Source organism: Streptomyces sp. NPDC093252, assembly GCF_040683675.1.
Classification (GTDB): Bacteria; Actinomycetota; Actinomycetes; order Streptomycetales; family Streptomycetaceae; genus Streptomyces.
The window spans coordinates 57,191-114,394 of the sequence record NZ_JBFBEM010000014.1 but is presented as its reverse complement, the minus strand read 5'-3'; the positions used below and the strand labels follow the sequence as shown (position 1 = coordinate 114,394).

Below are 57,204 nucleotides of genomic sequence, written 5' to 3'. Positions count from 1 at the left end.
GCAGAGCGTTCGTCCATGTGAGCGAGTACGGGAGCTTCACGGTGGGCGCGGCGGCGGCCCGGATGGCCCAGTCCGTGGCCAGCCGGCGCGTCGCCGCCCTGGAACGCCACTTCGGGGAACGCCTGCTGGCGAGATCGTCGCGCACGGTGACGCTGACCCCGTTCGGCCGGGAGATCCTGCCGCTGGCCCGGCAACTCGTCCGGCTCGGCGACCGACTGGAGCACGAGGCGGAGGCCGCCCGGCACCGCCCGCTGCGGCTCGCGGTCCCGGCCGACTGCCCGACCGGCGCGCTGGCCCGCCTGATCGCCGCCGCCCGGCGCGAGGGCATCCCCCTGGAACCCCGCCCCGCCGCCCCCGCCGAACGGGCCGAACTGGTCGGCTCGCGGGAGGTGCGGGCGGCGCTGCTGGCGGTGGCGCCGGACGCGGCGGCCTGGACGGTGCCGCTGGGGCTCGCGGTCCTGGACGCGCCGGGCGCGGGCCCGCTCTACCTGGACACCCTGCGCCCGGGGCGGGCGGACGGCGCCAGGCGCCCGCGCCGGGTCTGGCTCCAGCCGGAGGACGACGTACCGCATGTGCGCGACCGGCTGACCCGGTTGCGGGACGCGCTGGGGCTGCGTCCGGCCCAGTTGGCGGTGGCCGGGGGACTGGCGCCGGCCGCGGCCGAGGTGCTGTCCGGCACGGGGGACGCGCTGCTGTGCCCGCGCGCCGAGGCGCGGGCGCTCGGCCTGGAGTGGCGGGAGATAGGCGAACTGACCCCGGGCCCGGCCCGCGGCTACGCGCTCACCGCCGCCGAGGACACACCCCCCGAGACGACGGAACGCCTCCGGCGGGGGTGCGGACACGAACTGGCGGCGTGCATAGGGGCGCGGCACACCAACGGGACATGAGGGGCGAGGAATGAGCACGACATCGACGACCACCCTCCTCACCGCTCTGCGCGGCACGCTGCGCGAGAGCGGGCTGCACGGATCGTTCCTGGTGCGGGACCTGGACACGGGGGAGGAGGTGGGTCTGGATCCGGACATCGAATTCCCGGTGGCGTCCCTGGTGAAGGTCCCCCTCGCGCTGGCGACCCTGGAACGGATCCGGCGGGGCGAACTGGACCCCGCGATGCCCGTCGACGTCCAGCCGGGCCGGATCACCACCCCCGGCCCCACCGGCATGAGCCGCTTCCGCCACCCGGCGCGGATCGCGGTGGAGGACCTGGTCTACCTCAGCACCTGCATCAGCGACGGAGTCGCCGCCGACGCCCTCTTCACCCTCACCCCGCCCGCCCAGGTGGCCACCATCCTCACGGACTTCGGCCTCACCGGTATCGCCGTACGCCACACCATGGACGAACTGACCGACACCCCGGCGGAACGCTTCGCCGCCTCCGACGTCCACCTCGCCCACGCCCTGGCCATCGACGCCGGCACCCCCGGCCGCGGCCACCGCGTCCCCCAACTCGACGTCACCCACGCCAACACCGGCACGGCCAGATCCTTCGTGGACCTCCTCCAGGCGATCTGGCACCCCACCCTCCCCCCGGAAGTCGCCGCCGCCACCCGGACCCTCCTCGCCGCCAACGTCCTGCGCCACCGCCTCGCCCCCGACTTCGCCTCCGACGCCGCGACCTGGTCCTCGAAGACCGGCACCCTGCTCAACCTGCGCCACGAGGCAGGAGTGGTGGAACACCACGACGGCCACCGCTACGCCGTGGCGGCCCTGACCGAATCCCGGGTGGCGGCGGGGCATCAGCCGGGGGTGGACGCGGTGATGGGCCAGGTGGCCCGCCGCTTGCGGGACCACTTGCGGGTGTGGGGGCAGTAGCCCCCGGCCCGCTCACTCCGCGCTCGCCTCGGCCTCACCACCAGAGGGCCGTCAGGCGTACAATCCAACTATCCGATTACGTAAGATCACATACAGTAGCCCTTGGCCCCTCGCAGGGAGGCTGGAGCGACAGTGACCGACCCGTTCGCGCAGCCGTCCCCGCACCCCGGCGCGGCCCAGCCGGTGTGGTCGCCCCTCGACGACTATCTCTGGCACACCTGCGACATCCTCGCCGATGTCCTCGAAGGACAGGTGGCCCGCCGCCCGGTCGTGGCCACGACGACCCGGCTGCACCAGGGCGAGCGCACCCTGGCCGTGGGCCCCGGGCAGCGTATGACCTGGAGACCTCTCGGCAACGGCGAGTATGTGCAGAGCGACCTCATCGTCTTCGGCAGCCCGGCCGTGGTGATCGGTTCGCTGGTCGGCTCCGCGCTCGGGAACGCCGCCCGCCGCAATCAGGCGGCGCGGGACGCTCAACCACGCTGGGTCCTGGACGGCCCCGGCGAAGTCACCCTCACCCTGCACCGGCTCCACTTCGCCCACCCCGCCGAACTCAACGTCAGTTGGCAGGCGTTGACCTCGATCGACCTGGTGGCCCCCGATGTCTTTCAGACCACCTTCCTCAACCATCACGGCGCCCAGTCGACCGTCCGGATCCAGACCCCCTGGGCCTCTCTGGCCTTCGCCCTGGCCGCGGTCATCGCCTTCCCCACCCATCCCCGCCTCCTCAACCGCGGTTGGCTCCCCCACGACTTCGAACAGCGATGCGCCCTGGCCGGCCGCCCGTGCCGCCCTGCCGCCCACCTGGCTCTACGCTCCCGCGACACCTGAAAGGACGGGCACCAGGACACGCCCCCCCCCGATTCAAACCTGCGGCCTTCTGACTGATCCGCACTGAACCGATCCGGGTCCGACCACCCCGTCCCGGAGCCGGGCATCGGCGGCATCGACGCCCTGGGCGTGCCGATGCTACGAGAGGACATCGACCCTCACAGCGGGAACGATCAGCGGGGAGATCACGCGCCCCCTGGCCGCCGGGGAGGCCGTCGAGAACGACACCGAGTCCGAGGCGGGCGACCGCGCGCTTCCGCTCCCGGGGATCGTGCTCACGGCCCTGAAGACGTTCCGGACACGTCAGGCGGCCGAGCGGCTCAAGTCAGGCGAGGGGTACGAGGCTTCGGGCCGGGTGGTGGTGGACGAACCCGGGGCCGCGGTGAAGACGGACCGGCCCCGACACCGGGCGGACGAGCGGACGCGGTCGGCCGAGGTGCGGCGGGTACGGCTCCACAACGACAAAGGCCCCGATCCTCCGGAGAGGAATCAGGGCCTTGACCTGGTGACTCTGGCGCACTCGGCAGGATTCGAACCTGCAACCTTCTGATCCGTAGTCAGATGCTCTATCCGTTAAGCTACGAGTGCTTGTGTTCTGTTTTCTGTCTTCGCTTGTGGGCCTTTCAGGCCGCTCGCGGCGACAGGAAGAACATTACATGACTGCCGCCCGCATGTGAAATCCATTGCCCGCACCCTGCATGACCTGCGAAAACGGCCTCTGAGGGGGACACGCGACCGGGGGTGGAACAGGTGCTCGGCGATCATGCGACGCACGTCACTCACCCGTCGCCGCGATGGTCACTCCCCGGCCGATCAAGGTCACCCCTCCCGCCCCGCCGATCATCGACAGCCGACGCGGCGACGCGGACAGCCAGGTGCGTGCGGCCGACGCCCCCAGACCCCACGGGGTGTCGCAGACCAGACCGATCGCGGCCGGGATCAAGCCGAGCAGCAGCATCTGGAGGGGGGCGCTCCCCGCGTCGTCCCGGACGACTGCGGCAGGACCGCCGCGAAGAAGACCAGGCCCTTCGGGTTCGTGGCGCCGACCAGCGCGCCGTCCGCGATGGTGCGGAGGTGACCGCGGCCCCGGCCCGCGCCGGTCATCTCCGGGCGCGGCGCGCTTCGGTGACGGATCGCCATCGCCCCTCTCGATGCGCTTCCGCGAGACCGCCGAGGAAGATCTCGCCTTCGCCGTCTCCCCGCTCCTCGAAGCCGCGCACTCCTGGCATGTACCCACCGACCCGGGGCACCACGCCCTGCATGTGCCCTGGGTACGGCGGTGCCGGCGGCTGCCGACCGGGCTGCGGCGGCAACTGCGCGAGCACCGGTTCGGCGTCGCCGACCACCTCCGCGGCGGGCGACGAGCCCACCAGCGCGTCTTCCCCCTGCTCGGCGCGCTCGTGCCCCGGATCCGCATCGAACCCGTACGCCCTACCCTGCGGCTCGACCGGCCGCGCGGTCATGATCTCGTGGTCACCCCCGCCCGGCCGGTGACCTTCACCCCGAGCCACCACGTCTGGCCCCACGTCCGCGTCACCTGCGACGATCCCTGGCCGTTGCGGATCACCTACCCGTCGCTGCCGCGCCCCGCCCCACCAGCCGGGCGGACCTGCTCACCGCGCTCCGGGCCCTGCTCCAGATCGTCGACCGGATCGCCGTGCAGAGCCGCAGTACGCAGGAGCCGGCCGCCCTCCTCGGGCTGTCCCCGTCCGTGATCTCCCGCCATCTGCCCCAGCTCCCCGCGTCGGGCTCACCGCCACCCGGCGCGAGGGGGACTACGTCCTCTGCTCCCTCGACCGCGAGCGGCTCGCGGGGATCGCCGCTTCCCCCATCCTCCGCCCACCGGGTCGGGGGATGGGGGAGGGAGACAGGGAGGGGGAAACGCATCAGGGAGCCCCGCCTGAGAAAGGCTGGGCTCCCTGAATGTGTGGTGCGGAGGCGGAGGGATTTGAACCCTCGATGGGGTTTGAGCCCCAAACCGCATTAGCAGTGCGGCGCCATAGACCGGACTAGGCGACGCCTCCCGCACACCCGCTCGCGCGAGCGCGAATGGTGCGTGCAGATGATGACACAGACGAGCGGGGTGTCACCAATCGCCCCCACCGTACTAGCCAGGTGGGCAGCAGGGCAAAGGCGTTCCCGGGTGGTGAGGAGGGGTGCGCGGGCCTCGCCCGCAGGGTGCCCGTACCCGCAACCGCCCGCGCTCCCCGCCGTTAGGCAGGTCATGTCTCCGAGCCACTTCCCGGGTGCGGCCGGCGCCGCCCGCTCCCCCCGCTCCCCCCGTCGTCTCCTCCTCACCGGCGCCCTGCTCGCCGCCTCCCTCGTCTCCTCCCTCGCCGGGGTCGCGCCCGGCGCCGCCGCGGCTCCCTCCCCCGCGCTCCCGCCGCCCGTCCGGCTGGAGGACCGGGTCGCCAGCGGGACGCTGGACATCACGCTGAAGGACGCCGCCGGCAAGGTGACGTCGTACGACGTGTCCTGCGCGCCCGACGGCGGGAGTCACGCGGATGTCCGGGGGGCCTGCGCGGCCGTGGAGCGGGAGGCCGCGTCCGGGCGGGATCCCTTCGCGCCGGTGGCGGCGGGCAGCGCCTGCACCATGCTGTACGGCGGGACGGCGACCGCTCGGGTCACCGGCACCTGGTCCGGGCGCCGGGTCGACGCGCGGTTCGACCGCACCAACGGGTGCGAGATCGACCGCTGGAACCGGCTCGTACCGCTGCTCCCCGACCTGCGCGGCTGACCGGCCGGAACGCGTGGAGGTGCCCGGGCCGTATGCCGACGGCACCTTCACGGACCGCCCCGCCCGACCCTCCCGGGCGTCACCGGCTCGTGCGACCTCTGTCCCATCCGGCGCCGCCGAAGCGACCCCAGCGCTTAGACTCCCTCGCGTGACACGTCGCGGGCAGGTTGGCAAGATGGCCCGAGCGGTCGGCAAGGTGCGGTAATGCGGTAACAGGAGGGAAGCGTCTCGTGAGCAGCAGGCCATCCCGAGGCGCTGCTCGCCTCGCAGCGATACTGGACGCGCTGCCCGACGCGTTGGTGCTGGTCAACGCGAACGGGACCGTCGTCAACGCCAACACCATCGCGCTGGAGGCATTCGAAGCCCCGGGCACCGCACTCGTCGGACGCGGGCTGCTGGATCTGCTGCCCCAGTTCGACTCCAAGCTGATCCCGGGCGGTATGCGCCGTCCCGATCACATCGACCCCCGCGCCCGCACCAAGCCGACCCGGATGATCGCCCGCCGCACCGACGGCACCGAGTTCCCGGTCGAGGTCACCAGCGCCAATCTGGAGAACGCCCAGCAGGCGTACGACGGCTACGGCTACACCTCCGCCGCCGATGAACTGCTGATGCTCGTCGTGCGGGATCTGTCGGGGACCGTCGACACCGAGGCCGAGCTGGCGCGTTCGCAGCGGCAGACCGAGATGATTCTGCGGGCCGCCGCCGAGGGGGTCGTGGGGACGGACACCGACGGGCGGATCGTCCTGGTCAATCCGGCCGCCGCGCAGATACTGGGCTACCGGGCCGGTGAGCTGGGCGGCAAGGAGCTGCACACCCTCGTCCTGCACTCACGCCCCGACGGCTCCCCCTTCCCGTACGACGAGTCGCCGCTCGCCGACACCCTGCGCTCCGGGCGCAAGCACCGGGTGCGCGGGCAGGTGCTGTGGAGCAAGGCCGGGGAGAAGGTCTCGGTCGATCTGACGACCGCTCCGGTGCGGGACGGGGATCAGTTGGTCGGCGCCGTCATGGCCTTCACCGACCGGCGGCCCTACGACTCCCTCGCCGCCGAGAAGGACGGCGTCGAGCAGCGGCACGCCGAGGAACTGGAGCGGCTCTCCGAGGAGCACGCCTCCGACCTCACCGCGCTGCGCCAGCGGCATGTCACCGAGGTCGAGGAGCTGCGCGAGGCGCACGCCGAGGAACTCGCCGCCGGTGAGGACCGCTACGCCGCCCTCGCCGAGCGCGAGAAGGACCGTTACGAGGCCCTGTCCGGACGGCACGAGCAACTGCTCACCCTCCTCGCCACCTCCCTGCGCGGCCCCCTCGACGAACTCCGCCGCGACCTCGCCGCCCTCGCCGCCGACGACGCCGGTCAGCTCTGGCCCGAGGCCAACCAGGTCCTGCACCATCTGTCCGCGGGCTACTCGCGGATCACCACCCTCATCGACAACGTCCTCGGCTATCAGCGGCTGGACGCCGGAACCGAGTCCGTGGCCCGTACGAAGGTGATGCTGGACTCCGTCGTCGCCGCCGGGGTCGACGGGGCCGTCGAGCTGATCGGGCCGGGGCGGGTGCAGTTCGCCGTGCACGCGCCGCCCATCGAGGCCGAGGTCGACCCGGCGCTGCTCGCCACCGCGCTCGCGCATCTCGTCGCCGATGTCGCCGGGGTCGACGCCACCGGCAACTCCCCCGTCTCCGCGGGCGGCTACATGGACAACACGGTCGTCGTCGCGGCGGCCCAGCGCGGTGAGGTGGTACGGATCGAGGTGCGCGGGCCGTACGCCGGGGGCGACCCGGTGCACGAGCCGATCGTGCGCGGGATCGTGCGCGCCCACGGCGGGGTGCTCCAGACCCATGACGTGCCGGGGATGAGCGGCAGCGCGTTTGTGCTGGAGGTGCCGATCGGGGGCGGGGCGGGGGCGGTCGCGGCTGCCGCTGTGCCGGGTGCGGGGGTCGCTGTGCCGGGTGCGGGGGCGGGTGCTGTTGTGCCGGGGGGCGGGGAGGAGCATCCGGACGACGGTGCCGAGCACGCCTCCGGCGGGGGGCGGCGGCGGGCGCGGCGGTCCTCCGTCGACGCTTTCCTGGACAGTGAGGTGGCGGGGGCCGCGGCAGGGGGTGGTGCGGGGGAGGGCGACCGGCCCGCGCCGACCGGGCGGCGCAGGCGCCGGGCCGTAGAGGAGCAGCAGGAGCAGCAGGGCGAGCAGGGGGAGCAGGGGCAACAAGTACAGCCGGGGCAGCAGGTGGGGGCTGTTGTTCGACAGGCTCCGGCGGGGCAGGGCGGGCAGCAGGGTGTTCGGGGGGCCGTCGGGGCCATCGAGGGGCCCGCGCCGACCGGGCGGCGGCGGGGGCGGCCCGCCGAGGTGAGCCCGCAGGGCGTGGCACCCGCCTCGCCGCTCGCGCCCGTTCCGCCGGTCGCCGCCATCGAGCCGGTCGCCGCGCAGGGGTCCGTCGTCACCGCCGCCGAGCACGCGGCCGGGGCCGCCGCGTCCCGTTCCGGGCTCGGCGCGGCCGTTCCGCCGCAGGGTGTGCCCGCCGGGCCCGCGGGGCAGCTCGCCCGGCAGGGGGGCGGCCAGCCCGCCGCCGCGCTGCCGCCCGCGCTGCCCGCGCCGGGGTCCGCCTCCGGCGCCGGTTCCGGTTCTGGTTCCGGTCCCGGTGGGGCGGAGTCGGGTGGTGAGGGCGGCGAGGAGTCGTCCGGGCGACGGCGTCGGGCGCTCGCCGCCGCGCAGGAGCGGGCGGTGGCCCAGGAGGCTGCTCCCCGTACGGTGTTCGCGCTGCCGCCCGCCGAGGCGGACCGGGAGGCGGAGGCACCGCGGCAGAGGCCGGTGGCGGCCGGTGGGGTGACGGTTCCCGCGGCCACCGCGATGCCGATGTCCCCGGCGGTGCCGGTACCGGTGCCCGCGCAGGGTGTTCCGGACGGGCGGGGGCGGCACGACGCCGTACCGCACCCGCATGACCAGGGCGAGGATCACACGCCGCCGCAGCCGCATCCCGCCGGGGCGCCGGACGGGAACCCGACGGGGCGCCGGCGCCGGGCGGTGGCTCCGCCCGCGATCGAGCCGATGGAGCCGATGGCCGGGGTCGCGGCGGGCGAGGGCGCGGGCGCGGGCATGGGGGTGGAGGCTCCGCAGGGTGTGGGGGCGGGGTACGGCGTTGCGGGGCAGGGGGTGCCGGTTCCGGGGCAGGGGATTCCGGTTTCGGGGCAGGGAATGTCCGGCCCGGGGCAGGGGATTCCCGCTCAGGCCGTCGCCCCCGGTGCTGCTCCCGGTGCTGCTCCCGGCGTCACTCCCGGCACCGCTCCCGGGGCTACTCCCGGTGGCGTCGCGCCGGTACCCGCGCAGGGGATTCCCGGGCCGGGTGTCCCCGCGCCGGGTGTCCCCGGGCAGCAGTCCGCCCCGGCGCAGCCGCATCCCCAGCTCCAGGCCCAGGGCCAGGGCCAGGGCCATTCGCACGCCCGTTCCCAGCCCCAGCCCGCGCCGACCCCGGCGTCCGGGACCCCGCTCCCCCCGGAGGCACCCGCGCAGGCCCGGCCCGCGCAGCCGTTGCCGGCCGAGGCCGCGGGGCCCGCGCCCGCCGTCCCGGTGGACCCCGACTCCACCCAGGGCAGGGCCATAAGCGTCCGTACGCTCGGACAGGGTGTGCCCTTCACCCGGCAGGCCGGCCAGGTCCAGCAGCCCCCGCCGCAGGGGGGCGGCGGTGCCACCCCGGCACCGCACAACCCCTCCGGTTCCGGGAGGCGGCGCAAGCTGGGCACCCGGAACGAGGGTGCCGGGGCCGCCGCCCCCGAGCAGCAGGCCCGGCAGCATCCCCCGGCCGAACCGGCCGTCCCGTCGCCCGTACCCCGCCCGGCGCAGCCCTCCGAGGGCATCGGACGCTCGTACGCCATAGGCGCGCCGGACGAGAACGCGGCGGAGGGGCCGGAGCCGCTGGACGGCCCCGGCGGGGCCGTCGAGGTACCGGACCCGCCGCGTCCGCAGCCGATGGACGACGAACTGCCCCCCGAGCCCCTGGACAACCCCCGGCGGCTGCTGGTCTGGCCCGCCCCCGATGTCTCCACCCAGCAGGCACTGAGCGACCGGGGCTACCGGCCGGTCATCGTGCACTCGCGCGAGGAGGTGGACGCGCAGATCGCGGCCTTCCCGGCGGCGCTGTTCGTCGACCCGCTGACCGGGCCGATCACCCGGACCGCGCTCCAGTCGCTGCGGACGGCGGCGGTGGCCGCCGAGGTGCCGGTGATGGTGACGGCCGGGCTGGGACAGGCGACCCGCGAGGCGGCGTACGGTGCCGATCCCGCCGTGCTGCTGAAGGCGCTGGCGCCCCGGGACAGTGAGCAGCATCCGCCGCGGGTGCTGCTGATCGAGGAGCACGCGGAGATCGCGCTGGCGCTGACGGCGACGCTGGAGCGGCGGCAGATGCAGGTGGCGCGGGCGGCGAGCGACGCGGACGCGGTGGCGCTGGCGGGGCAGTTCCGGCCGAACCTGGTGGTGATGGATCTGATGCAGGTCCATCGGCGGCAGGCCGGGATCGTGGACTGGCTGCGGGCGAACGGGCAGCTCAACCGGACGCCGCTGGTGGTGTACACGGCCGCCGTGGACCAGGCGGACCTGCCGCGGCTGGCCTCCGGCGAGACCGTGCTCTTCCTCGCCGAGCGGTCCACGAGTACGGAGGTGCAGAGCCGGATCGTGGATCTGCTGGCGCGGATCGGGACGAACTGACCCCCGTTCTCCCTTCTGTTCGGGCGCGGAGCTGGAGCCGACCCCGCGCCCGAATCCATCGTCACCCGGATCCGTCGTCATCCGGATCCATCGTCACCCGGATCCGCCCTCGCTCAGATCCATCGCCACCCGGCGGGGAGCCCGACCCCGCCCCGCCCCCGCCTCCGCTTGCCGGTCAGATCTCCGTGATCTCCAGTTCCCCGGCCGCGTACTGCCTGCGCAGCACCTTCTTGTCGAACTTGCCGACGCTGGTCTTCGGGACCGCCGGGAGGATGGTCCAGCGCTCCGGGAGCTGCCACTTGGCGATCTTGGCCTCGTCCTGGAGGAAGGTCCGCAGGGTCTCGAAGCCGGCGTCGGCGCCCTCGCGCAGGACGACCGTCGCGAGGGGCCGCTCGCCCCATTTCTCGTCGGGGACGGCGACGACCGCGGCCTCGGCGACCGCCGGGTGGGCCATCAGCGCGTTCTCCAGTTCCACCGAGGAGATCCACTCGCCGCCGGACTTGATGACGTCCTTGGCGCGGTCGGTGAGGGTGAGGAAGCCGTCCGGGCTGATCGTGCCCACATCGCCGGTCTTCAGCCAGCCGTCCTCGGTGAACTTGTCCTCGGGGCGCTGCGGTTCGCCGTCGGGCCCGTTGTAGTAGGCGGCGGCGATCCAGGGGCCGCGGACCTCCAGTTCGCCCGCCGACCGTCCGTCCCAGGGGAGCCGCTCGCCGCCGGGGCCGGTCAGCCGGGCCTCGACGCCGGTCGGGAAGCGGCCCTGGGTGATGCGGTAGCCGAACTCCTCGTCCGTGCCGACGGCGTGGGCCGGGGGCCGGGCCACCGTGCCCAGGGGGCTGGTCTCGGTCATGCCCCAGGCGTGGCAGACCCGCATCCCGAGCCGGTCGAAGGCTTCCATCAGGGCGGGCGGACAGGCCGAGCCGCCGATGGTGACCTGGGTGAGCGAGGAGACCTCCCGGGGGTTCGCGGTCAGCTCGCCGAGCAGGCCCTGCCAGATGGTGGGGACCGCGGCGGCGTGCGTGGGCCGCTCGCGCTCGATCATCTCGGCGAGGGGGGCGGGCTGGAGGAAGCGGTCCGGCATCAGCAGATTGACGCCGGTCATGAAGGTGGCGTGGGGCAGGCCCCAGGCGTTCACATGGAACTGCGGGACCACCACCAGGGAGGTGTCCCGGTCGGTGAGGCCCATCGACTCGGCCATGTTGACCTGCATGGAGTGCAGATAGACCGAGCGGTGGGAGTAGACGACGCCCTTGGGGTCGCCGGTGGTGCCGGAGGTGTAGCACATGGCGGCGGCCTGCCGCTCGTCCAGCTCCGGCCAGTCGTACGCGGTCGGCTTGCCGGCCAGCAGTTCCTCGTACTCGTGGACCCGGACGCCCGCGGTCGCGGCGGCCTCGGTGAGGGGCGCCCGGTCGCCGGGGCCGGAGACGATCACATGCTCCAGCGTCTTGAGGTGGGGGAGGAGCGGGGCCAGCAGGGGGAGGAGGGAGCCGTTGGCTATGACCACGCGGTCGGCGGCGTGGTGGACGATCCAGATGAGCTGCTCGGGGGGCAGCCGGAGGTTCAGGGTGTGGAGTACCGCGCCCATGGAGGGGATCGCGAAGTACGCCTCGACATGCTCGGCGTTGTTCCACATCAGGGTTGCAATCCGGTCGTCCCGGGCCACCCCGAGGTCGTCACCGAGGGCGTGCGCGAGTTGGGCGGCGCGGGCGCCGATCTCGGCGTAGGTGCGGCGGTGGGGTTCGGGTTCGCCGGTCCAGGTGGTCACCTGCGAGGACCCGTGGATCGTGGATCCATGGGTCAGGATCCTGGAGATGAGCAGTGGTACGTCCTGCATGGTGCTCAGCACGGCGTCCTCCCGGGGCGGCTCTGCCTACGCGGCGGTAACGATTGCCTCGATTCTGCGCACGTACCGCTTGGTATGTCACTAGATCCGGGAGAGATGACGAGAGTTGAAGAGGGATGAGGAGAGATGAGGAGAGATGAGGGGCGGTGAGGGGCGGTGAGGAGGTGTGAGGAGATGTGAGAGGGGGTCCGAAGGGGGGTGTCAGCGGACCAGGACCAGTTCCGGGTCCTCTCTCAGCTTGCCCAGCGCGCGGGAGACGGCGGACTTCACCGTGCCGATCGAGACGCCGAGGACCTCGGCGGTCTGGGCCTCGCTGAGATCCTCGTAGTACCTGAGGACGACCATCGCGCGCTGGCGGTCGGGCAGGCGCATGATCGCGCGCCACATCGCGTCGTGCAGCGCCTGGCGCTCGGCCGGGTCGTCACCGGACGGCTCCGGATCGGGCTCCGGCAGTTCGTCGCAGGAGAACTCGTCCACCCGCCGCTTGCGCCACTGGGAGGTGCGGGTGTTCAGCAGGGCGCGGCGGACATAGCCGTCGAGCGCGCGGTGGTCCTCGATGCGCTCCCAGGCGACATAGGTCTTGGTCAGCGCGGTCTGCAACAGATCTTCCGCGTCGTTGGGGTTGGCGGTGAGCGAGCGGGCGGTGCGCAGCAGCACCGGTCGGCGGTCCCGTACGTACGAGGCGAACGACGGGTAGGCCGCGTACGGCGAGGGCCGCCGGGCGGCGTCCGAAGCGCTGGTGCAGACGGGTGTGGTCATGGCTCCCACGCTAGGAGCGGGACACCCGCACGCGGATCGCCCGGAGGTGCCGAAGCCGGGTCCCCCTCAGGTTGTAGGGGTGGGGCTGGCTGGACCTCCCAGAGGTGGAGTGGGGGTGGAGAGGTACTGGGGGTTTCCCTCAGGGAGGTGCCGGGGCGGGCACCCGGGGCGGGGGCGGCCACGAGGGCCCTGGCCAGGGGGATCAGGGGGTCAGCGGTCCGGCGCCAGCACGAGCGCCGAGGTCGGTACGTCGGTCCCGGCCGTCACGAGGACGTGTCCGGCGCCGGGCACCTGGTTCACGGACGTACCCCGTACCTGGCGTACGGCCTCGGCGGTGCCGTTCATACCGTGGAGGTACGCCTCGCCGAGCCGGCCGCCGTGGGGGTTCAGCGGCAGCCGGTCCGCCGCGACGAACCCGGCGGCCTCGCCGCGACCGCAGAGGCCGTACTCCTCCGGGGTGAAGTGGTCGTAGAGGATGCCGGCGTCGATGTCGGCGGGGCCGGGTCCGGAGGTGCGCCAGAGGCGGCGGGCGGCGGCGGCCTCCGGGAGGGCGGTGAGATCGTCGGTCTCCTGGCAGCAGTCCAGCAGCCGCAGCGGCTCCACGGTCCAGCGCGAGGTGGAGAGCGTCAAGGTGTTCCGTGTTCCACCCTGGCCCATCGACCCCGAACCGAACCGAACCGAACTGGACTGGACCGGACTGGACTGGACCGAATCGGACCGGACCGACCCTCCCCGGGAAACGACTGCGCGGCGGTGCCGAAGCACCGCCGCGCGGACGCTGTTTCCCCACAGAGCACACCCACACAGGAGGCCGGGGCGGCCGGCCGAGCGGCCGCCCTCTCAGCTCACCGGAAGATCACCTCACCCGAAGACGGGGGTGAAGTTGACGGCCACGTTGGAGTTGCCCTGGTTGACCGAGGTGAACGCGGAGCCGTCGACCTGAGCGGTGTTGCTCTGGTTCGAGGCGCCCGAGCCGATCGCCTGCTGCTGGGTGGTGGCCGAGTTGCCGCTGTTGTCGCCGCCCACGCCGCTGCCGAGGCTGCCCTGGATGGCGTTGGTGACGGTCGCGCTCGATCCGTCGTTCGCGAGAGCACCGTTGTCGGCCGTCGCGGCGCCGGTGAACAGCGCGGCGGCGAGCGGGAGGGCGGAGACAGCGGCGATGACGCGAGCGGTACGGATGCTTGCCATGTGAAATTCCTCCGGAACGGGGACACCCGGCTTTGTGAGCCGTGATGAGAGGTGAACTTCGGCTTCTTCCGGGGCAGTTGGCCATCCGCCTCGGGGTGGTGCACGACGTCGCGAGATCAGAGTTGCCCACCGAATCCCCGGCGAACCAGGCCGGAAGCCCCGATTCCCCCTGAAGCGTGATGACAAGTCGATAAACCCCCTCCCTCACCTGATCTCCCAGGTCAGGGCACTCGGCACGGCACAGCCCAAGCGGGACAAGGGGTGAAGCGTTCCCGCACTTTTCCGGCACCTCCCCGGGTCCGGGCGCGTCGCATTCGCCCCCTCTTCCCTTTCTCGAACATACGTACGAAGATAGAGCCCATGGCGACCATCGACCGGCAGGCCGGCACGCTCGCCCTCGCCCACGCCCTGTCCGCCGCGGCGCGCGGTCTGGCGGTCATCCCGCTGTCCCGGACGAAGCTCCCGGCGCTGCGCTCCCCGCACCGCGCCCCACCGCCTCCGCCACCCCCACCGCCTCCGCCTCCGCCTCCGCCCCATGCGCCGTGGCCGCCCCGCCCCACGTCCTCATCACCCCCCGCCGCCCCTCTGCCGCGCCCCTGCCACGGCGAGTGCGGACGGTTCGGGCACGGGGTGTACGACGCCTCGACCGACCCGGCGCGCATCCGGCGGATGTTCGCGGCGGCACCCTGGGCGACCGGCTACGGCATCGCCTGCGGACTGCCCCCGCACCACCTCATCGGCATCGACCTGGACACCAAGGCGGGCACGGACGCCACCGCCGCGCTGCGCGAACTGGCGCTGCGCCATCTCTTCACCATCCCGCCGACGGTCGTCGTCCTCACCCCCTCGGGCGGCCGGCACCTGTGGCTGTGCGGCCCGCCGGACATGGTGATCCCCAACTCCGCGGGACGGCTGGCCCCCGGGATCGACGTCCGGGGCGCGGGCGGCTATCTGGTGGGCCCAGGTTCCCGTACCGGGGCGGGGGTGTACGCGACGACGCCGGGCACCGCGTTCCTGCCGCCGGCGCCGTGTCCGCCGGCGCTGCTGCGGCTGCTGCTGCCGCCGACGCCCTCCGGGCCACGGCACGCGGCGCCGTCCGGGGGCGGCGGCCTGGGCCTCGTCCACTTCGTGGCGGCGGCCCGCCCCGGCCAGCGCAACACCCGCCTCTTCTGGGCGGCCTGCCGGGCGTACGAGAACGGAATCGGCCACGACCTGCTGCCGTCCCTGATCGACGCGGCCCTCTCCACGGGCCTGACGGAACAGGAGGCACGGGCGACGATCGCGTCGGCGGGGAGGTTGGTGGGGTATCGGAGGGGGTGATGAAAACACCCGGGGCGGTGGGGCCGGCCCCGGTACGCCGCTGGAGGTGGTGGCGGAGGTTGGCGGGTGAGCCGAATCCGGCGCGGACGGCGATCTGCTCGATCGGTGTCTCGCTGCGCTCCAGCAGAAGTTGCGCCTGCTGGAGCCGGATACCCAGCAGGTACCGGAGCGGGGACTGCCCGGTGACCGGCGGGTCGTGCCGGCGACAGGTGGCGAAAGGGGTGAAGAGGGGGTGAAAGACACCTCGCGGTGCCCGATCCATCAGGGACCGTGGTCCGCGTATGGCGTGGCCCAGCGCATGGAGAAGGAAGCCAGGGCCGGGGCAGCGCGGCCCGTACGCCTACGCCGGTAGGCGGTCGGCCCTTGCCCATATGACCTGGTCAGGGGCCATCCTCACGGCTTGCCGACACGATCGGTACGGGATTCGAACCCACGGTGATGTCACCGCCACGACGGTTTCAAGACCCGCCGCCTTCCTGGACGTCCGTCCCCGGTGACCTGCGCGCACCTCCCGGTGCAGCAGCCGTGGCACCCCGGGTTGGCCGGTGGCTTGGTTAGCCATAGCGGGGCCCAGAGAACCGCGTGATGCCATCACTCCCGCGATGCGGTGTCGGCCACCAGTCGGCTCGTGAACCCGGCATCACACAGACGTTCGAACGCCGCTCCCACCCCTCCGGGCACATCCTGCTCGACCATGAGCCCCTGCCGCGGATAGATCACAACCCGCTGCTGCGCACCGACCACCATGTCGATGACCAACCGAGCGTCTCCGATCGAGTCGATGTAGTCGGCCAAGCTCATCCGGGTGGACGCGCTGACCCACTCGACTTCGGGCCAGACTCTGCGTGCGGTCGCGTAGGCCCGTCGTTCCTCATACGGCTTGCTGACCAGCAGAACGGACGACGCCTCCACCCCGTGCTCGTCGAGCACCGCGCGCGAGAAGCGGATGTTCTCCCCCGTGTTCCGGGCCCGCGGCTCAACGAGGATGGCATCGGCCGGAACCCCCCGCTCCACAGCTCGCTCCCGGTAGTGTTCCGCCTCCCCGCGCGGCATGCGGTCGCGTGTGGTGCGGCTGGTGGCCCCGGTGAAGACGATCAGCGGCATCATGCCCCGGTGGTACAGATCGGCGGTGGTGTCCGCGACCCCGAGATCATGACTGCCGAGCCCGACCGCGACAGAGCACGGGCGCGGCTCGTGCCCCATCCGCTGAAAGTCCCAGAGCCGCTGAGCGTCGGCCCACACCCGCGCTGAGATCACTTGCTCTCACCCTCCACTGTCGCTGAGTCGGCGCGGCGAGATTCACGCCCCTGATCGGCTGGCGCGCCCGCCGTCGTAACCGGCCGTCGTCGGCCGGGGCACAGGCTTCGATGCTCTGCCTCGTCTGTTCAGGACGAGGGCCTGAAGCCGGCGGAGCGGTCGAGGTGGAACGGGGAGCCGGGACCCGTTGGAGTCCATCCCTGGTGAAGGGCGAGTTGAATGGCCTGGGCGACGTCGGACGGCAGTACGGGCTCGGCCTGCCGTCCGCACCAGTTGCCAGAGTGCGGCTGGTCGGTGGTGACCACGAGCGTCGTCCCCGGAGTGTCCGCGTGTTCGACCGCGAACATGCACGGCGACCAGACGAGCCCCTGAAGGTACGTCGGCCTGCTCCGCAGCCGCCAGCGGTACGCCGTACCGTCGACAACGATCCGCCGAGATCCCCTGCGGACCAGCGCCATGGCTCCCCCTTCCACAACGACGACGCTATCGAGCCCGCCCACGACGCCCCTTTCGATTTCCCCTCCCGTTCAACACCGTTCAGGGCTGCCCGGCCGGGGCGGCCGAAGGCGGAAGCCGCTCTCGGAGCCGACCGCAGGCCGGTACCGGTCAAGCCGGATGCTTGCTCGCCGAGTCCGGGCATCTGTCGGGACATCGGCAGGAAACGTCCTCAGTAGACGATGACTCGCCAACGGTCGACCCACAGCAGCCACTCACCGCCGGTTCCCCGCACCTGGACGCGGTCGCCCTCCACCTGCCAGACGGTGCCGTACAGCGTGGCATCAGGAAGGTCCACCCGCACGACGTCATGGACATCGAGGTCATCCTCGACCGGCCGGGTCCAGGACTTCGCACAGCGATCACAGTGGTAGCCGACCACGTTGTGTCCCGCGACGGCCATCGGGCTGCCCGGACGGACCGCTTCGACAAGGCACCGGGGGCACGGATCGGCGGTGTGCGTGCCTACTGAGCGGGACATCGTCCGATCCTGCGGTACAGCAACGAAGTACAGCAACCCCCGCAATCGCCGGCACCCGATCCGGCCAGGACATCGCAGGGAATCACGGTTCCGTTCCGCGCGGGCCCGGCGCAACGAGACGGCCCCTGACCGGATGACCTGGTCAGGGGCCGTTCTCACTGCTCACCACGCGGTGGGTGTGGGATTTGAACCCACGGTGACGTCGCCGCCACGACGGTTTTCAAGACCGTTCCCTTAGGCCGCTCGGGCAACCCACCCCGCGCCGGAGGCGTGAGCCCTCGGCGCGGGGACAAGAGTAACCGGGTTCCGGCGGGGACGGGTCAGCTATCGCCCACGCGGGAGTCCAGGGTGACGTCGACCGTGTTGGTCTTGCCGTCGCGCTCGTAGGTGAGGGTGACCTTGTCGCCGGGCTTGTGGGTCCAGATCTCGCCGATCAGGGTGGGGCCGCTGTCGATCACCCGGTCGTCGAGCTTGGTGATCACATCGCCCGGCTTGAGGCCCGCGTCGGCCGCCGGGCCGCCCGGCTCCACCGCCTCCGTGCCGGCCGCGCCCGTGTCGGTGATCTTCGCGCCGCCCGTGCCCTCCTCCAGGGAGACGGACGCGCCGATCTTGGCGTACACCGGCTTGCCCGTCTTGATCAGTTGCTCGGCGACGTACTTGGCCTGGTTGATCGGGATCGCGAAGCCCAGGCCGATCGAGCCGGACTGGCCGCTGCCGCCGAGGCCGCTGCCGGAGGACTGGATCGCGGAGTTGATGCCGATCACATTGCCCTGGGCGTCCAGCAGCGGGCCGCCGGAGTTGCCCGGGTTGATCGAGGCGTCGGTCTGGAGCGCGCTCATGTACGACGCCTGGGAGCCGCTGCCGTCGCTGGAGGCGACCGGGCGGTTCTTGGCGCTGATGATGCCGGTCGTCACCGTGTTGGACAGGCCGAAGGGCGCGCCGATCGCGATCGTCGAGTCGCCCACCGCCACCTTGTCGGAGTTGCCGAGGGTGAGCGGCTTCAGGTCCGACGGGGCGTTGTTGAGCTTGATGACCGCCACGTCGTACCCCTGCGCGTTCCCGATCACCTCGGCGTCGTACTTCTTGCCGCTCGGGAAGGTCACGTTCAGGGTGCCGCCGTCGACGGCTTCGGCCACCACATGGTTGTTGGTGATGATGTGGCCCTCGGTGTCGAACACGAAGCCCGTGCCCGTACCGCCCTCGCCGCTGCTGGAGGCCGCCTCGATGGTGACCGTACTGGGCAGCGCCTGCGCGGCCACCCCGGCGACCGTGCCCGGGTCGCGCTTGACGTCGCCGCCGCTGTCCGAGGCCGAGACGGTGGTGGAACTGGTCTCGTCGTTGTCCTTCGCCAGGGTGTAGCCCAGCCCGCCGCCGAGGCCGCCCGCGAGCAGCGCCGCCACCAGGACGCCCGCGAGCAGCCCACCGCGTCCGCGCCCGGAGCCCGGCTTCGGCTCGGGTGCCGAGGAGGGCGGGGGCGGCGGAAAGCCGGGGGGCTGGTGGTGTGCGCCACCGGGATCGGTGGGACCGGTGGGACCGGTGCCCCAGGGGTCGCCTGCGCCCGCCGCGCTGCCCGGCGCCGGGGGCGGCCAGGACGCGTCCGGGGCGGAGACCCCGTGCCCGCCCGGCGTCCCGGAGGAGTCGGCGGGCGTCCCGTACGCGTCGCGCGTGGCGTAGGGGGAATCGGCTCTTCCCGGCGTGTCGTGCGGGGCGTAGGACGCGTGGGGAGAGGGGGGCGAAGAGAGGGACGGGATCGGAGCCGGAGGGGTGTCCGGGGCCGGGGGGAATGCGGCTGCGGGCGCGTCCACCGGTGCGGGAGGTGCGGACGGCGGCGCCGGCGGTACCGCGGTGCCCTCGTTCTCGGTGCTCACAGCTTCTCTCCTCGGTCCACGGTCAGGGTGGCGGTCACGGTCACCGTCACGATCCACGGTCGGCATGCCCCGTGCGCGTCCGCGTCAGCGGCAACCACGGAACGGATGGGTCGTCGTCCGCTGCACGCGTAGTGTCCGCACGCACCCGCCCGCAGGTGTATGCCGTCAGCTTTTCCCACCGGCTGTCAGAGCACCATAAGCCGAGCCTGTGTGTCCCGGACTGTTCTTTATATTGGATTACATGTGATGTTTGGGAATTATTGGGCTTAACGGATGCATCCCGGCCCGCCCCGATGACACCATGTCGCGGTGACCCACGCCCCCCAGCGCCGCATCCAGGTCGTCGCCCACCGCGGCGCCTCCGAGGACGCCCCCGAACACACCCTCGCCGCCTACCGCAAGGCGATCGAGGACGGCGCCGACGCCCTCGAATGCGATGTACGTCTCACCGCCGACGGCCACCTCGTCTGCGTCCACGACCGCCGCGTCAACCGTACGTCCAACGGCCGCGGCGCCGTCTCCGCGCTGGAGCTGGCCGAACTCGCCGCCCTGGACTTCGGCTCCTGGAAGCGGACGGAGTCCTACCGCACCCGCGACGAGGACCCCGACTGGGAGCACCGCCCCGAGGACCCGGCCGACACCTCCGTCCTCACCCTGGAACGGCTCCTGGAACTGGTCGCGGACGCCGGGCGGCCCGTCGAACTGGCGATCGAGACCAAACACCCCACCCGCTGGGCCGGTCAGGTGGAGGAACGGCTGCTGCACCTGCTCAAACGGTTCGGCCTGGACGCCCCCGCCACCCCCGAGGAGTCCCCGGTCCGGGTCATGAGCTTCTCGGCCCGCTCCCTGCACCGCGTCCGCGCCGCCGCGCCGACCCTGCCCACCGTCTATCTGATGCAGTTCGCCTCACCCCGGCTGCGCGACGGACGGCTGCCCGCCGGGGTCCGGATCGCCGGGCCCTCCCTCCGGATCGTCCGCCACCACCCCGCCTACGTCGAACGCTTCCGGCGCGCCGGTCACCAGGTGCACGTCTGGACCGTGAACGAGCCCGAGGACGTCGACCTCTGCGTCGACCTCGGCATCGACGCCATCATCACCAACCGCCCCCGCGCGGTCCTGCGCCACCTCGGCCGCTGAACGGCCGACCGGAAGGGGCGCGTAAAGAACTCGGGCGATCTCTTGACCTCACCCGCCCCCTCCCGCCATTCTCCGGTCTCGGCCACGCCGTCGAATTCCAGCCATACCCGCACCGTCCCTTGACAGTCTCCTGACAGTGTCCTGACGGCTTCATCACAGGGAGTGCACCGGCGCGTTCGGTCCGTGTTCGATCCAGGTGAGTGCGTCACAGCACATGGGCTGGCCGGTTTCCGGTACAGGCCAATGGGGCATCCACACCGTGGCGTGGGGCGAAGGAGGTCTCGGGGGTGGCGTTGGTGGTGGCACAGGAAGTGCCCACGTCGTCGAGCATGGCCGTACCCCATGGCCCTGCGGGCGTGGGGAAGGCGCGACACCGGATGCGCGATCAGCTTCGCACAGGCGGTGTGGCCGAATCGGTCATTGACGATGCTGTATTGATCCTTTCCGAACTGTTGAGCAATGCCTGCAAGCACGGCCGGCCCCTGGGCGACGCCCTGGCCGGGGACGGCGACGTCCGGGCCGCCTGGCGGGTGGACCCGCGCGGGCGGCTGATCGTCGAGGTCACGGACGGCGGCGGCCCCACCCGCCCCGCACCGGCGACCCCGTCGGTCACGGCCCACGGCGGCCGGGGGCTGAACATCATCACCGCACTGGCCGACGACTGGGGTGTCCGGGACGACGCCCGAGGCGAGGTCACGGTGTGGGTCGTGGTCCACGACGATGTACGCGACCACCGGTCCGGCCATCGCCGCGACGATTTCGCGACCCGGGTCGGGGCACCCGCCCTCTCGGCGGTCCCCGACCTGGACTTCGCGGACGCGTTCGACGATCTGGACTGACGGACGCGGGCAGAGACACAGGTACCGGCAAGGCGCTTCGGCGCGCACCGGCCGACCGGCCGACGGGCGGCACCTCCCGCCCGGCACCGGTCGGCCGTACCCGCCGGCCATACCCGCTGGCCGTACCCGCCGGGCACGGCACGCCGGTCGCCGCACCCATCCGGTTCCCGGGCCGCGTCCGTGCCTTCGGCACGACCTCCCCCCTCCGGACACCAGCCCTCCGCACCCGAGCGACTAGGCTCGCGCCGTACCAGAAGAGCCGTCTCCGGGAGACATCCACCATGGCCAAGAAGCGACCCCAGTCGAAGGGCGCGCGCCCGCAGCTCACGGATGGAGAGGTTCCGGTCGTCGGCGCGCGCGAGCCCTGCCCCTGCGGCAGTGGGCGCCGCTACAAGGCATGCCATGGCCGCGCCGCCGCGCAGGCCGTGACGGAGCTGGTGCAGCGGCCGTTCGAGGGCCTGCCCGGTGAGTGCGACTGGGTGGCGCTGCGCGAACTGGTCCCGGCCGCGACCGCCGAACTGCGCCTGAGGGACGGGCTGCCGGAGGGCGTCCCGTCGGTGACGCTCGCCACCGTGCTGCCGATGGCCTGGCCCGCGCTGCGCCGCGACGACGGCTCGGTGCTGATCGGCCTCCAGAACGACACCGCCTCCGGCGACATCAGCCGCGACCTCGCCGACACCCTCACCCAGGCGCTGACCGCCGCGCCCGGTACGCCGGTGCAGGCGCGCCGCGTTCCGGCCGACGGGCCGCGCCTCCAGGATCTGCTGGACCCGGAGGGCACGTTCGCGCCAGTTGTGCACACCGGCTTCGAGTTCTGGGTGCCGGACGCGGAGAACGCCTCGGCGGAGGTGACCGCCTCCCTGGAGCGGGCCAACGCCGCCGCCATCCCCACCGTCAAACTGACCGGCGTCGACGCGGCCTACTGGTGCGAGGCCCCCGACAAGAACCATCTGCGCTGGGTGATGCCCCACCCCGAGGAGCAGTTGCTCGACGCGCTCGCCAGGCTGCACGCGGCCGGCCGCTCGGGGCTCGGCGAGGGCACCCGGCTGGTGGGCTCCTTCCGGGCGCACGGCCTCACCGTGCCGGTCTGGGACCTGCCGAGCGCGACGAGCGCCGAGGACATCGAGAAGCCGGCCGCCGAGTTCGCCGAGCGACTGGCCGTCGCGCTGGCCTCGGACGAGCCGCTCACCGGCGACGAGCGCCGCGCCCGAGGCGGTCTGACCAACCGTCAGGTCACTTTGAGCTGAGTCCGCCGGGAGCCGTGCGGCGGCAGGGCAGAAGGGGTGCGGCGGCTGATCGGTCGGTCAGCCGCCGCACCCCGTTCCGGAGCCCGGCGCGCCGCACCCTCCGGCCCGCGTTCCATCCCCAACTCCCGTCGGCAACAAGCCAGTCGGCGTCCGGAGCGATGGGTAAATGCCGAGATCGAATTTGCTAACAGCCGATCTCTTGTTACCGTTCCAGTAGCCCGGTTGCTGGTGCATCCCCCGTCGCCAGCAATCGGGCCTCTTCATGCCCCCGCGCCGCCGGGCTCCCGGCCCCTGCGCCGCTCCTGTGGTCAACCGCTCGCCGGGTCGCCCGAGTTGCTCCCCGAGCGCAGCAGCGAAGGCCCCGTACCGGCCGCGTCCGCGAATTCCGCGACCGCCGAGTAGTGGTCCAGTCCCCCGCGCGTCCGCTCCCTCGGCGTCGAGCACTCCGCCGGTTCGTCGCCCCCGCCCACCGGACAGTGCAGGGTCACCGTGCGCCCACCGGGGCCCATGAGGGTGAGGACAGCGGTCAGGGCGTCGCCGGTCGCGTTGCGGTAGTAGGTGCGCGCCCAGGTGTCCTCGCCCTGGGTCAGGACGCAGGTCTGCGCCTCGATGCCGTCCGGCGAGGTGAGTTCGGGACCGCAGCGGGCGGCGGTGGCGAGGCCGAGACCGAGGGTGTGGGTGGGGGTGGGGATACGGGTGAGGGACGAGGGGGAGTCGGAGACCGCCGGGGTGCGTCCGGTCACCGTGTCCGGGGCGAGTCCGGTTGCCGTATCAGGGGCTTGCTCCAGGATGCCGGGCCGGTCGCCGCCCGGAGCCCGCGCGTCCACCCGGTCGCCACCCGCAGCAGTACCGCCGACAGCCCCACCGGCCGCAGTTCCGCCGCCGTCCTGCTCGTCCTGCCCGTCCCGCCCGCTCCGCTCGTTCTGCCGTACGAGGGTGGCCCCCCGGGTGTCGTCCCCGTCGCCCGCCGGGCCCGCCGACGCCACCGCCAGGGGCAGGACGACCGCACACACCGCGAGGCCCGCGAGGGCGAGAAGACGGGGGTTCATGCGAGGGACGATAACGAGCGGGGACGGGCGCCCGGTTCCGGCGGCGCCCGACACCCCTACAACTCGGGCGCGCTCACACCCGTACGAGTGAGGGCCTCGACGACCGCGTCGACCACGGCCTCCACATCGGGCACCCAGGGGGAGGCCGAGCCGGGCAGCGGTGCGCGCTCCCAGTGGATCTCGCCCTGGCCGGTGACGGACGGAGGGAGGGCGAGGTAGCCGCCCTCGCCGTGGAAGCGGAGCGAGCCGGGGACGAAGTCCTTGGCGTACAGCAGTTCGCCCAGTTGTTCCATCGAGTACGGCCGGACCAGCAGCGCCCAGCGGGTGGGCGAGGCGACGACCGGGCCGAGCCGCATGCCCTCGCGGTCCAGCGCGGTGAGGGCGCGGGCGGCGGCGGCCGCGGGCAGGCTCACCGCGCAGGGCGCGGTACCACCGGTCGCGAGGATGACCGGGGCGGTGGGGCGGTTGGCCCACCACCAGCGGATCATGCGCTCGTCGGTGGTGGCCGCGAGCAGTCCGGGGTCGAAGGGGTGGGCTCCGGGCACCGTGCACTCGGGGTCGGGGCAGCCGCAGCGGGACCGGCCCTCTGGGTCGGCCGCCACACCGGGGAGTATCGGCCACTGCCACTGCGTCCCGAAGGTCAAAGCCGCGCCGACCAGCTCAGGTCTCCCGTCGTTCCGCCTGGACAGGAGCCTGCGTCGCCTTCCGAGGATCTCGCGCATGAGCGCTCGTTCCTTTCCGTTGCACGCCTGGCAACACCGTGGGCCACATTCACACCATGTGCCTTCACACCATGTGTCGATCACTTCACTGTGCATACCTATGGGCGCATCACACCCCTGCCGTGAGCACGGGGACCCCTCTGGGTCGAGCATCGGCTGCGTCCGCTGCCGTCGCGTCCATGCTGTGGCTGTCCATGGTGCGGCCGACTGCTGCTTCCGCCGGCCGCGTCTTCTCACTGCGTCCGGCCGCATCCAGCCGCTTCTGTCAAAAGCTCTGCCACAAGCATGGATGTGGCGTGGGGTGGCGAAGTCTGGCGTTTTCGGGTCGCGCTCTTACTCTTCGCCGCCACCACGAGAGGATGGGGCACGGTCGTCGGTGGCTAAGACGCCCGGGTCCGTCACCAGGTTCCGGGTATCCCCCAACCACCCCTGGCCTTCACCGAGTACGTACCCATCACGACCGCTGTGACGCTCCGTCGAGCAAGGCCAGTCGACCCCAATCACCCGATACATGAGTCAGTTTTAAGCCAACTTTGCCTTTCCATAAGGGGAACAGCGATTCCTCCCGCGGGACGCATGGATACCCCTCGGACACCAGGAATCCCAGCAGGACAATGCTGGACATCTCCTCACGAGTGCGTGTACATGTGGAGACACTGCTAGCGACGCAGAATGACATGGGGGTTTGCGATGCTTTGGAGCAGTACGCACCGGCCGGAAAGCCGGACACCATGACCGCCCCGCACCCTCCGAAAGTGGCCGGAATCGATTCCACGGTTCCCTCACCCGCCCACACTGTCGCGCCCGCGCCCGTGACCTCCGGCGCCACCGGGGCCGCCGAGGACCCCGGGACCCCCTCCGGCGCCACCGCCGTCCCGCCGACGGTCACGTCCGGTGCGGGCGCCCTGCTCCAGGACCGGCTGGCCGGCTGGGTCTCCGATCTCACCACCCTGCACGAGCTGACCGAGCGCCTGACCCGCACCGACACCCTCCCCGACGCCCTCCGGGAACTGCTGCGCGCCGGAGCCGCCCTGGTCGGCGCCCGTCGCGGCCTGGTCGTCCTGGAACCGGCCGACGGACTCGGCCCCCGCTCCACCCTCGGCCTCGGCCTCGCCCCCGCCGACCTCGGCCATCTGGAGACCGTCCCGCGCTCCTCCCTGCCGCACGGCGCCCTCCTCGACGCCCCGGCCGGGCCGCCCGGCGCGGTGACCGAGGCGGTGCGCGCCGATCTGTTCGCCGAGGAGGGGCTCGACCCGCGCCATCGCGAGGTCGCCGCCCACCTGGGCTACGCCGCCGGTTACGCCCTGCCGCTCGACGCCGAGCGGGCGGGCCGGCTCGGTGCCGCCGTCTGGCTGTACGACGAGCCCGCCGAGCCGGTCGCACGCATGCGCCATCTGGCCCGGCTCTACCTCCGCCACGCGGGCGAGCACCTCGCCCGGCTCCTGGAGGTCGAGCGCACCCGGGCCCGCCTGGCCACCATCGCCGAGGAACTGCTCCCCTCCCGGCTGCCCCGGGTCCCCGGCGTCCAGCTCGCCGCCCGGCACCGCACCGGGCCGCGCGGCGGCGGTGACTGGTACGACGCGCTGCCGCTGCCGGACGCGGCGCTCGGGCTGGCGGTCGGCTCGGTCACCGGGTCGGGGCCGAGCGCGGTCGCCGCGATGGGGCGGCTGCGGGCCTCCCTGCGCGCCTACGCCGTGATGGAGGGCGAGGACCCGGTCGCCGTCCTGTCCGATCTGGAGCTGCTGCTGCGGCTCACCGAGCCCGCCCGCTCGGCCACCGCCCTGTTCGCCTACGTCGAGCCGGCGCTCGGCAAGCTCACCCTCGCCGGGGCCGGGCACTGCCCGCCGCTGCTGATCGGCGAGCGGCGCACCGAGTTCGTCGAGACCTCCGTCTCCGCGCCGCTCGGGATGCTCGCCTGCTGGGAGGCGCCGAGCGTGGAGGTCCAGGCGGAGAGCGGCGAGACGGTGCTGCTCTACACCGACGGGCTCCTCCAGCGCACCGGCGACCCGGTCGACCGGGCGTTCGCCCGGCTGCACGCGGCGGCGGCCGGGGTCCCCAGGGCGGCCCGCCACGACCCCGAGGCGGTCACCGACCACATCCTGCGGGCGGTCCTGCCGGAGGGGGCGGGCGGGGCGGTCCTGCCGGACGGGGCGGGCGGGGCGGTGGACAGTGAGGAGGATGTGGTGATGCTGGCGGCGCGGTTCGAGTAGGGCCGGGCCGGGAGCCGGGCCGTATGGGGTCGGGGCGCCGGTGGGCGGGTGGCGTGCGTGGGCGGGTGGCGCGTGCAGGTGGGAGTGGCGCGGGCAGGTGGGGGGCGCGGATAGGTGGGAGCGGCGCGGGTAGGCGGGTGGTCGCTGCACGTAACGGGCATTCCGGGTGTCGGCCCCCCTTCCGTACGTCCGTACGATGGACAGGGCCCCTGTCGTGACCGGGCCCCCTCGTGACGTATCCCCGATATCCCCGATATCCCCGATATCCCCGATCCCAGGAGGATCACCGTGGCCGACCAGCTCACCCCGGAGAACCGGGAGACCCCGGAGAACCCGGAGACCCTGGAGAACCTGGACATCGAGCCGGAGGCCGAGTCCGACAAGCCGGTCAAGCAGCGCAAGAACGGGCTGTATCCCGGTGTGTCCGACGAGCTGGCCGAGAACATGAAGTCCGGCTGGGCCGACACCGAGCTGCACGACCTCGCGCCGATCCCCCAGGCCGCCGAGACCGCCGCCCGGCGCGCCGCGCTCTCCGCCCGCTTCCCGGGCGACCGCCTCGTCGTCCCCGCCGGCCGGCTCAAGACCCGCTCCAACGACACCGAGTACCCGTTCCGGGCGTCCGTGGAGTACGCGTACCTCACCGGCAACCAGACCGAGGACGGCGTCCTGGTGCTGGAGCCGCGCGCCTCCGGCGGGCACACCGCGACGATCTATCTGCTGCCGCGCTCCGACCGGGAGAACGGCGAGTTCTGGCTCAGCGGCCAGGGTGAGCTGTGGGTCGGCCGCCGCCACTCGCTCGCCGAGGCCGAGCAGCTCCACGGCATCCCCGCCTCCGATGTGCGCGAGCTGGCGGGCGCCCTGCGCGAGGCCACCGGCCCGGTGCGGGTGGTGCGCGGGCACGACGCCGGGATCGAGGCCGCCCTCACCGACAAGGTCACCGCCGAGCGCGACGAGGAGCTGCGGGTCTTCCTCTCCGAGCAGCGGCTCGTGAAGGACGACTTCGAGATCGGGGAACTCCAGAAGGCCGTCGACTCCACGGTGCGGGGCTTCGAGGACGTCGTACGGGTCCTGGACAAGGCCGAGGCGACCTCCGAGCGGTACATCGAGGGCACGTTCTTCCTGCGCGCCCGGGTCGAGGGCAACGACGTCGGCTACGGCTCCATCTGCGCCTCCGGGGCCCACGCCTGCACCCTGCACTGGGTGCGCAACGACGGGCCCGTCCGCTCCGGCGATCTGCTGCTGCTCGACGCGGGCGTCGAGACCCACACGTACTACACCGCGGACGTGACCCGGACGCTGCCGGTCAGCGGGCGGTTCACCGCCATCCAGCGGAAGATCTACGACGCCGTCTACGACGCCCAGGAGGCGGGGATCGCGGCGGTGAAGCCGGGCGCGAAGTACCGGGACTTCCATGACGCGTCCCAGCGGGTGCTGGCGGAGCGGCTGGTGGAGTGGGGGCTGGTGGAGGGGCCGGTCGAGCGGGTGCTGGAGCTGGGGCTCCAGCGGCGGTGGACGCTGCACGGGACGGGGCACATGCTGGGCATGGACGTCCACGACTGCGCCGCCGCGCGGACCGAGACGTATGTGGACGGCGTGCTGGAGCCGGGGATGTGCCTGACGGTGGAGCCGGGGCTGTACTTCCAGGCCGACGATCTGACCGTGCCGGAGGAGTACCGGGGGATCGGGGTGCGGATCGAGGACGATCTGCTGGTGACGGAGGAGGGGAACCGGAACCTCAGCGCTGCGCTGCCTCGGGAGGGGAGTGCGGTGGAGGCTTGGATGGGGGCTGTTGTGGAGGGGTGAGGGTTGTGGGGGGTGCGGGTGAGTGGGGGGTGCGGGTGAGTGGGGGGTGTGCGCAGTTCCCCGCGCCCCTGGAGGGTTGTTGGTCGGGTGCGGGTGGGTGGGGGTTGGGCGCGCAGTTCCCCGCGCCCCTTAGGGGGTTGTGGTGAGGGGGTTTTTATCTTCTGGTGTCCAGGAACAGGGCTCCGGACAGGAGGGGTGCTGTGCCTCGGGGGCTCAGGGCGCGGGCTGTGAGGTCGGTGTCCAGGGTGGTCAGGGCGGTGTGGCCGGCCGGTGTCGCCGAGCCGCCCGCTTCGAGGACAGCTCGCGCTCCCGACTGGACGTGACGCAGGCCGCGCGGGCCCGCCGTGTGGAGGAGTTCCGTGTCCTGGAGGGTGGACATCACCGTCAGCAGGGCGTCCAGGCGGGCCTCGCCCTCGGACGCGCCGGACGCGCGGGCCGCCGCCAGGGCCGTCAGCGCCCGGCGGACATGGGGGAACCCGGCCCGCGCCTCACCCCGCGCCCCCGCCGCCCCGTACGTCGCCGACACCGTCGACCCCCGGGACGGCCGACGCGGTGCCCGGCGGTCGGGGTGGGCGGCGATCCGCTTGGCGGTCAGGGCGATGTCCTCGGGGCCGCCCTCCGGGGTCAGCGCCGCCGCGGCGACCAGCAGCCCCAGCGTCCACAGGGCACCCCGGTGACCACCGCCTGCCCGGCCCACCGTGTGCTCCGCGCAGCGGCCTATCGCGCCGAGTTCCGCGCGCAGCTCCGCCGTGGGCTCCCCGGTGCGGCGGGCCGCCGCCGCCATCGCCGTCAGTCCGGGCGCGAGGGCCTTCGCGGACCAGCGCAGACTGCCGTGATCCCGGCCCCCGGCGGCCCCGGCGAGGTCGCGCGGGTCGGGCAGGCCCGGTTTCGGTGCCAGCGCCAGTTGGGCCGTCAGTGCCGAAACAGCCGTCTGCGCCAGCGCCTCATCCGCCCCGATCTGCATCGTCGTACTGTACGGAGCAGTGCGGTGAGGGCGCTGTGAGGACTCCGTGGGAGTCCGCTGGGCGGGGGCATCAGGGGGAGTACGGGGCGGCGGGGGTACGGGCGGGTTAGACGGCCATCAGTGGCGCGTCCTTGCGCCACTTCAGCAGCTTGTCGAAGCTGACCACGGCGCCGCCCCGGCCGGGTTTGTTGGCGATATGGACATGGTCGGCGAGTTCACGGATCAGGTAGAGGCCCCGGCCGTTCTCGGCCTCGTCCATCGCCAAGGGTGTGGCCGTGGGTGTGGCCACGTGGGTGGCCATGGACGGTGGGCGGGGCGGACGGTCGGCCGTGAAGCCGGGGCCGGAGTCCGTGACCTCGATACGGCACATCTCGCCGTCGAGATAGGCCGTGACGCGATAGGCCCCCGAGAACGACCCGGGGGCGCTGCCGCCGCCGTGCTCGACGGCGTTCGCACACGCTTCGCTCAGTGCCACGGAGAGGTCGTACGAGACGTCGGGGTCGACGCCCGCGGTCTCCATGGTGCCGAGCAGCAGGCGCCGGGCGAGCGGGACGCTCGCAGCCTCGCGCCGCAGATGGAGTGACCACCAGATGCTCATGCTCCAGCCTCCTGGCCGCGGCTCGACATACCGTTACGTATTGCCGCCCACGCCCGTACGCAATCGCGATTTCTCGGTGACTCCGCCCATACAGCGGATGCGAGGGGGGTGGCGCCCGGTGTATGTGGGGCGCGAGGGGCATCACTCGGCCCGCGCGTATCAGGGGTTTCGGCCGTTCGGCCGCAGATCTTTCCCGGTTCTCCCGAACATCCCGAATACATCCTGAATAAATTTCGCCCCTCGCCTTTGTGATCGCCCGGGAGGGAGAGGGATCCTCGCGAAGGCCGCCGTAGGGGGCAGAGGTGCCGTAGGGGGCGGGTAGCCGTAGGGGGTGGGTAGCCGTAGGGGGTGGGTAGCCGTAGGGGGCGGGTAGCCGTAGGGGGCGGGTAAGGGGCGGGCGCGGGGCCAGTGCGATGATGAGGCCGCCATGACTGCCCCCCTACCGCCACTGCCGCCCCCGCGCGCGGCGCGGGCCGGGAGAGATCTCCGGATCCTGCGGGCCGCGGTGTTCGCCGCGGTCTGCGTCGTGCTGTCCGCGGTCGGGCACGTCATCGCGTCCTGCGCGGCGGTACCGCTGTGGGCGCTGGGGACGGGCTTCGTGGGGGTGCTCGCGGTCGCCGTGCCGCTGGCCGGGCGCCGCCGGTCGCTGGGCGGGATCGCCGGGCTGCTGGCCGTCGGGCAGCTCGCCCTGCACGGTCTCTTCGGGCTGGGCCAGCACCGTACGGCCGAGGCCGCCGCGGAAGCGGCCCGTGCCGCCGCCGACGCCTCGCTCGTCGAGCGGGCGGCGCGGCTGGTGTGCGGGACGACGGCCGCCGCGCTGAGCCCGGCCGAGGCGCAGCGCGTGCTGACCGAGGCCCGGCTGATGCCGGGGGCGGGGGGCGCGCACCACCCCGGGGACCCGGTGCCGGGCGGTGCGGACGCCGCTGTGTCGGGCGTCGTGTCCTCCTCCGGTGTGCTGCTGCCGTCCCTGCCGATGCTGCTGGGGCATGTCCTGGCGGCGCTCGCCGCGGGCTGGCTGCTGCGGCGCGGCGATCTGGCGCTGCTGCGGCTGATCGACCTCTCCGCCCAGGGGGTGGAACGGGGACGGGGCAGGGCCGAGATGGCACCCGTACGGGCCCTGCGCATGGCCCTCGCCCTCGTGCGCGCCCTGTGCGCGGGGCTTCCGGCCGCACCGGGGAACGGTCCGCGCGCCGTGCGCGCCACCGACTTCGCGCCTCCCGAGCCGTGCGCGGAGGCGCTTCAGCATTCCGTCGTCCGGCGCGGTCCGCCCGCCCCCGCGTACGGCTCCGCCGCGTACGCCCTCGCCGTCTGACGCGACAGCGCACTTCGTTCTGCTTCCGAGAGATCCGGAGACCCGGAGACCTGGAGATCCGGAGGGGTGCTGTGCCGTGCGGCGGCACCGTCGTACGCGCCTGTACCTCTTCCTCTCCGGCGTCGTCTTCGAGCGTCGTCTCCGAGCTTCCTCTCCCAACCTCCTCTCCAACGGATCACTCACCCGAAGTGGAGTGCCTCACCCCATGAAGGCTTCCCGTATCGCCGCCGCCGGGGCCGTCGCCGCCGCGGCCGTCGTCGTCCTCGCCCCGTCCGCCCTCGCGCATGTCAGTGTGCAGCCGGAGGGGACCGCCGCCCAGGGCGGTTACGCGGTCGTCGACTTCAAGGTGCCCAATGAGCGCGACGACGCCTCGACCACCAAGCTGGAGGTCACCTTCCCGGCGGAGTACCCGTTGTCCTCGGTCCTGCCGGAGCCGGTACCGGGCTGGCGGACCGAGGTGACCCGGTCGGAGCTGGACAAGCCGATCGAGTCGCACGGCCGGCAGATCACCGAGGCGGTGACCAAGGTGACCTGGACCGCCACCGGCAAGGGCATAGAGCCGGGCTTCTTCCAGAAGTTCCCGGTCTCCGTCGGCGCCCTGCCCGACACCACCGACGAACTGGTCTTCAAGGCCCTCCAGACCTACTCGAACGACGAGGTCGTGCGGTGGATCGAGGTGCCTCGGGAGGGCCAGGAGGAGCCGGACAACCCGGCTCCGGTACTCGCCCTGTCCGCCGCCACCGGCGACCACCACGGCTCCGCCGCCGGAGCGGACGAGGAGCCCGCGGCGGACGCCGCCAACGCCAACGCCAACGCCAGCGCCAGCGCCTCCGCCACCTCCACCGCGTCCGAGGGTTCCGGCGACTCCACCGACACCACCGCCCGGGTGCTCGGGGTCGTCGGGATCGCCGTCGGCGCGGCGGGGGTGGCGTACGGCGTGCTCGCGGGGCGGCGCCGCGACAGCGCGACCGGCGCCACGACCAGCACCTGAACCGGAGCCGGGGCCGGCACCGGAGCCGGGGCCGGTGCCGGGGTCGGGGCCGGCTCCTCCGTCTGACGCCCACCCGGCACTTCGCCCAGAAATTCTCCGGGTACTCCACCCGGAACTCCGCCCGGAACTTCTCCCAGAGGACAACCTTCGTCATGCGCAAGAACACTCTCGCGGCGGCGGCCCTGCTCGCCGCAGCCGCCTTCACCCTCTCGGCCTGCGGCAGCGGCGACGACTCCGGTTCGCCGGTCACCGTGGTCTCCGAGGAGGCCCCCTCGGACCAGGCGGCGACCGTGCTGGACAAGCCGTTCGAGAAGCCCGACCTGGTGCTGACCGACACCCGGGGCGAGTCGTACGACTTCCGGGCCGAGACCGCGGGCAAGCCGACACTGATCTACTTCGGCTACACCAACTGCCCCGATGTCTGCCCGCTGACCATGAACAACATCGCGGTCGCCAAGAAGCAGTTGCCGCAGGCGGAACAGGACGAGTTGCAGATCGTGTTCGTCACCACCGACCCGGAGCGGGACACCGCCGAGGCGCTCGGCGAGTGGCTCCAGGGCATCGACCCCCAGGTGACCGGGCTGACCGGCGACTTCGCCACCATCCAGGCGGGCGCCCGCACACTCGGCATCTCCATCGAGCCGCCCACCAAGGACGCGGACGGCAAGGTCGTCTCCACCCACGGCACCCAGGTCGTCGCGTTCTCCCCGAAGACCGACGGCGGCTATGTCCTCTACGGCGAGGACGCCACCGTGGACGACTACACCGAGGATCTGCCGAAGCTGATCAAGGGGGAGAACCCGTGAGGCTCCGTGGACGGGGGCCGGGGACGGTCCTCGCCGCGCTGCTGATGGGTGGCGCGCTGATCGCAGGCTGCGGGTCCGGGTCCGACTCCGGGTCCGGGGCGTCGGCGGGGCCGGATCTCGCCGTCAGCGCCGCCTATATGCCCCAGCCCGTCTCCGACTCGATGGCGGCCGGCTTCCTGACCGTCTCCAACCGGGGTGGCGAGGCGGCCGAGCTGGTCTCCGTGACCAGCGATCTCGGTGAGGTGACCGTGCACGAGACGGTCGACGGCAGGATGAGCGAGGTCGAGTCCCTCGCCGTACCGGCGGGCGGTCGGCTGGAGCTGGCCAGCGGCGGCAACCATCTGATGTTCGAAAAGCTGACGCACAAGCCGCTGGAAGGCGAGAAGGTCGCCGTGAAGCTCCACTTCGCGGGTATCGAACCGGTCGACGTCGAGATTCCGGTGAAGGCGTCGACGTACACCCCGGCGTCCAGCCGATCGGAATCGTCGGCAGACGGTTCGTCGGCAGGCGACTCGTCGTCGGGCGGCGCATCGGCAGGCGACTCGTCGTCCGGCGGCTCGTCGTCCGACGGCTCGTCCGCAGACCACTCGTCCGGCCACTGAGGGAGGGACCACCCTTGACGCAGTCCATCGCCCCCCGGCTGCGCAGCCTGGTGCTGCTGCTCGTGGCGGTGACCGGCGCGCTCTTCCTGGGCGCCGCACCGGCCTCCGCCCATGCCGCGGTCACCAGCAGCGACCCCCAGCAGGGGGCGGTGGTCGAACAGGCCCCGGCGCAGGTCTCGCTGACCTTCTCCGAACCGGTCTCCGCGCCCGAGGGCAGTGTGCGCGTCCTCGGCCCCAAGGGGGAGCGCGCGGACACCGGTGCCCCCACCAACCCCAGCGACACCATCTACACCGTCAAACTGCACTCGGGCCTGCCCGACGGCACGTACACCGTCACCTATCAGGTCGTCTCCGCCGACAGCCACCCCGTGGCCGGTGCCTTCACCTTCTCCATCAGCGCCCCCTCCGCGACCTCGGTCACCGTGGACGACCAGAACAACGGCGGCGGGGTCGTGGGCGCGCTCTACGACATCGGGCGGTACATCTCGTACGCCGGTTTCACCGTGCTGGCCGGTGGCGCGGCCTTCGTCCTGGTCTGCTGGCAGCGCGGGTCCGGGGTGCGGGCCGTGCAGCGGCTGGTGGTCTCCGGGTGGGTCGCGCTGACCGCCGCCACGCTGTGGCTGCTGCTGCTGCGCGGCTCGTACACCGGCTCCGGCAAGGTCGGGGACATCGTCGATCTGGATCTGCTGGGCGATGTCCTCCAGACCAAGACCGGTGCCGCGCTGGTCTCCCGGCTGCTGCTGCTCGCCGCCGCCGCGCTGTTCATCGCCGTGCTCTTCGGCGCGTACAACAAGCGGGAGGACGCCGAGAAGCGGGATCTGACCTTCGGGCTGGCGGTCGGCGGGGTCGTGGTCGCCGCCGGGCTCGCGGCGAGCTGGGCGATGGCCGAGCACGCCTCCACCGGGATCCAGACCGGTATCGCGATGCCGGTGGACGTTCTGCATCTGCTCGCCGTCGCCGCCTGGCTCGGTGGGCTGTGCACGCTGCTGGTCGCGCTGTACCGGGCGCCCGCCGAGACCCCCCTCGACGCCTTCGCCGTACGCCGCTTCTCCCGGGTCGCCTTCGGCAGCGTGATCGCCCTGGTGGTGACCGGCGTCTACCAGTCCTGGCGCCAGCTCGGCTCCTGGGCCGCCTTCACCGACACCCGCTACGGCCAGTTGCTGCTGGTCAAGCTGGGGCTGGTGGCGGTGCTGGTCGGGATCGCCTGGCTGTCCCGGCGGTGGACGGCACGGCTGGCGGAGGTGACGGTCGCCTCCGGTGCCAAGAAGGCCGCCTCCGGCGCCAAACGGAAGGCGAAGGTGGCGGTGGGCGGCGGCGCCGCCCGGACGGCCACCTCGGGCAAGGGGTCCAAGGGGTCCAAGGGGTCCACGGATTCCAAGGGGTCCGCCGGCGGATCCAAGGGGTCCAAGGACTCCGGCGACCCCCAGCGGGCCGCGCAGCTCGCCCGGCAGCGGGCCGCCGCCGAGGAGGCCACCCGCAAGCGGCTGCGGGACGCCGACCCCAACCGGTTCGGGCTGCGCCGCTCGGTGCTGGCCGAGGCCGGGGTCGCGGTCGTCCTCCTCGCCGTGACCACCGTCCTGACCTCGACCGAACCGGGCCGCACCGAGCTGGACGCCAGATCCGCCGCCTCCCCCGCCGCCACGGATCCCTCGGCGCCCTCGACCGGCGCGGTGACGCTGGACCTGCCGTTCGACACGGGCGGCGAGGACGGCAAGGGGGTCGTGCGGGTCGACATCGATCCCGCGCGGGTCGGCGCCAATGAGGTGCATGTGTATGCCGAGCGGCCCAACGGACGCGCCTTCGACCTCCCCGAGATCGAGCTGGCCTTCACGCTGAAGGCCCAGGACATCGGGCCCCTGCCGGTCGTCCCGGACCACATCACCACCGGCCACTGGTCGGCCGCCGGGGTCCAGATCCCGATGCCGGGCGAGTGGCAGGTCGAGGTGACCGTGAGGACCTCCGACATCGACCAGGTGACCGTCTCCAAGAACGCGCAGATCGGCTAGTACGGACCATGCCCGACCACACCCCGGCCGACGACACGGCCGGCCACGACACCACCTCCCGGATCACCGGCGGGCCGTCGGCCCCGCAGCCCCGGCAGAAGACCCAGCCCCGGCAGAGAACGGTGCCGCCCCAGGACAGCGACGGCGATGCCGAGAGCGATGCCGGGAGCAATGGCCACGACGGCAGCGACAGCCGCAGCAGCAGCGACGTTGACACCGGCAGCCGCAAGAGCAGTAGCGACGTTGACAGCGGCAGCGGCGACGGTGGCTCCGGCCCGGACGGCGCCCGCGAGGGCATCTCCCGGCGGACCCTGCTCGGGACCGCCGGGGCCACCGGGCTGGTGCTCGGGGCGGCGGGCGGGGCCGTCGGCTACGCAGCCGCCCCCGCCGGGGCCACCCCGCTCACGTCCGTCGGCACCGAGCAGGCACCGTTTCACGTGAAACATCAGCCCGGCATCACCACCGCCATGCACGCCCGGGGTCACCTCATCGCCTTCGACCTGGCCCCCGGCGCGGGACGCCGCGAGGCCACCGCCCTGCTGCGCCGCTGGTCCGAGACCGCCCAGCGCCTGATGGCGGGCGAACCCGCCCCCCACGACGACACCGGCGTCGCCCTGGACGCCGGCCCCTCCGCCCTCACCGTCACCTTCGGCCTCGGCCACAGCTTCTTCGCCCGCACCGGGCTGGAAGCACAGCGCCCGGTCGCCCTCGACCCCCTCCCCGACTTCTCCTCCGACCGCCTCGACAGAGCCCGCAGCAACGGCGACCTCTGGGTCCAGATCGGCGCCAACGACGCCCTCGTCGCCTTCCACGCCCTGCGCGCCCTCCAGAAGGACACGGGCAGCACCGCCCGGATCCGCTGGCAGATGAACGGCTTCAACCGCTCACCCGGCGCCACCGCCCGCCCCATGACCACCCGCAACCTCATGGGCCAGATCGACGGCACCCGCAACCCCCGGCCGTCGGAGCCGGACTTCGATGCCCGGATCTGGGTCCCGGCGGCTCCCACCAAGGACCCGGAGTGGATGGCGGACGGCACCTATGTGGTCGTCCGCCGGATCCGGATGCTGCTGGACGACTGGGAGGGCCTCCCGATGAAGGACCAGGAGGGGATCATCGGGCGGCGCAAGGCGGACGGGGCGGCGCTGTCGGCGGGCGCCGACGGCACCGAGACCACCGAGATGGAACTGGACAAGGTCGATGCCGGGGGCGATCTGCTGGTGCCGATCAACGCCCACGCCCGGATCACCCGGCCCGACCAGAACGGGGGCGCGGCGATGCTGCGGCGGCCGTTCTCGTACCACGACGGCTTCGACGCCGACGGGGTGGCGGACGCGGGGCTGCTGTTCGTGTGCTTCCAGGCGGATCCGCTCCGCGGTTTCGTCCCGGTGCAGCGGAAGCTGGACCGCGGGGACGCCCTGTCGGCGTTCATCCGCCACGAGAGCAGCGGACTGTTCGCGGTGCCGGGGGGCGCGGCGGAGGGGGGGTATGTGGGGGAGTCGCTGCTGGAGGGGTGAGGAGGCGGGGGGCGTCCGGAGGTGGGAGGACCGTCGAGGGTGCCAGCTACGTCCTGCTCCCTGCCCGCGCCTGCCCCCGCCCCCGCGCCTGCCCCTGTCCCTGCCCCCGGGACGGGTAGCCCTTAAGAGTGGCCCGCCGTGAGACGGGTCAAACCCGCCTCCCCAGGCCCATTAGGGTGAACCCATGCCAGCGAGCTACGCGTATCTCGGTCCCGAGGGCACCTTCACCGAAGTCGCCCTGCGCACCCTCCCGGAGACCGCCACCCGGGAGCTGATCCCCTACGTGTCCGTCCAGTCCGCGCTGGACGCGGTGCGCGCGGGAGAGGCCGAGGCCGCGTTCGTACCGATCGAGAACTCCGTCGAGGGCGGTATCACCACCACCCTGGACGAGCTGGTCGCGGGCGCCCCGCTGATGATCTACCGCGAGGTGCTGCTGTCGATCACCTTCGCGCTGCTGGTCCGGCCCGGGACGAAGCTGTCGGACATCAAGACGGTCTCCGCGCACCCCGCCGCCCAGCCGCAGGTGCGCAACTGGCTCCGCCGCAACCTCCCGGACGCCGACTGGGAGTCCGCCGCGTCGAACGCGGACGCGGCCCGGCTGGTCCAGGAGGGCCAGTACGACGCCGCCTTCGCCGGCGAGTTCGCCGCCGCGCGCTACGGGCTGGATGCGCTGGAGACCGGGATCCACGACGCGGAGAACGCGCAGACCCGTTTCGTGCTGGTGGGCCGCCCGGCCCGGCCCGCGGCGCCGACCGGCGCGGACAAGACCTCGGTCGTGCTCTGGCAGCGCGACGACCACCCGGGCGGGCTGCGTGATCTGCTCGGCGAGTTCGCCACCCGGGGCATCAACCTGATGCTGCTCCAGTCCCGCCCGACCGGCGCCGGAATCGGCAACTACTGCTTCTGCGTCGACGCCGAGGGGCATATCTCCGACCGACGGGTGGCCGAGGCCCTGACGGGGCTGAAGCGGATCTGCCACGAGGTGCGGTTCCTGGGCTCGTACCCGCGTGCGGACGCCACGGCGGCGGATGTCCGGCCACCGCTGATCGGGACGTCGGACGAGGAATTCGTGACAGCGGCGGACTGGGTGGCGCGCTGCCAGGACGGACGTTTCTGAAAGGGGTCGGGTTCCCCTTACGCCCTCCTCCTCCTTCCTCCTTTTTCCTTCCCCTCCCCGTCCCCGTCCCTCAGTGATCCCGTACGCCTTACCTCTCCACCTCCGACGGCTTTCACATGCATCACACCTGTCACATCAACCCCACCTGCCTCATCCGCCACCTTCACCCCGCCCGCCACACCAGTCCTACCTGCTGATTTTCGTTATCCACAGGAGTTATCCACAGGTGGGCTTCTCGACCTGGGGACAAGTCGACACGGCAGCGCGAGCCGGTCGACAAATCGCTCTGCTCGCCCTCACCCCGTCCACCGGAGCGCACATCACCCGTGCATCACCCGTCGTCCACTGTTTTCCCAAGGGCAACTCTTCAGAGTTACTCATTTCCACTCGAACGTGGGCTTAAGGGAGGTTTCAGCCGGGAATTCCCGTTGTCGATCACGGTGCTCGGAGTGATCAATTCCGATGTCCACAGATCTTCCGCACAGCCTGTGGATAACCCTTCGAAGAGTGTGGATCGCTGTGGACAACCGAACCCCCAAGTCCCGTTCTCCACAAGGAATTCCGGTCAACCGGCCGTCGTTCGACTCCCCCGTTCCAGGGATCCGGTAGATCTTTCTTGACACATGCGGCAATTCCCCCATAACCCTATGTAAGCCGCACCACCCCTTTATGAGTCGTGACCGCTCCTCGCACACCGGTAGCCTGGGGCGCGTGATTGACCTTCGTCTGCTCCGTGAGGACCCCGACCGTGTGCGCGCGTCCCAGCGCGCCCGTGGAGAGGATGTCGCTCTCGTCGACTCCCTTCTCTCCGCCGACGAGCGGCGCAGGTCCTCCGGCGTGCGCTTCGACGAACTGCGCGCCGAGCAGAAGCAGCTCGGCAGGCTGATCCCCAAGGCCACCGGCGACGAGAAGGCCGCGCTGCTGAAGCAGGCCGGTCAGCTCGCCGCCGATGTCAAGGCCGCCGACGCCGAGCGCGACGCCGCCGTCGCCGAGACCCAGGAACTCCTCGGCCGGCTGGGCAACCTCATCCACCCCGACGTCCCCGTCGGCGGCGAGGAGGACTTCGTCACGCTGGAGACGCACGGCACGCACCGCGACTTCGACGCCGAGGGCTTCACCCCCAGGGACCATCTGGAGCTGGGCACCCTCCTCGGCGCGATCGACGTCGAGCGCGGCGCCAAGGTCTCCGGTTCCCGCTTCTACTTCCTCACCGGCGTCGGCGCCCTGCTGGAGCTGGCCCTGGTCAACGCGGCCATCGCCCAGGCCACGGCGGCCGGGTTCACCCCGATGCTGACCCCGGCCCTGGTCCGCCCCCAGTCGATGGCGGGCACCGGCTTCCTCGGCCAGGCCGCGCAGGACGTCTACCACCTCGACAAGGACGACCTCTATCTGGTCGGCACCTCCGAGGTCCCGCTCGCCGCGTACCACATGGACGAGATCCTCGACGCCGACCGCCTGCCGCTGCGCTACGCCGGGTTCTCCCCGTGCTTCCGCCGCGAGGCCGGCTCGCACGGCAAGGACACCCGGGGCATCTTCCGCGTCCACCAGTTCGACAAGGTCGAGATGTTCTCGTATGTCGCCCCCGAGGACTCCGCGGCCGAGCACCAGCGGCTGCTGGAGTGGGAGAAGCAGTGGCTGACCGCCCTGGAGCTGCCGTTCCGGGTGATCGACGTGGCCTCCGGCGACCTCGGCTCCTCGGCCTCGCGCAAGTTCGACTGCGAGGCGTGGATCCCCACGCAGGGCAAGTACCGCGAGCTGACCTCCACCTCGGACTGCACCGAGTACCAGTCCCGCCGCCTCGCCATCCGGATGCGTGACGGCAAGACCGTCCGCCCGCTGGCCACCCTCAACGGCACCCTGTGCGCGGTACCGCGCACGATCGTGGCGATCCTGGAGAACCACCAGCAGGCCGACGGTTCCGTCCGCGTCCCCGAGGTGCTGCGCCCTTACCTGGGCGGGCGGGAAGTCCTGGAACCGGTGGCCAAGTGAGCGCGGCGGGCCTGGGCCAGGACCTGGCGTACCGGCTGATCGCGACCGACCTGGACGGAACGCTTCTGCGCTCCGACGGGACGGTCTCCGCGCGCACTCGTGACGCGCTCGCCGCCATCACCGCGGCGGGCGCCGCACACATCGTCGTCACCGGCCGCGCGGTCCCCTGGACCCGCTCCATCCTCGACGACCTCGGCTACCAGGGTCTCGCCGTCTGCGGCCAGGGCGGGCAGGTGTACCACGCCGGGGAGCACCGGCTGCTCACCTCGGTCACCCTGGACCGGCAGCTCGCGGCGCTCGCGCTGGCGAAGATCGAGGCGGAGACCGGCCCGCTGTTCCTGGCGGCGAGCCGGGACGGCCTGGACGGCGATGTCCTGGTCGGCCCCGGCTACGCCCTCCAGGGCACCCTGCCCGCCGTCCCCCTCACGGAGGTGTCCGACCTCTGGACCGCCCCGCTCAACAAGATCTACATACAGCACCCGACGCTCTCCGACGACGCGCTCGCCGAGGCCGCCCGCCAGGCCGCCGGTGGTTTCGTCACCGTCGCCATGGCCGGTGAGGGGATCGTCGAACTCCTCCCCCTCGGGCTGACCAAGGCCACCGGCCTCTCGCTGGCCGCCCGTCGGCTCAGCCTCACCTCGGCCGACACCATCGCGTTCGGCGACATGCCCAATGATGTGCCGATGTTCGGATGGGCGGCGCACGGGGTGGCCATGGCCAACGCCCATGCCGAACTGAAGGCGGTCGCCGACGAGGTGACCACCACGAACGACGAGGACGGCATCGCGGTGGTGCTGGAGCGGTTGCTGGGCTGAGGGGTCGGGGTTGAGCCTGGAAGGCCGAGACTCAGGGTGAGGGGCTTGCCCGGCGGTCGCCGGTCCCCGGGGATGCTCAGGTGGGTCGCGGTCTCAGGTCGGTGGCGGTGTTGATACCGCTGTCGTCGTTGGGGCCGGCGGTCTCATGTCGGTACTCCAGGGCGGAGGATGCACGATTCGAACGTGCGCGGGCCTCAAGGACCCGACCTGGGCGTAGCAAACCCGTGCCTTACCACTCGGCCAATCCTCCGGGAGGGCGGTCCACGTGAGGCGCCCGCGCAGGGGCGTCACGTGCTCGAAGCGACCGCCCCGGGCGGCTCCTTGGCGATCGGACTCGACGGAGGCGTAACTACTCCGGAGTCCGCCGCGGGCCACCCTGACAGAAGCCGGACGTACTGTCGTGCATCGACATCGCCCCGCTCCTCTCCCCGCTCGTCACGCCGGTCCGATCCGGCGTCGTGGACATCTCCACTGTGCCCGTACCAGGGGTCGGCCGCCACCGAATTACCCCGGGCCGCCCACCTGGCGTCCCGCCCCGGCCGACCGCTCTACCGGCGGCGCCACCTGCGGCGACGGGCCTTGCTGAAGAACCAGCCCGCGGGCGGCTCGTCCGAGCGCCAGGGCTGCGGCTCCGGCTCCTCCCGGCGCCAGCGGGCGGCCAGCATCCGGGCCCGGGCGGACGGCTCGGCGGTCTCCGCGGAGCGTATGAAGTCCTCGTCCAGGACCAGGCCGCCCTCCCAGTCCCCCTCGTCACGGTCGCCGGTGGCCGGCGTCTTGTCTGCCATCCCCGTTCCCTTCCCGACCCGCGTTCCCCGCGGCCCTGCATTCCCCGCGTCCCGCGTTCCCTCATGGATTTCGGCGTACTTTTCGGGACACATCTCTTGTGTCCCGTTCCGCCAGTGTGCCCGGCGGCGGGTGAAGCCCCCGTCAAGGACCCTGGTGACACCGGAGCCCCGGTGACGCCAGAGCCCTGGTGACGCCAGAGCCCTGGTGACGCCCGAGCCCTGGTGGACGGGGGCCGCACCCCCGGCAACTCCGGCGGGTACAGGCCGGAGGCCGTCTACTCCTCCCCGGCCAGCGTCAGTGTGCGCAGCTTCTGCCCGGCGTACCAGGTGGCCAGGACGGTCACCGCGACCAGCAGGATCGTCGCCGTGCTCAGGCCGACGTCCGAGGTGACCAGTTCGTTGCCGGAGACCTGCTGGGCCACCGCCAGCGACCACTGCTGGACGCTCAGGGTGCGCGCGCCGGGCACCAGGGAGCCGAACAGCGCCTCCCAGACCAGCGCGTAGACCAGCCCGAACACCACCGCGTGCCGCGAGACCGTGCCCAGCAGCAGGAACATCGCCGCGTACGCGATGGAGGCGACCAGCGCGGCCACCGTGTAGGCGACGGCGATCTGCTGGCCGTTGCCGTTGAGGATGAATCCGGCGATCAGGGTCGGCAGGGCCGAGAAGACCATGGTCACGGCGATGGCGACGATCAGCTTGGTGAAGATGATCGTCGGCCGCTTCAGCGGCTTGGACAGCAGATACACCACCGAGCCGTCGTCGATCTCCGGGCCGATCGCGCCCGTTCCGGCGATGACGCCGATGATCGGCACCATCGTGGCCAGCGCCAGCCCGCCGAGGAGGTCGGACGAGGTCTGGTCGTCCGCGCCGACCAGGGCGCGCACGATCACCGCGATCACGATCAGCAGCATCGGCAGCGCGCCGAGGATCAGGGCGCGGCGCCGGCCGAGGAGGGCCCGGTAGGTGAGCCGGGCGACTGTGGGGTCGTACATGGTTCGGCCTCCTACGCCGCGACGAGATACGAGAAGACGGATTCGAGGGACTCGTCGGACGGCGAGACCGTGAGCAGCCGGATGCCGTGCTCACGGGCCACCCGCGGCAGCAGGGTCGTGAACCGGCCGAAGTCGACGGCCTGGATGCGCAGCGCGCCCTCGGCGTGATCGACCTCGATGCCGGAGGTGGACGGGTCGGCGATCAGGGCGGCGGCCAGCGCGCGGTCGTCGCTGGAGCGGACCAGATAGCGGTGCGGCCGGTCGGTCATCAGGCGGCGGATCTTGCGGAAGTCGCCGCTGGCCGCGTGGCGTCCGGCGACCACGACCTCGATGTGCCAGGCGAGTTGCTCGACCTCTTCGAGGATGTGGGAGGAGAACAGCACCGTGCGCCCCTCGTCGCCCATTCTGCGGAGCAGGTCCATGAGCTGCATGCGCTGGCGGGGGTCCATGCCGTTGAAGGGTTCGTCGAGCAGCAGCAGCGATGGTTCATGGACCAGGGCGGACGCCATCTTCACCCGCTGGCGCATGCCCTTGGAGTAGGTGGCGATCTTGCGGTCCTGGGCGTACTCCATCTCGACCGTGGCCAGCGCCTTGCGCGCCTCCCGGTCGCCCAGGCCGTGCAGTTCGGCGTTGGCGACGACGAACTCGCGGCCGGTGAGGAAGTCGTACATCGCCTCGCGCTCGGGGACGACGCCGATGTGCCGGTAGATCTGCTCGTTGCGCCAGACCTGCCGGCCGTCGAGGGTGACCGTGCCGGTGGAGGGGGCGAGGAAGCCGCCCATCATGTTGATCAGGGTGGACTTTCCGGCGCCGTTGGGGCCGAGCAGGCCGGTGACGCCGGGGCCGATGGTCATGGTGATGTCGTTGACCGCGACCACATTGCCGAACCAGCGGGAGACATGGTCGAGGGAGAGGGTGGTCACAGTCCGACCTTTCGGTAGCGGCGCATCAGGAGGCCGTAGCAGCCGGCGATGAAGCCCAGCGCGACCAGGGCGTAGACCACGCCCTCGGCGGCCGAGGGGCCGTTGCCGCCGGGGAACGCCGATCCGGCGCCCAGGAACGCGGTCTGCACCCCGTCGATCAGCGTGATCGGCGAGAACAGGCCGATCCAGGGGACGGCGCTCGCGCTGCCCTGCACCTCGGCGATCGACTGGAGGGTGGAGACCGCGCCGTAGGAGATGGTGAGGACGGCGATGACGGCGGCGATGCCGAAGCCGCGGCGCGGGGTGACGGCCGCGATGACCAGGCCGAGGCCGGCGAAGAGCAGCGAGAGCAGAGCCACGGAGACGAGTCCCTGTGCGAATCCCTTGGTCTGGTCGGCGAAGTCCAGCTCCGCCAGCAGCGCTCCGATGTAGAGCACCAGCAGCGGGGCGGCGGTCAGGAGGAACAGCGCGGAGGCCAGCGCCGCGAACTTGGCGCGGACGTAGTCGGAGGTCTCGATCGGCCGCGAGAAGTACAGCGGGACGGTCTTGAAACGCAGGTCGCGCGAGACCGACTGGGGTGCCTGCGAGGCGACGAACAGGCTGATCACGGCCTGCATCACGATGGCGTAGCGGGTGTAGTCCAGGGGCAGTTCGCTGGCCTTGGTGGCGACGGCGACGGCGACCATGATGGCCGCGGGCACGCACATCACCACGAAGAGCAGCATCGGCAGCACCTTGGACTTCACCGAGCGGCCGAGGCCGTAGGCGCCGCGCAGGGACTGCGAGTACAGCGACCGGCGGGCGTAGGCGCGGCCGAGACGAGGACCGTCGTAATTGCGGTATCCGATGTTGTGGATACGGGTCTGGTCGCCGCCCGGGGCGGGGGCGACGGGGTGCTCAACGGCCATGGCCGACGGCCTCCTTGGACTCGCTGCCGGGCGCGCCACCGGACTCCGTGCCGGGCACCCCGCCGGACGCGCCGCCGGGCGCACCACCAGAGATGTCGCCGGGCGCGTCGGCCGAGGCGCCGGCCGCCTCGTCGGTGAAGACCTCGGCGATGTGGTGGCGGCGCTGCTCCATGCGCACCAGGCCGAGGCCCAGGTCGGTCACCAGGTCGCGGACCAGGTCGTGGGTCTCCTCGCCGCGGGCGGTGAGCAGCAGGATGTGTCCGGCGCCGGGCAGTCCGCTGCCGGCCTGGACCTCCATGCCGCGTGCGAGGAGGGCCTCGCGCAGGGCGCGGGTGCCGTCGGGGTGGGCGTCGGTGTCGGTGACCTCGATGGCGAGGGTGGTGGTGATCTGGGTGAAGTCGGTGGTGGAACTGGAGCGCAGCAGCTTGCCGCCGTCGACCACGACGACATGGTCGCAGGTGCGCTCCAGCTCGCCGAGGAGGTGGGACGTGACCAGGACCGAAATGCCGAAGTCTGTGTGGATCCGGCGGATCAGGCCGAGCATCTCGTCGCGGCCGACCGGGTCGAGGCCGTTGGTCGGCTCGTCGAGGAAGACCAGCTTCGGGTCGTGGACCAGCGCCTGGGCGAGCTTGACGCGCTGCTTCATGCCCGTCGAGTAGCCGCCGATGGGGCGGTAGCGCTCCTCGTAGAGCCCGACGTGGCGCAGGGTGTCGGCGGTGCGCTCGCGCGCGGCGGTCGGCGGGAGGCCGGACATCCGGGCCATGTGCACGACGAACTCGGTGGCCGAGACATCGGGCGGCAGGCAGTCGTGCTCCGGCATATAGCCGACGCGCTCACGGATGGTGGCGCCCTTGGTCGCGACGTCGAGGCCGAGCACTTCGGCGCGGCCCTCCGTGGCGGGGGACAGACCCAGCAGGATCTTGATCAGTGTGGACTTGCCGGCTCCATTGGCTCCGACGAGTCCGGTCACACCGGGCCCGACGTCCACGGAGAGCCGGTCAAGAGCGGTCACCCGGGGGAACCGCTTGCTCAGGCTTTCGGTCGAGATCACAGTCACAGGGAAAACCGTAGTGACGCGGGCCACGCCGGTCGTCACCCCGGAGAGCCGTCTTCGCCTCACCCTGGAGTCGTACGGGACCCCTAGGGTCCCCCTCCAGGGGGGTGCGGGTCCCCCGGAGAACCTCTCGGGGACGCCGCGCGAAAGCCGTGCGCAGACTGTGCGCACAGCCGCGCGAAAGCCGTGCGCAGAGCCGTACGGAACCCGCGCGTAGGGCCGTACTCAGCGCCCCCGGGGAGCCGGCCCCACCCGCCTTATTGACGCAAGCTCTAACAAGTGCGAGATTCGGCAACGTCAAGTTACGACCACGTACCGCGACCGGTGGGGCGGGGATGCGATGACGGCGGCAATGAACGGGACGACGGCGGCGACCGGCGGGACGACAACGCCGATCAGCGGGAAAACTGCGCTGACCAGCGGATACGCGGAAGAGCTACGCGGCTTCCGGACCGTGCAGCGGCTGGCGTACGCGTGCGCCGAGGCGGTCGCCGCGCGGCTCGCGCCCGGGGTGACCGAGCGTGAGGCGGCCCGGATGCAGCGCGCGTGGCTGCGCGAGCGGGGGGTGCGGGACTGGTTCCATCTGCCGTTCGCCTGGTTCGGCGACCGCACGGCGTTCGTGAACTTCCGGGTCCCGCTCCAGTTCTTCCCGACGAACCGGGCGCTGGAGCCCGGGATGCCGTTCATCCTGGACATGGCCCCGGTCTTCGAGGGGTACACGGCCGATGTCGGCTACTCCGGCTCGCTCGGCCCGAACCCCGTGCAGGACCGGCTGATGGCGGACCTGGAGGCGCATCGGGAACTGATCCTGCGGGAGGTGCGGGAGCGGCGCCCGCTGCGGGAGATCTACGAGGACGTGGACCGGCTCCTGATCCGCCAGGGCCATGCCAACCGGCACCGCGCGTATCCGTTCGGGGTGATCGCCCACAAGGTGGACCGGGTGAAGGAACGCCGCTGGTCACCGCAGTTGTTCGGGTTCGGCACCCAGTCCCTGAAGGGGCTCGCGGCCGACGCCCTGCATGGGCACCGCGAGGGCTGGTCGCCGCTCTGGTCGCCGTACCGCTGCTCCGATCATCCGCCGCGGCCGGGGCTGTGGGCGGTCGAGCCGCACCTCGGGTTCCGCGGCACCGGCGCCAAGTTCGAGGAGATCCTCGTCGTCACCGACGCGAAGGACCCCGAGGAGAGCGCCTTCTGGCTGGACGACGATCTGCCGCACGTGCGGCGCTGGGCGGAGGAGAAATGAGCCGGGACGAAGCGGGTATGGGCCGCGACGAAGCGGGCCTGAGCGGGCTGGAGGGCGCGCGGGAGCGCCGGGTGGCGACCGGGGGCGTCGACCTGTGCGTCGCCGAACTGGGCGACAGCGCGGCCCCGACCGTCGTCCTGGTGCACGGCTACCCGGACAGCAAGGAGGTCTGGTCGAAGGTCGCCGCCCGGCTCGCCGACCGCTTCCATGTGGTGCTGTACGACGTCCGCGGCCATGGCCGGTCGACGGCCCCGCGTCCGCTGCGCGGCGGGTTCACCCTGGAGAAGCTCACCGATGACTTCCTGGCTGTGGCGGACGCGGTCAGTCCGGACCGGCCGGTGCATCTGGTGGGGCACGACTGGGGCTCGGTGCAGTCCTGGGAGTTCGTGACGGTCAGGCGCACGGAGGGGCGGATCGCGTCTTTCACCTCGATGTCGGGCCCCTCCCTCGACCACTTCGGCCACTGGATCGGCACCCGCCTCAAGCGCCCCACCCCGCGCCGCGCCGGACAGCTCCTCGGGCAGGGCGCCAGGTCCTGGTACGTGTACGCGCTGCACACCCCGGCCCTCCCGGAACTGGCCTGGCGCGGACCGCTCGGGCGGCGCTGGCCCGGCATCCTGAAGCGTCTGGAAGGGGTCTCCGACGACGGCTACCCCACCCCCTCGCTCCCCGAGGACGCCGCGCACGGCGCCTGGCTGTACCGCGACAACGTCCGCCGCCGCCTCACCCGCCCCCGCCCCGACGCCCACGCCCACGCCCCCGTACAGCTCATCACCCCCCTCGACGACGTCTATCTCTGCGAGCGGCTCTACGACGATCTGGAACGGTGGGCTCCGCAGTTGACCCGGCGGACCCTGCCCGCCCGGCACTGGATCCCGCGCACCCGGCCGGAGCAGGTCTCGGCCTGGATCGAGGAGTTCATCTCCGGCGTCGAGGGCGGCCGGCCCGAGCCCCGGACGGCCTCCGGTCGCCATGCCGACCGGTTCGCCGGGCAGTTGGTGCTGGTCACGGGCGCGGGCAGCGGCATAGGGCGGGCCACGACGTTCGCGTTCGCGGAGGCTGGAGCCCGGGTGGTGGCGGTCGACCGGGACGGCGAAACGGCCGCCAGGACCGCCGAGATGGCCCGGCTGATCGGCGCCCGGGACGCCTGGCCGGAGACCGTGGACGTGGCCGACGAGGAGGCCATGGAGAAGCTCGCGGAGAAGGTCGCCACCGAGTACGGGGTGGTCGACGTCCTGGTGAACAACGCCGGGGTGGGGCTGTCCGGTTCATTCTTCGACACCACCACCGACGACTGGCGCCGGGTCCTGGACGTCAACCTCTGGGGGGTGATCCACGGCTGCCGGCTGTTCGGGCGCCAGATGGCCGAGCGCGGTCAGGGCGGCCAGATCGTCAACATCGCCTCGGCGGCGGCCTATCAGCCGTCCAGGGCGCTGCCCGCCTACAGCACCACCAAGGCGGCCGTTCTGATGCTCAGCGAGTGCCTGCGCGCCGAACTCGCCGGTCAGGACATCGGAGTCACCGCCATCTGCCCCGGCCTGGTCAACACCAACATCACCTCCACCGCCCGTTTCGCGGGGGTCGACGCGGAGGAGGAGAAGCGCCGCCGGAAGCGCTCCGCGCGGCTGTACGGGATGCGCAACTACCCGCCGGAGAAGGTCGCGGACGCGATTCTGCGGGCCGTGGTGCGCAATGAGGCGGTGGTTCCCGTGACGCCCGAGGCACGGGGGGCGCGGCTGCTGTCCCGCTTTCTGCCGGGGGCGCTGCGGGCGCTGGCCCGGGTGGAACCACCGGTGTAGGGAGGGGTGTTGGGGAAGTCGGGGTGAGGCAGAGGACTTTCCCCAAATCGCCTATATCAAAGCCTTTTTCGCGAAAGCCCCTGGAGATCAAGAGTAGTTGTCCACAGAATCGCCAATTCATCTGTGGATAACCACTGTTGGTTGTGGATCAAACCTGGGGCGCAAAAATCATATGCGTGATTCAGGTCTCGCCCGGCACTCTGACGGGATGGACGAACGACGTACTGTGAAGGTGTCGAAGTACCTCTCCAAGCACCTTCGCCACCAGCCCAAACGGATCGGGCTGGAGCCAGACGCGGGCGGCTGGGTCGAGATCGACGCCCTCATCACCGCGGCGGCGGCCCACGGCTTCCGGTTCACCCGCGAGGAACTGGACCGGGTGGTCGCCACGAACGACAAGAAGCGGTTCGCGGTCGAGGGCACCCGGATCCGCGCCAGCCAGGGCCACACCATCGACGTGGACCTCGGCCTCGCCCCGGCCACCCCGCCGCCGTACCTCTACCACGGCACGGTCGCGCGGTATCTCGACGCGATCCGCGCGGAGGGCCTCCGGCCGATGAACCGGCACGATGTACACCTCTCCGCCGACCGCGAGACCGCGACCCGCGTCGGCGCCCGCCGCGGACGCCCGGTGGTGCTCGCCGTCGACTCCGGCGCCATGCACCGGGACGGCCATGAGTTCCAGGTCAGCGCGAACGGGGTGTGGCTGACGGCGGCGGTACCGGCGGGGTATCTGCGGTTTCCGGGGGCAGCGGGAGGCACGGGGGGAGCGGGGGGAGCGGGGAGCCACGGGGGAGAGCCCGGGGGAGGCTGAGCGGGGTCGGGCGCAGTGGCTCGGGGAGAGGCCGGCGGCTTCCTCCCGGCCGCCCGGCGAAGGCGAGCGGACTCCCGTCCGAGGGCCCGGCGAAGGCGAGCGGACTCCCGTCCGAGGGCCCGGCGAAGGCGAGCGGACTCGCGTCCGAGGGCCCGGCGAAGGCGAGCGGACTCGCGTCCGGCGCGCGATGCATCGCATCATCGTGCCCATGGAGCACCTTCCCACCACCGAGGCCGCCGTCACCGCCCTCCGTGCCCTCGCCGAGGAGTACGGGCGGGAGATCCTCGTCGGCCATGACATCGGCGCAGACCAGACCTCGCGGCGCAGCGCGGCCGGCGTCGGCGTGACCACCGACCCGGACGGCTCGCTGCCGCACGAGGCCTACGTCGAGTTCGGCGGCTCGCCCGTGGTGGATGTCCGGCTCTTCCCGGAGGACGACGCGCTGATCAAGGTCGACGGTGTCGAGTTCCACGACATCCCCCGCGACGAGGTCCCCGACTTCCTCCGCTCGGTCTACGGCGGCCTGGCCTATGTCAAGGGCCGCCTCTTCCCGCCCGGCTACCGCCTGATCGTGCCGCTGCCCGGCGACCGGACCTACAAGGAGCTGATCGCGATGATCAGCCTCACACCATGGCTGAGCGAGCAGGTGCGGTGAGGAGAGGAAGGGAGGAGCGGGGAAAGGGGAGGGGGGAGGGGAGGAGAAGGGAAGTGAGGTGCGGTGCGGTGGATGTTTCACGTGAAACACGCGAAAGACGTGGAACCGGGGCGGCAGGCTTAGGCTCGGACCTATGAATCTGCGCCTGAGCACCGTGATCCTTCCGCATCGCCGCTGGCAGGAGGGGGGTCGCGGAGCCTGGGAGCGGGCCGAGCAGCTCGGGTTCCACGCCGGATACACCTACGACCATCTGTCGTGGCGCAGCTTCCGCGACGGCCCGTGGTTCGGGGCCGTACCGACCCTGACGGCCGCCGCGGGCGTCACCGAGCGAATGCGTCTGGGCACGCTGGTCACCTCCCCGAACTTCCGGCACCCGGTGACCCTCGCCAAAGAGCTGATCTCACTCGACGACCTCTCCGGCGGCCGGATCACCCTCGGGATCGGCGCCGGAGGCACCGGCTTCGACGCCACCGCGCTGGGCCAGGAGCCCTGGTCGCCCCGGGAGCGCGCCGACCGGTTCGGCGAGTTCGTCCCACTGCTCGACCGGCTGCTCACCGAGGACGCGGTGTCGTACGAGGGCAACTACTACTCGGCGCACGAGGCCCGCAACATCCCCGGGTGTGTGCAGCGCCCCCGGCTGCCGTTCGCCGTCGCCGCGACCGGGCCGCGCGGACTGCGCCTCGCCGCCCGCCACGGCCAGGCATGGGTCACCACCGGCGACCCCCAGCTCTACGAGACCGGCACCCCCGAGCAGTCGGTACGTGCCCTGCGCGGCCAGGTCGAGCGGCTCGCGGACGCCTGCGCCGAGCTGGGCCGGGAGGTGAACGCCCTGGACAAGATCCTGCTCACCGGGTTCACCCCGGACCGGGCCCGGCCCCTGGAGTCGCTGGACGCGTTCGTGGACTTCGCCGGGCGGCACCGCGAGATCGGCTTCACCGAGATCGTCGTCCACTGGCCCATCCCGGACACCGACTTCGCCGCCGACCAGAAGATCTTCGAGCAGATCGCGATGGAGGGAGTGGCGCAACTGGGGTAGGTGCCGTCCGGAGAGCCGTTTCCACCCGGCCCACCCGGCCCACCCGGTCCTACTGGCATATGCGCGACAATGACCCGGTGACCTCAGCGACTCGACAGCCCGGTACCCCGGACGCCGCCACGCCGCCCCGACTCATCGCCACCGACCTCGACGGCACTCTGCTGCGCGACGACAAGTCGGTCTCCCCGCGTACCGTCGCCGCCCTCGCGGCGGCCGAGGAGGCGGGCATCGAGGTCTTCTTCGTCACCGGCCGCCCGGCCCGCTGGATGGATGTCGTCAGCGACCATGTCCACGGGCACGGCCTCGCCATCTGCGGCAACGGTGCCGCCGTCGTCGATCTGCACGGCGGACCCGGCGCCCACCGCTTCGTCACCGTGCGCGACCTGGCCCGGGACAACGCGCTGGACGCCGTACGGCTGCTGCGGGACGCGGCGCCCGGGACGGTGTACGCGGTGGAGCAGACGTACGGCTTCAATCAGGAGCCGGACTATCCCAAGCTGCACATGGAGATACCGGATGTGCGGGCGCCGGCCGAGGTGCTGCTGCGCGGGGACGCGCCGGGTGCCTCCGAGCCGGTGCTGAAGATCCTCGCCCACCATCCGACGCTGGACCCGGACGTCTTCCTCGCCCTCGCCCGGACCGCCATCGGCGACCGCGCCAATGTCACCCGGTCCAGCCCCAGCGCGCTGCTGGAGATCAGTGGGCCGGGTGTCTCCAAGGCCAGCACGCTCGCCCTGTGCTGCGCCGAGCGCGGGATCTCGCCCGAGGAGGTCGTGGCCTTCGGCGACATGCCCAACGATGTCGAGATGCTGACCTGGGCAGGCCGCTCGTACGCCATGGGCAACGCCCACCCCGAGGTGATCGCCGCGGCCTCGGGACGCACGGTCGCCAACAACGAGGACGGGGTGGCGGTGATCATCGAACGGATGCTGGGGGAGCGGCGGGTGAGGTAGGGCAGGGCACAGCAGCGGGTCAGGGAGGGGGACGGGGAAACGGGACGGGGAGCGGGAGCGGGACGGCCGTCGTCGCGGTCCGGCGTTCGGGCCCCCTCCCAGGCTCGCACCCGGGCCCGATCCCGGCCACCTCGATCCCACGTCCCGGATCCGCCCACCCCTGTCCCCTGTCCCCCGTCGCCCGTCCCGTCCACCCCGTCCCGCACCCCGGTCGGCTCACACCCCCACCCCCCTCCCCCGCAGCCACGCCACCGGATCCACCCCCGACCCCGGTTCCGGGGTGACCCGTACCTCGAAGTGCAGATGGGGGCCGGTGGAGTTGCCGGTCGTGCCGGACTGGCCGATCCACTGGCCGCCCGCCACCCGCTCCCCCTGGTCGACGGCCACCGACGCGAGATGGGCGTACTGGGTGTAGGAGCCGTCCGGATGCTGGAGCACGAGCTGGATGCCGAACGCCCCGCCGCAGCCCACCCGGACCACCCGGCCCGCCCCGACCGCCCGGACCGGTGTGCCGACCGGCACCGCGAAGTCCTGCCCGGTGTGCCGGTTCGCCCAGCGCGCCCCGCCGCTGCCGAACCCGGCGGAGAGTTCGTAGCCCTCCACCGGCGCCACCCAGCCCGCCGCGAACCCCTCCGGCGGCTGGTCCAGCCGGACCGCGCCCCGGCAACTGCCCGCTGCGGCGGACGCGTCGGCCTCGCCCTGCAACCGCCCCCGGGCCCGCTCCAGTTCGGCCTCGATGCGCTGCTTCAGTGCGGCGAGTTCGGCGGTGTGCTCCCGGAGGTCCCGCCAGGCCGCCGCCGCCCTCGCCTCGTCGGCGGCGAGGCGCTGCTCGGCGCGCACGCTCCTGTCGACGGCGTGCCCGACGGCCGTGTTCGTCTGCGCGAGGGCGTGCTGGCGGCGCATCAGTTCCTCGGGACTGTGGGCCAGTACGATCCGCGCGGCCAGCGGCAGCCCCCCGCCGTCGCGGTACTGGGCACGCGCGATCCGGCCGAGGTCCTCGTGGAGGACGGCGATCTCCCGCCGCCGCTCGTCGAGCAGCCCCTCCAGCCGCCGGACCTCGGCTCGCTGGAGTTCCGCCTCCCGCCGGCCCTCCTCGTACTGCCGGCCGGCCGTCGCCGCGTCCGCGTAGAGCCGCGCCACCTGCGCCGCGGCCGAGCCGTCCCCGTCCCCGTCCCCGTCCCCCGAAGGACCGGTCGGCCGGGCCGCGAGCACGGCGGCGGCACAGCACAGCACCGTGACGAGCAGAGGACGGCGGCGAAGTGAGCGCATGTCAGCGATCGTGGCCCGCGGGAGGGGAGCGGGGCGCGTTCAGGTCGTACGGCCGGGGGACGGGTTGCTGCGGACGGGTGGAAACGGGCGGGGGGCGCGGACGGGGGGGGGGAGCGCGGCCGGGGCCGAATGACCGGTACGGGCGGTACAGGTGGTACGGAGGGGAGTAGGGGCGCCCCGCACGCCTCCCCCGTAGGACGCCCCCTAATACGGCGCCTCCCACACCACGCTCGCCCCGCCCCCGTCCGCCCCGATGCCCGGCCCGTACCAACTGTCGCCGCCGAGGGACTCCGCGCGGAGGCGAAGGTTGCGCAGGCCGCTGCGGCGGCCCCCCTCGCGGATGCCGACCCCGTCGTCGGCGACGGTGAGGCGGACGCCCTCGCGGCCGTCGGGGAGCCGTACCGTCGCGTCGACCACCACCTCGATCCGGGAGGCCCCGGCGTGCCGGAAGGCGTTGGAGAGCGCCTCGCGCAGCGCCGCGATCAGGTTCTTGCCGGTCGGCTCGCCGACCAGGGTGTCCAGCGCGCCGATGAACCGGTGCGCGGGCTTGAAGCCGAGCGGCACGGCGGCCGTGCTGATCTCCCGCAGCACCCGGGTGCGCAGCCCGGACGGCACCTCGGCCGGACCCTGCTGGAGCGCGAAGATCGCGGTGCGGATCTCCTGGATGGTGACATCGAGTTCGTCCACCGCCCGGCCCACCCCGTCGCGCACCTCCGGCACCACCGAGCGGCGCTGGGCGCTCTCCAGCATCATGCCGGTCGCGAACAGCCGCTGGATGACGAGATCGTGCAGGTCACGGGCGATCCGGTCGCGGTCCTCGTAGACCGCGAGCCGCTCCCGGTCGCGCTGGGCCTCCGCCATCATCAGGGCCAGCGCCGCCTGGGAGGCGAACTGGATCGCCAGGGTGCGTTCGGCCTCGGTGAAGGGGCGCTCGCCGCGCGCCCGGGGCAGCACCAGGGTGCCGAGGACCCGGCCGTCGCTCTGCAACGGCAGCATCATCGTCGGCCCGTACGGCCGGGCGAGGTCGGTGACCATCCGGTGGTCGGTGGCGGCGTCCTCCAGGAACACGGCCTCTCCGACGAGGAGTTCGGCGACGATCCTGCTGTCCGGCGGGATGACCCGGCCGAGGGCCCCGGCGGACCGGTCGGCGGCGGCCACGGCGACGATCTCCAGCCCGCCCTCGTCGGCGGGCAGCAGCACGAACCCGGCGGCCGACCCGGACAGGCGCCGGGCCTGCTCGGCGACGACCTGGAGGGCGTCGTCCGCGTCCTGCCCGGACAGCAGCGCGGTGGTGACGGCGACCGACCCGTCGATCCACCGTTCGCGCTGCTTGGCGGCCTCGTAGAGCCGGGCGTTGCCGATCGCGATGCCCGCCTCGGTGGCCAGCACCCGCACCATGCCGAGGTCGTCGGCGCCGAACGGGCCCCCGCCGCGCTTCTCGGTGAGATACAGATTGCCGAAGATCTCGCCCTGCACCCGGATCGGGACGCCCAGGAAGCCCCGCATCGCCGGGTGGTGCGCGGGAAAGCCGCAGGCGCGCGGGTCGCTGCTCAGATCGTCGAGCAGCACCGGTTCCGGGTCGTGGATGAGCGCTCCGAGCAGCCCCCGGTGCCCGTCCGGCAGACGGCCGATCCGGCGGGCCGTCTCCTCGTCGATGCCGTGGTAGACGAAGTCGACCAGACCGTCCCGGTCCTCGGCGACCACGCCGATCGCGGCGTAGCGGGCGTCGGTCAGGGAGGCGGCGGTCTCGCAGATGCGGTCCAGCGTGGAGTGCAGTTCCAGGCCGCTGCCGACCGCCCGCATCGCCTCCAGCAGCCGCGCCACCCGCCCACCCGGCCTCCCGGGGAGACCCTCACCGGGCACGAGGGGCCCAGGGGAACCGGAAGCGCCGGAGGAGCCGGGGGAACCGGAAGCGCCCGGGGAACCGGAGGAGCCGGGGGGCGGGACGGCAGCTACCATCCCCCGAGGGTAATTAGTCCTATTTGCCATGAAAAGCGGGAGGACCGAAAACCCACCGAACGCCCACCACCCCTCACTCACAGCCGCCCCCCCCTACACCACCCCCACCCCTACCCCCACCAACCCCTCCGTCTCCGCCTCCCGCGCCGCCAGCTCGCGCAGCGGCCCCTCCACCGCCACCAGCTCCGCGTACGTCCCCCGCTGCGCCACCCGGCCCGCGTCCAGGACGACGACCTCGTCCACGGCCTCCAGCCCCGCCAGCCGGTGGGTGATCAGCAGGGTCGTCCGGCCCTCAGTCGCGGCCAGCAGATCCGCGGTGAGCGCGTCGGCAGTCGGCAGGTCGAGATGCTCGGCGGGCTCGTCCAGGACCAGCACCGGGAAATCGGCCAGCAGCGCGCGGGCCAGCGCGAGCCGCTGCCGCTGACCGCCCGACAGCCGCGCCCCGTGCTCCCCGACCAGCGTGTCCAGCCCCTCGGGCAGCCCCTCGGCCCACTCCAGCAGCCGGGCCCGGCCCAGCGCGTCCCGCAGCTCCCCCTCGGTCGCGTCCCGCCGCGCCAGCAGCAGGTTCTCCCGGACCGAGCTGTCGAAGAGGTGGGCGTCCTGGGCGCACAGCCCGACCAGCCCCCGGACGTCGTCCCCGTCGAGGGCGTACGCGTCCACCCCGGCCAGCGTGTACGCGCCCGCGTCCGCGTCCAGGAACCGCAGCAGCACCTGCGCCAGCGTGGACTTGCCCGCGCCGGACGCGCCGACGACGGCGATCCGGCGGCCCTCGCCGAGGGTGAGGTCGACCCCGGCGAGCGCGTCCCGGTCCTGCCCGGCGTACCGGGCGGTGAGCCCCTTGAGGACGACCGGGAACGGCGAGGCCGGTGCCTGCCGGGGCCGCTCCGGCTCCCGTACCGGCTCCGGCGCGTCCAGCACCTCGTACACCCGCTCGGCGCTCTTGTGGACCCGTTGGCGGAAGCGGACGGCGATCGGCATGCCGAGCACCGCCTCGAAGGCGGCGAGCGGGGTCAGCACGACCACGGCCAGCAGCAGCCCGTCCAGCCGCCCGGCGGCCACCGCCTGGACGCCGACCAGCGCGGCCCCGGCGACGGTGAGGCCGGTGATCAGCGCGGTCAGTCCGTCGCCGAGGGCGGTCGCGGTGGCGGCCCTCGAGGTGATCCGGGTGAGCACCCCGTCGGCCTCGCGGGCCTTCGCGGTCCGGGCGGGCAGGGCGCCCGCGACGGTGAGTTCGGCGGTGCCGGTGAGCAGGTCGGTGACCCGGGTGGCCAGTTCGCCCCGGGCGGGCGCCATCCGGCGTTCCGCGCGCCGGGACACGGCCCCGGTGATCAGCGGCACCCCGGCACCGGCCAGCAGCAGCCCCACCGCGAGCACCGCACCCGCCTCGGGCAGCAGCCAGGCCGTGAAGCCGACGGACGCGGCCGAGACCGCCACCGCCGCACCGGCCGGCAGCAGCCAGCGCAGCCAGTAGTCCTGGAGCGCGTCCACGTCGGAGACCAGCCGGGACAGCAGATCGCCCCGCCGGGTCCGCCGCAGCCCGGCGGGCGCCAGCCGCTCAAGGCGCCGGTAGACGGCGACCCGGGTGTCCGCGAGCATCCGGAGCACGGCGTCGTGCGACACCAGCCGCTCCGCGTACCGGAACACCGCCCGGCCGATGCCGAAGGTCCGGGTCGCAGTGACGGCCACCATCAGATATAGCACCGGGGGCTGCTGCGAGGCGCGGGAGATCAGCCAGCCGGAGGTGGCCATCAGCCCGACCGCGCTGCCGAGCGCCAGGCTCCCGAGGAGCAGCGCGAGCCCCAGCC

The 57,204-nt window shown here is 72.5% G+C and carries 47 protein-coding genes, 4 tRNA genes and 3 pseudogenes (2 of these 54 only partly in view); 26 read left to right on the top strand and 28 right to left on the bottom strand.

All coding sequences use genetic code 11. From position 1 onward, the window contains the following. The 3 genes from AB0O01_RS27490 to AB0O01_RS27480 form a co-directional block, all read left to right on the top strand. Positions 1 to 887, top strand: partial view of a LysR family transcriptional regulator gene (locus tag AB0O01_RS27490; protein ID WP_365317427.1) — the 3' portion only. It extends 19 nt beyond the left edge of the window; the window shows 887 of its 906 coding nt (coding positions 20–906); the start codon falls outside the window, past its left edge; the stop codon is at positions 885 to 887. A gap of 10 nt (positions 888 to 897) precedes the next feature. Next, positions 898 to 1,812: a serine hydrolase gene (locus tag AB0O01_RS27485; RefSeq protein ID WP_365317425.1), complete on the top strand. Its 915-nt coding sequence runs from the start codon at positions 898 to 900 to the stop codon at positions 1,810 to 1,812. Positions 1,813 to 1,944: 132 nt separating this feature from the next. Continuing rightward, positions 1,945 to 2,643, top strand: a complete 699-nt coding sequence (locus tag AB0O01_RS27480) for a hypothetical protein (protein WP_365317423.1) — start codon at positions 1,945 to 1,947, stop codon at positions 2,641 to 2,643. Between the two features lie 512 nt (positions 2,644 to 3,155). Here AB0O01_RS27480 and AB0O01_RS27475 read toward each other — a convergent pair. From AB0O01_RS27475 to AB0O01_RS27455, 5 genes and pseudogenes are all read right to left on the bottom strand, one after another. Continuing rightward, positions 3,156 to 3,231, bottom strand: a tRNA-Arg gene (locus AB0O01_RS27475). A gap of 187 nt (positions 3,232 to 3,418) precedes the next feature. Beyond that, positions 3,419 to 3,726: pseudogene (locus AB0O01_RS27470) on the bottom strand (LysE family translocator); the annotation flags it as partial. Positions 3,727 to 3,743: 17 nt separating this feature from the next. Continuing rightward, the gene (locus tag AB0O01_RS27465) at positions 3,744 to 4,106 is read right to left on the bottom strand and encodes a hypothetical protein (protein WP_365317421.1); all 363 of its coding nucleotides are present in this window, start codon (positions 4,104 to 4,106) and stop codon (positions 3,744 to 3,746) included. A gap of 104 nt (positions 4,107 to 4,210) precedes the next feature. Further along, positions 4,211 to 4,369, bottom strand: coding sequence for a hypothetical protein (locus tag AB0O01_RS27460; RefSeq protein WP_365317419.1), 159 nt, complete (start codon positions 4,367 to 4,369; stop codon positions 4,211 to 4,213). A gap of 207 nt (positions 4,370 to 4,576) precedes the next feature. Continuing rightward, positions 4,577 to 4,667: transfer RNA gene (locus tag AB0O01_RS27455), tRNA-Ser, on the bottom strand. Positions 4,668 to 4,867: 200 nt separating this feature from the next. Here AB0O01_RS27455 and AB0O01_RS27450 point away from each other — a divergent pair. Both AB0O01_RS27450 and AB0O01_RS27445 read left to right on the top strand, forming a co-directional pair. Beyond that, positions 4,868 to 5,380: an SSI family serine proteinase inhibitor gene (locus tag AB0O01_RS27450; protein WP_365317417.1), complete on the top strand. Its 513-nt coding sequence runs from the start codon at positions 4,868 to 4,870 to the stop codon at positions 5,378 to 5,380. Positions 5,381 to 5,610: 230 nt separating this feature from the next. Then, entirely contained in the window at positions 5,611 to 10,074 is a 4,464-nt protein-coding gene (locus AB0O01_RS27445) for a PAS domain-containing protein (protein WP_365317415.1), read from the top strand. 175 nt (positions 10,075 to 10,249) lie between these two features. Here AB0O01_RS27445 and AB0O01_RS27440 read toward each other — a convergent pair whose 3' ends face one another. The 4 genes and pseudogenes from AB0O01_RS27440 to AB0O01_RS27425 all read right to left on the bottom strand — a co-directional run bounded on the left by AB0O01_RS27440 (position 10,250) and on the right by AB0O01_RS27425 (position 13,861). After that, entirely contained in the window at positions 10,250 to 11,917 is a 1,668-nt protein-coding gene (locus AB0O01_RS27440; RefSeq protein ID WP_365317413.1) for a long-chain fatty acid--CoA ligase, read from the bottom strand. 198 nt (positions 11,918 to 12,115) lie between these two features. After that, complete coding sequence (locus AB0O01_RS27435; protein ID WP_365317412.1) at positions 12,116 to 12,673, bottom strand: SigE family RNA polymerase sigma factor; 558 nt, start codon at positions 12,671 to 12,673, stop codon at positions 12,116 to 12,118. Between the two features lie 210 nt (positions 12,674 to 12,883). Next, positions 12,884 to 13,303, bottom strand: a pseudogene (locus AB0O01_RS27430) (lipid-transfer protein); the annotation flags it as partial. Positions 13,304 to 13,534: 231 nt separating this feature from the next. Continuing rightward, on the bottom strand, positions 13,535 to 13,861 hold the full coding sequence (locus AB0O01_RS27425; RefSeq protein WP_365317410.1) for a hypothetical protein: 327 nt from the start codon (positions 13,859 to 13,861) through the stop codon (positions 13,535 to 13,537). Positions 13,862 to 14,221: 360 nt separating this feature from the next. On the opposite strand from AB0O01_RS27425, the gene AB0O01_RS27420 reads away from it, so the two are divergent. Beyond that, positions 14,222 to 15,181 carry a bifunctional DNA primase/polymerase gene (locus AB0O01_RS27420; RefSeq protein ID WP_365317408.1) on the top strand — a complete coding sequence of 320 codons (960 nt, stop codon included), beginning with the start codon at positions 14,222 to 14,224 and terminating at the stop codon, positions 15,179 to 15,181. A 28-nt stretch (positions 15,182 to 15,209) separates the two neighbouring features. Here AB0O01_RS27420 and AB0O01_RS27415 read toward each other — a convergent pair. The 6 genes and pseudogenes from AB0O01_RS27415 to AB0O01_RS27390 form a co-directional block, all read right to left on the bottom strand. Beyond that, positions 15,210 to 15,443, bottom strand: a pseudogene (locus AB0O01_RS27415) (helix-turn-helix domain-containing protein); the annotation flags it as partial. Positions 15,444 to 15,772: 329 nt separating this feature from the next. After that, a complete protein-coding gene (locus tag AB0O01_RS27410) occupies positions 15,773 to 16,438 on the bottom strand; it encodes a YdcF family protein (RefSeq protein ID WP_365317406.1) in 666 nt (221 codons plus the stop codon). Positions 16,439 to 16,566: 128 nt separating this feature from the next. Next, the gene (locus tag AB0O01_RS27405; RefSeq protein ID WP_365317608.1) at positions 16,567 to 16,896 is read right to left on the bottom strand and encodes a hypothetical protein; all 330 of its coding nucleotides are present in this window, start codon (positions 16,894 to 16,896) and stop codon (positions 16,567 to 16,569) included. Positions 16,897 to 17,105: 209 nt separating this feature from the next. Next, positions 17,106 to 17,414, bottom strand: a complete 309-nt coding sequence (locus AB0O01_RS27400; protein WP_365317404.1) for a hypothetical protein — start codon at positions 17,412 to 17,414, stop codon at positions 17,106 to 17,108. A gap of 170 nt (positions 17,415 to 17,584) precedes the next feature. Further along, positions 17,585 to 17,671, bottom strand: a tRNA-Ser gene (locus AB0O01_RS27395). 63 nt (positions 17,672 to 17,734) lie between these two features. Continuing rightward, positions 17,735 to 19,282, bottom strand: coding sequence for a trypsin-like peptidase domain-containing protein (locus tag AB0O01_RS27390; RefSeq protein ID WP_365317402.1), 1,548 nt, complete (start codon positions 19,280 to 19,282; stop codon positions 17,735 to 17,737). A 309-nt stretch (positions 19,283 to 19,591) separates the two neighbouring features. On the opposite strand from AB0O01_RS27390, the gene AB0O01_RS27385 reads away from it, so the two are divergent. The 3 genes from AB0O01_RS27385 to AB0O01_RS27375 all read left to right on the top strand — a co-directional run bounded on the left by AB0O01_RS27385 (position 19,592) and on the right by AB0O01_RS27375 (position 22,505). Further along, a complete protein-coding gene (locus AB0O01_RS27385; RefSeq protein WP_365317400.1) occupies positions 19,592 to 20,419 on the top strand; it encodes a glycerophosphodiester phosphodiesterase in 828 nt (275 codons plus the stop codon). A gap of 200 nt (positions 20,420 to 20,619) precedes the next feature. After that, positions 20,620 to 21,258, top strand: coding sequence for an ATP-binding protein (locus tag AB0O01_RS27380; RefSeq protein ID WP_365317398.1), 639 nt, complete (start codon positions 20,620 to 20,622; stop codon positions 21,256 to 21,258). A 281-nt stretch (positions 21,259 to 21,539) separates the two neighbouring features. Further along, a complete protein-coding gene (locus AB0O01_RS27375; RefSeq protein WP_365317396.1) occupies positions 21,540 to 22,505 on the top strand; it encodes a DUF5926 family protein in 966 nt (321 codons plus the stop codon). Between the two features lie 308 nt (positions 22,506 to 22,813). On the opposite strand, the gene AB0O01_RS27370 is transcribed toward AB0O01_RS27375, so the two are convergent. Continuing rightward, a complete protein-coding gene (locus tag AB0O01_RS27370; RefSeq protein ID WP_365317394.1) occupies positions 22,814 to 23,554 on the bottom strand; it encodes a hypothetical protein in 741 nt (246 codons plus the stop codon). Between the two features lie 56 nt (positions 23,555 to 23,610). Continuing rightward, complete coding sequence (locus AB0O01_RS27365) at positions 23,611 to 24,276, bottom strand: bifunctional DNA primase/polymerase (protein ID WP_365317392.1); 666 nt, start codon at positions 24,274 to 24,276, stop codon at positions 23,611 to 23,613. Positions 24,277 to 24,890: 614 nt separating this feature from the next. Here AB0O01_RS27365 and AB0O01_RS27360 point away from each other — a divergent pair. Together AB0O01_RS27360 and AB0O01_RS27355 are read left to right on the top strand one after the other, a co-directional pair. Beyond that, positions 24,891 to 26,486, top strand: a complete 1,596-nt coding sequence (locus tag AB0O01_RS27360) for a PP2C family protein-serine/threonine phosphatase (RefSeq protein ID WP_365317391.1) — start codon at positions 24,891 to 24,893, stop codon at positions 26,484 to 26,486. 288 nt (positions 26,487 to 26,774) lie between these two features. Next, a complete protein-coding gene (locus AB0O01_RS27355) occupies positions 26,775 to 28,289 on the top strand; it encodes an aminopeptidase P family protein (RefSeq protein WP_365317389.1) in 1,515 nt (504 codons plus the stop codon). Between the two features lie 154 nt (positions 28,290 to 28,443). Here AB0O01_RS27355 and AB0O01_RS27350 read toward each other — a convergent pair whose 3' ends face one another. Both AB0O01_RS27350 and AB0O01_RS27345 read right to left on the bottom strand, forming a co-directional pair. Further along, positions 28,444 to 29,253, bottom strand: coding sequence for a triphosphoribosyl-dephospho-CoA synthase (locus AB0O01_RS27350; RefSeq protein WP_365317387.1), 810 nt, complete (start codon positions 29,251 to 29,253; stop codon positions 28,444 to 28,446). A gap of 106 nt (positions 29,254 to 29,359) precedes the next feature. Further along, positions 29,360 to 29,851, bottom strand: coding sequence for an ATP-binding protein (locus AB0O01_RS27345; protein ID WP_365317385.1), 492 nt, complete (start codon positions 29,849 to 29,851; stop codon positions 29,360 to 29,362). Between the two features lie 427 nt (positions 29,852 to 30,278). Here AB0O01_RS27345 and AB0O01_RS27340 point away from each other — a divergent pair, with 427 nt between their 5' ends. The 9 genes from AB0O01_RS27340 to AB0O01_RS27300 all read left to right on the top strand — a co-directional run bounded on the left by AB0O01_RS27340 (position 30,279) and on the right by AB0O01_RS27300 (position 41,006). Continuing rightward, positions 30,279 to 31,163: a hypothetical protein gene (locus AB0O01_RS27340; RefSeq protein WP_365317383.1), complete on the top strand. Its 885-nt coding sequence runs from the start codon at positions 30,279 to 30,281 to the stop codon at positions 31,161 to 31,163. 205 nt (positions 31,164 to 31,368) lie between these two features. After that, entirely contained in the window at positions 31,369 to 32,154 is a 786-nt protein-coding gene (locus AB0O01_RS27335; RefSeq protein WP_365317381.1) for a YcnI family protein, read from the top strand. Between the two features lie 152 nt (positions 32,155 to 32,306). Beyond that, positions 32,307 to 32,960, top strand: a complete 654-nt coding sequence (locus AB0O01_RS27330; protein ID WP_365317379.1) for an SCO family protein — start codon at positions 32,307 to 32,309, stop codon at positions 32,958 to 32,960. After that, the gene (locus AB0O01_RS27325; RefSeq protein ID WP_365317378.1) at positions 32,957 to 33,562 is read left to right on the top strand and encodes a copper chaperone PCu(A)C; all 606 of its coding nucleotides are present in this window, start codon (positions 32,957 to 32,959) and stop codon (positions 33,560 to 33,562) included. Before AB0O01_RS27330 ends, AB0O01_RS27325 begins: the two co-directional genes overlap by 4 nt. A 14-nt stretch (positions 33,563 to 33,576) precedes the next feature. Continuing rightward, positions 33,577 to 35,568, top strand: a complete 1,992-nt coding sequence (locus tag AB0O01_RS27320; RefSeq protein WP_365317376.1) for a copper resistance protein CopC — start codon at positions 33,577 to 33,579, stop codon at positions 35,566 to 35,568. A gap of 8 nt (positions 35,569 to 35,576) precedes the next feature. Beyond that, positions 35,577 to 37,085, top strand: coding sequence for an iron uptake transporter deferrochelatase/peroxidase subunit (gene efeB, locus AB0O01_RS27315; RefSeq protein ID WP_365317374.1), 1,509 nt, complete (start codon positions 35,577 to 35,579; stop codon positions 37,083 to 37,085). A gap of 184 nt (positions 37,086 to 37,269) precedes the next feature. Beyond that, positions 37,270 to 38,202 (top strand): prephenate dehydratase, encoded by a 933-nt coding sequence (pheA, locus tag AB0O01_RS27310; RefSeq protein ID WP_365317372.1) that lies wholly within the window; start codon positions 37,270 to 37,272, stop codon positions 38,200 to 38,202. A gap of 711 nt (positions 38,203 to 38,913) precedes the next feature. Beyond that, a complete protein-coding gene (serS, locus tag AB0O01_RS27305; protein ID WP_365317370.1) occupies positions 38,914 to 40,191 on the top strand; it encodes a serine--tRNA ligase in 1,278 nt (425 codons plus the stop codon). Continuing rightward, the gene (locus tag AB0O01_RS27300; protein ID WP_365317368.1) at positions 40,188 to 41,006 is read left to right on the top strand and encodes an HAD family hydrolase; all 819 of its coding nucleotides are present in this window, start codon (positions 40,188 to 40,190) and stop codon (positions 41,004 to 41,006) included. Before serS ends, AB0O01_RS27300 begins: the two co-directional genes overlap by 4 nt. Before the next feature lie 162 nt (positions 41,007 to 41,168). Here the strand turns inward: AB0O01_RS27300 and AB0O01_RS27295 are convergent. The 6 genes from AB0O01_RS27295 to AB0O01_RS27270 all read right to left on the bottom strand — a co-directional run bounded on the left by AB0O01_RS27295 (position 41,169) and on the right by AB0O01_RS27270 (position 45,668). Next, a tRNA-Ser gene (locus AB0O01_RS27295) sits at positions 41,169 to 41,256 on the bottom strand. Between the two features lie 298 nt (positions 41,257 to 41,554). Continuing rightward, positions 41,555 to 41,791 (bottom strand): hypothetical protein, encoded by a 237-nt coding sequence (locus AB0O01_RS27290; protein WP_365317367.1) that lies wholly within the window; start codon positions 41,789 to 41,791, stop codon positions 41,555 to 41,557. A gap of 275 nt (positions 41,792 to 42,066) precedes the next feature. Next, positions 42,067 to 42,786 carry an ABC transporter permease gene (locus tag AB0O01_RS27285; protein WP_365317365.1) on the bottom strand — a complete coding sequence of 240 codons (720 nt, stop codon included), beginning with the start codon at positions 42,784 to 42,786 and terminating at the stop codon, positions 42,067 to 42,069. Positions 42,787 to 42,797: 11 nt separating this feature from the next. Continuing rightward, a complete protein-coding gene (locus AB0O01_RS27280; RefSeq protein WP_365317363.1) occupies positions 42,798 to 43,709 on the bottom strand; it encodes an ABC transporter ATP-binding protein in 912 nt (303 codons plus the stop codon). Further along, positions 43,706 to 44,617, bottom strand: a complete 912-nt coding sequence (locus AB0O01_RS27275; RefSeq protein WP_365317361.1) for an ABC transporter permease — start codon at positions 44,615 to 44,617, stop codon at positions 43,706 to 43,708. The genes AB0O01_RS27280 and AB0O01_RS27275 overlap by 4 nt, the downstream gene beginning before the upstream one ends. After that, positions 44,607 to 45,668 (bottom strand): ABC transporter ATP-binding protein, encoded by a 1,062-nt coding sequence (locus tag AB0O01_RS27270; RefSeq protein ID WP_365317606.1) that lies wholly within the window; start codon positions 45,666 to 45,668, stop codon positions 44,607 to 44,609. Before AB0O01_RS27270 ends, AB0O01_RS27275 begins: the two co-directional genes overlap by 11 nt. A 355-nt stretch (positions 45,669 to 46,023) precedes the next feature. Between AB0O01_RS27270 and AB0O01_RS27265 the strand changes: the two genes are divergently transcribed. The 6 genes from AB0O01_RS27265 to AB0O01_RS27240 all read left to right on the top strand — a co-directional run bounded on the left by AB0O01_RS27265 (position 46,024) and on the right by AB0O01_RS27240 (position 52,171). Next, positions 46,024 to 46,914, top strand: a complete 891-nt coding sequence (locus AB0O01_RS27265) for a M24 family metallopeptidase (protein WP_365317359.1) — start codon at positions 46,024 to 46,026, stop codon at positions 46,912 to 46,914. After that, a complete protein-coding gene (locus tag AB0O01_RS27260; protein ID WP_365317357.1) occupies positions 46,911 to 48,713 on the top strand; it encodes an SDR family oxidoreductase in 1,803 nt (600 codons plus the stop codon). Before AB0O01_RS27265 ends, AB0O01_RS27260 begins: the two co-directional genes overlap by 4 nt. 208 nt (positions 48,714 to 48,921) lie before the next feature. Beyond that, on the top strand, positions 48,922 to 49,527 hold the full coding sequence (locus AB0O01_RS27255; protein WP_365317355.1) for an RNA 2'-phosphotransferase: 606 nt from the start codon (positions 48,922 to 48,924) through the stop codon (positions 49,525 to 49,527). Between the two features lie 208 nt (positions 49,528 to 49,735). After that, entirely contained in the window at positions 49,736 to 50,182 is a 447-nt protein-coding gene (locus AB0O01_RS27250; protein ID WP_365317353.1) for a hypothetical protein, read from the top strand. A 133-nt stretch (positions 50,183 to 50,315) separates the two neighbouring features. Then, positions 50,316 to 51,218 carry an LLM class flavin-dependent oxidoreductase gene (locus AB0O01_RS27245; RefSeq protein ID WP_365317351.1) on the top strand — a complete coding sequence of 301 codons (903 nt, stop codon included), beginning with the start codon at positions 50,316 to 50,318 and terminating at the stop codon, positions 51,216 to 51,218. Positions 51,219 to 51,277: 59 nt separating this feature from the next. Then, complete coding sequence (locus AB0O01_RS27240; protein WP_365317349.1) at positions 51,278 to 52,171, top strand: Cof-type HAD-IIB family hydrolase; 894 nt, start codon at positions 51,278 to 51,280, stop codon at positions 52,169 to 52,171. Positions 52,172 to 52,387: 216 nt separating this feature from the next. On the opposite strand, the gene AB0O01_RS27235 is transcribed toward AB0O01_RS27240, so the two are convergent. The 3 genes from AB0O01_RS27235 to cydD all read right to left on the bottom strand — a co-directional run. Continuing rightward, positions 52,388 to 53,440 (bottom strand): M23 family metallopeptidase, encoded by a 1,053-nt coding sequence (locus AB0O01_RS27235; protein ID WP_365317347.1) that lies wholly within the window; start codon positions 53,438 to 53,440, stop codon positions 52,388 to 52,390. A gap of 204 nt (positions 53,441 to 53,644) precedes the next feature. Continuing rightward, entirely contained in the window at positions 53,645 to 55,243 is a 1,599-nt protein-coding gene (locus AB0O01_RS27230) for a GAF domain-containing protein (RefSeq protein ID WP_365317604.1), read from the bottom strand. Between the two features lie 249 nt (positions 55,244 to 55,492). After that, positions 55,493 to 57,204 carry the 3' end of a thiol reductant ABC exporter subunit CydD gene (gene cydD / locus AB0O01_RS27225; RefSeq protein ID WP_365317345.1) on the bottom strand. The gene runs 2,065 nt beyond the window's last position, so 1,712 of the gene's 3,777 nt are visible here — the last part of the coding sequence; its start codon lies off the right edge, out of view; it ends in the stop codon at positions 55,493 to 55,495.

Coding starts and splice junctions, on each gene's coding strand:
- AB0O01_RS27245 (WP_365317351.1), top strand. CDS start 50,316: ATGAATCTGCGCCTGAGCACCGTGATCCTTCCGCATCGCCGCTGGCAG.
- AB0O01_RS27435 (WP_365317412.1), bottom strand. CDS start 12,673: ATGACCACACCCGTCTGCACCAGCGCTTCGGACGCCGCCCGGCGGCCC.
- AB0O01_RS27400 (WP_365317404.1), bottom strand. CDS start 17,414: ATGTCCCGCTCAGTAGGCACGCACACCGCCGATCCGTGCCCCCGGTGC.
- AB0O01_RS27340 (WP_365317383.1), top strand. CDS start 30,279: ATGACTGCCCCCCTACCGCCACTGCCGCCCCCGCGCGCGGCGCGGGCC.
- AB0O01_RS27285 (WP_365317365.1), bottom strand. CDS start 42,786: ATGTACGACCCCACAGTCGCCCGGCTCACCTACCGGGCCCTCCTCGGC.
- AB0O01_RS27265 (WP_365317359.1), top strand. CDS start 46,024: ATGAACGGGACGACGGCGGCGACCGGCGGGACGACAACGCCGATCAGC.
- AB0O01_RS27365 (WP_365317392.1), bottom strand. CDS start 24,276: ATGCGCGAGATCCTCGGAAGGCGACGCAGGCTCCTGTCCAGGCGGAAC.
- AB0O01_RS27460 (WP_365317419.1), bottom strand. CDS start 4,369: ATGGCGGGAGATCACGGACGGGGACAGCCCGAGGAGGGCGGCCGGCTC.
- AB0O01_RS27485 (WP_365317425.1), top strand. CDS start 898: ATGAGCACGACATCGACGACCACCCTCCTCACCGCTCTGCGCGGCACG.
- AB0O01_RS27420 (WP_365317408.1), top strand. CDS start 14,222: ATGGCGACCATCGACCGGCAGGCCGGCACGCTCGCCCTCGCCCACGCC.
- AB0O01_RS27290 (WP_365317367.1), bottom strand. CDS start 41,791: ATGGCAGACAAGACGCCGGCCACCGGCGACCGTGACGAGGGGGACTGG.
- AB0O01_RS27370 (WP_365317394.1), bottom strand. CDS start 23,554: ATGAACCCCCGTCTTCTCGCCCTCGCGGGCCTCGCGGTGTGTGCGGTC.
- AB0O01_RS27260 (WP_365317357.1), top strand. CDS start 46,911: ATGAGCCGGGACGAAGCGGGTATGGGCCGCGACGAAGCGGGCCTGAGC.
- AB0O01_RS27255 (WP_365317355.1), top strand. CDS start 48,922: ATGGACGAACGACGTACTGTGAAGGTGTCGAAGTACCTCTCCAAGCAC.
- AB0O01_RS27345 (WP_365317385.1), bottom strand. CDS start 29,851: ATGAGCATCTGGTGGTCACTCCATCTGCGGCGCGAGGCTGCGAGCGTC.
- AB0O01_RS27230 (WP_365317604.1), bottom strand. CDS start 55,243: ATGCGGGCGGTCGGCAGCGGCCTGGAACTGCACTCCACGCTGGACCGC.
- AB0O01_RS27375 (WP_365317396.1), top strand. CDS start 21,540: ATGGCCAAGAAGCGACCCCAGTCGAAGGGCGCGCGCCCGCAGCTCACG.
- AB0O01_RS27235 (WP_365317347.1), bottom strand. CDS start 53,440: ATGCGCTCACTTCGCCGCCGTCCTCTGCTCGTCACGGTGCTGTGCTGT.
- AB0O01_RS27360 (WP_365317391.1), top strand. CDS start 24,891: ATGCTGGACATCTCCTCACGAGTGCGTGTACATGTGGAGACACTGCTA.
- AB0O01_RS27425 (WP_365317410.1), bottom strand. CDS start 13,861: ATGGCAAGCATCCGTACCGCTCGCGTCATCGCCGCTGTCTCCGCCCTC.
- AB0O01_RS27275 (WP_365317361.1), bottom strand. CDS start 44,617: ATGGCCGTTGAGCACCCCGTCGCCCCCGCCCCGGGCGGCGACCAGACC.
- AB0O01_RS27465 (WP_365317421.1), bottom strand. CDS start 4,106: ATGACCGCGCGGCCGGTCGAGCCGCAGGGTAGGGCGTACGGGTTCGAT.
- AB0O01_RS27250 (WP_365317353.1), top strand. CDS start 49,736: ATGGAGCACCTTCCCACCACCGAGGCCGCCGTCACCGCCCTCCGTGCC.
- AB0O01_RS27330 (WP_365317379.1), top strand. CDS start 32,307: ATGCGCAAGAACACTCTCGCGGCGGCGGCCCTGCTCGCCGCAGCCGCC.
- AB0O01_RS27450 (WP_365317417.1), top strand. CDS start 4,868: ATGTCTCCGAGCCACTTCCCGGGTGCGGCCGGCGCCGCCCGCTCCCCC.
- efeB (WP_365317374.1), top strand. CDS start 35,577: ATGCCCGACCACACCCCGGCCGACGACACGGCCGGCCACGACACCACC.
- AB0O01_RS27335 (WP_365317381.1), top strand. CDS start 31,369: ATGAAGGCTTCCCGTATCGCCGCCGCCGGGGCCGTCGCCGCCGCGGCC.
- AB0O01_RS27405 (WP_365317608.1), bottom strand. CDS start 16,896: ATGGCGCTGGTCCGCAGGGGATCTCGGCGGATCGTTGTCGACGGTACG.
- pheA (WP_365317372.1), top strand. CDS start 37,270: ATGCCAGCGAGCTACGCGTATCTCGGTCCCGAGGGCACCTTCACCGAA.
- AB0O01_RS27350 (WP_365317387.1), bottom strand. CDS start 29,253: ATGCAGATCGGGGCGGATGAGGCGCTGGCGCAGACGGCTGTTTCGGCA.
- AB0O01_RS27240 (WP_365317349.1), top strand. CDS start 51,278: ATGCGCGACAATGACCCGGTGACCTCAGCGACTCGACAGCCCGGTACC.